Raw genomic sequence first — 54204 nt, forward strand, 5'->3', positions numbered from 1 at the left:
CGCCTGGCCGAGCCGACCGCGGCGCTGATCGTGGGCCTGGCCGGCGATTACGACCACATCGCCGCGCCTGCGACCACCGATGCCAAGAACGTCATGCCCCGCGTCGCGGCGCTGCTCGACGTGATGGTGCTGTCGGATGTCTCGGCCATCCTCGACGCCGAGACCTTCGAGCGGCCGATCTATGCCGGCAACGCCATCCAGGTGGTGAAGTCGCGGGACGCGAAGAAGGTCTTCACCATCCGCACCGCCAGCTTCGACGCGGCGGGCGACGGCGGCACCGCCCCGGTCACCGAGACCGCCGCCGCCGCCGATCCCGGCCTGTCCTCCTGGGTGGCCGACGAGGTGGCCGAGAGCGACCGCCCCGAGCTGACCTCGGCCAAGCGCGTGGTCTCGGGCGGCCGGGGCCTCGGCTCGAAGGAGAGCTTCGCGATCATCGAAGAGCTGGCCGACAAGCTCGGCGCCGCGGTGGGCGCCTCGCGCGCGGCGGTGGACAGCGGCTATGCGCCGAACGACTGGCAGGTGGGCCAGACCGGCAAGGTCGTCGCCCCCGAGCTCTATGTCGCGGTCGGCATCTCGGGCGCCATCCAGCACCTGGCGGGGATGAAGGACAGCAAGGTGATCGTGGCGATCAACAAGGACGAGGAGGCGCCGATCTTCCAGATCGCCGATTACGGCCTCGTCGGCGACCTGTTCTCCGTCGTGCCGGAACTCACCGGCAAGCTCTGAGCGCTTCACCGTTTCGCAAATACTCCGGGGGAGCGCCCCTGCGGCCCCATCGAGGGGCCGCAGGGGCGCGGGGGCAGAGCCCCCCGACCGCCCGGAACATATCCCGAAAACCGCCCGGCCGCCCGCCGGGCGGTTTTTACATTGAACCTTCGGGGCGCTTGCGCCTATCGTCCCGACTGACCGACAAAAGGATGAGGTTCATGGCGATTCAATCGGTGGGCGTGATCGGCGCCGGACAGATGGGCAATGGCATTGCCCACGTCTTCGCGCTGGCGGGCTATGACGTGCTGATGACCGACATCTCGCGCGAGGCGCTGGACAAGGCCGTGGCGCAGATCGACCACAACCTGGACCGCCAGGTCAGCCGCGGCAAGATCTCGACCGAGGACAAGGATGCGGCGATGCGGCGCATCACCACCACCATGACGCTTTCCGACCTGGGCAAGACCGACCTGATCATCGAGGCCGCCACCGAGCGCGAGACCGTCAAGCAGGCCATCTTCGAGGACCTGCTGCCGCATCTGAAGCCGAACACCATCCTGACCTCGAACACCTCGTCGATCTCGATCACCCGCCTCGCCAGCCGCACCGACCGGCCCGAGCGCTTCATGGGCTTCCACTTCATGAACCCGGTCCCGGTCATGCAGCTGGTCGAGCTGATCCGCGGCATCGCCACCAACGAGGAGACCTACAAGCAGCTGGTCGAGGTGGTCGAGAAGATCGGCAAGACCTCGGCCAGCGCCGAGGATTTCCCCGCCTTCATCGTCAACCGCATCCTGATGCCGATGATCAACGAGGCGGTCTATACGCTTTACGAGGGCGTGGGCTCGGTCAAATCCATCGACCAGTCGATGAAGCTGGGCGCCAACCACCCGATGGGGCCGCTGGAATTGGCGGATTTCATCGGCCTCGACACCTGCCTGGCGATCATGAACGTGCTGCACGAGGGGCTGGCGGACACGAAATACCGTCCCTGCCCGCTTCTGGTGAAATATGTCGAGGCGGGCTGGTTGGGGCGCAAGACCGGGCGCGGGTTCTACGACTATTCCGGCGAGGAGCCGGTGCCGACGCGCTGAGATCGGGGGCTTTGCCCCCACGCCTCATGCGCCCCTTGATGGGGCGCATGAGGCGTTCCCCCAGGATATTTCCACACGGAAGAAATTCAGGGCTTCCGGCCGATCTTGGGCTCGGTTCCGGCAAGAATGCGGGCGATGTTGGCGTGGTGGCGGATGAAGATCAGCATCGCCATGAACGCCGTCACCGCCGCCAAACCTGCCCCGTCCAGCCAAAGGGCGACGAAGGGCGTCAGCGCCGCCGCGACCAGCGCTGAGAGCGAGGAGATCCGGCCGGTCAGCGCCGTCAGCAACCAGATCCCGCAGGCCGCAAGGCCCAGCCGCCAGTCCAGGGCCAGCAGCGTGCCGAGGAAGGTCGCGACCCCCTTGCCGCCCCGGAAGCCCAGCCAGACCGGGAACAGGTGGCCGAGAAAGGCCGCCGCCCCCGCGACCAGCGCCGCCTCGGGACCGGCGAGCCAGCGCGCCAGCAGCACGGCGATGGCGCCCTTGCCGCCGTCGAGCAGCAGCGTCCCCAAGGCGGCGGGCTTGTTGCCGGTGCGCAGCACATTCGTCGCGCCGATATTGCCCGAGCCGATCCGGCGCAGGTCGCCCAGACCCAGCGCCCGGGTGATGACGATGCCGAAGGGCACCGAGCCCAGCAGATAGCCGATGACGGCCCAGGGGATCAGGCTCATGCGCCCTCTCCGAAGACGCGGCGGCCGGCGACCCAGGTGCCCAGCACCCTGCCCTCCATCCGCGCCCCGTCGAAGGGCGTGTTTTTCGACTTCGACAACAGCGTGAAACGGTCCAGCACGAAAGGCGCATCAGGGTCGAACAGCACCAGATCGGCCGGCGCGTCCGCCGCAAGCCGCCCGCCCGGCAGGCCGAGGCGCCGCGCCGGGTTCAGCGACATCGCCCGCCAGAGCTGCGGCAGGCTCAGCCCACCCTGGTGGTAAAGCCGCATCGCCGCCGGCAACAGGGTTTGCAGGCCCACCGCGCCCGGTGCCGCCTCGGCAAAGGGCAGGCGCTTGCTTTCCTCGTCCTGCGGGGTGTGGAAGCTGGCGATCACGTCGATCAGCCCCTCGGCCACCGCCTCGACCATGGCCAGCCGGTCCTCCTCGGGGCGGAGCGGCGGGGTGAAGCGGAAGAAGGTGCGATAGCCGCCCACGTCGTATTCGTTGAGCGTCAGGTGATGGATCGAGATGCCGGCGGTCACGTCCAGCCCGGCCTCGCGCGCCCGCTTCAAGGCCGGCAGGCTGGCCGCGACGGTGATCTGGTCGGCATGGTAGCGGGCGCCGGTCATCGCCACCAGCGCCAGGTCGCGGTCGAGCCCCATCACCTCGGCCATGGGCGAGACCGCAGGCAAGCCGTAGAGCGAGGCGAACTTGCCCGAGGTGGCCGCCGCGCCCTTCGACAGGCCCGGTTCCTGCGGGTGACCGACGATCAGCGCGCCCAGGCCGCGGGCATAGGTCATGCAGCGCGACAGGAGCCGGGTGTCGGAAACCACCCGCACCCCGTCGGTGAAGGCCACGGCGCCCGCATCCCGCAGAAAGCCCATCTCGACCATCTCGCGCCCCTCGCGCGCGCGGGTCAGCGCCGCCATGTGGCGGATGTTCACCGGCGCGTCGGCCGCCCGACGGGTGGCGAATTCCAGCGATTCCGGCGCATCGATCGGCGGCATCGTGTCGGGCCGCGCGATCACCGTGGTCACGCCACCCGCCGCCGCCGCCAGCCCGGCGCTGCGGAAGCTTTCCTTGTGCCGCTCGCCCGGCTCGCCGATCTTGACGCCCCAGTCGATCAGCCCGGGCGCCAGACATTTTCCCGCGCAGTCGATCAGTTCGGCGCCTTGCGGAGCCTCGGCCCCCACGGCCTCGATCCGGCCGTCGCGGACGGTCAGCGTGGCCTCCTCGACCGACTGCCCCTCGGGATCGATCAGGCGGGCGTTGTGGAAATGCAGGATCATGCCATCATCTCCGCCGCCCTGGCGCCGCGTTCCGCCCGCAGGTTGCGCGCCAGCAGGTCCATCGCCGCCATGCGCACGGCGACGCCCATCTCGACCTGGTCCTGGATCACCGAACGATTGATGTCGTCGGCGATGGTGCCGTCGATCTCGACCCCGCGGTTCATCGGCCCCGGATGCATGACGATGGCATCGGGCGCCGCCAGCGCCAGCTTTTCGGCATCCAGCCCCCAGCGGTGGTAATATTCCCGCTCGGACGGGATGAAGCCGCCGTCCATCCGCTCTTTCTGCAAGCGCAGCATCATCACCACATCGGCGCCCTTCAGCCCCTCGCGCATGTCCTCATGGATCTCGCAGCCCCAGTCGCGCGCGCCCGAGGGCATCAGCGTCGCCGGTCCGATCAGCCGCAGCCGGTTCTCCATCTTGCCCAGCAGGATCAGGTTCGAGCGCGCGACGCGGCTATGCGCGATGTCGCCGCAGATCGCCACGGTCAGCCGGTGCAGCCGGCCCTTGGCGCGGCGGATGGTCAAGGCGTCCAGAAGCGCCTGGGTCGGATGCTCGTGCCGACCGTCGCCCGCGTTCAGCACCGCGCAATTCACCTTCTGCGCCAGCAGGTCCACCGCGCCCGATTGCGGATGGCGCACCACCAGCAGGTCGGGATGCATGGCGTTCAGCGTCAGCGCGGTGTCGATCAGCGTCTCGCCCTTCTTCACCGAGCTGGTCTGCATCGCCATGTTCATCACATCGGCGCCCAGCCGCTTGCCGGCCAGCTCGAAGCTGGACTGCGTGCGGGTCGAGTTCTCGAAGAACATGTTGATCTGTGTCATCCCCGCCAGCGCATCGGAATGCTTCACCGTGCGGCGGTTCAGGTCGACATAGGTCTCGGCCAGGTCGAGCAGCGTGGTGATTTCGGGGGGGGCGAGCGGCTCGATCCCCAGAAGATGGCGGGCACGGAACATGGCTTGGTCCCCAAGGTCGCGGTCGCGCCTTCTATGGCAAATGGCGGGGCGGGCGGCAAGCAGCCCCTTGCCTTGACGCGGATTTTGCCGCATCGCCAGATCATGCGTGAACAGATCGGCCTTGTCAGCTTCGTCTCCTCGGGTCCGGGTGATCCCGAGCTTCTGACCCTGCGCGCCGCCCGGCTGCTGGCCCAGGCGGATGTGGTGCTTTACGACGACCTGGCCTCGGGGCCGGTGCTCGAGCAGGCCGGGCCGCAGGCGCAGCTGATCGGCGTCGGCAAGCGCGCCGGGCGGCCCTCGGCCAAGCAGGAACATGTCAACGCGCTGCTGGTGGAGCACGCCCGGGCGGGCAAGCATGTGGTGCGGCTGAAATCCGGCGATTCCGGCATCTTCGGCCGGCTGGAGGAGGAGCTCGCGGCGCTGCGCAGCCACGGCATCCCGTTCCAGATCGTGCCCGGCGTGCCCTCGGCCATGGCCGCCGCCGCCGTCGCCGGCCTGCCGCTGACCCGGCGCCAGACCGCGCGGCGGCTGCAATTCGTCACCGGCGCCGACGTGACGGGCGGGCTGCCCGAGGACCAGAACTGGACGGCGCTGGCCGATCCGCGCGCCACCACCGTCGTCTTCATGGGCCAGCGCACCTTCCCGCAGATGGCGGCGCTGCTGGTCGAGAACGGCCTGCCCCCGGACACCCCCGCGCTGCTGGCCGAGGCGGTCGGCCATCCGCACCAGCGCCTGATCCGCACCACCGTCGCCGAACTCGGCCGGCAACTCGCCAGCGAAGGCCCCAGCCCGCATCCGGCGCTGATCCTCTACGGCCCGCTGGCCGAGGGGAACTGAGCCTGGCAACTTCTCTGTTGCCCAAATACCCGATATTGCACCCGCGCGCCCAAAAGCTATGCTGGCCGCCGAGAGAGGACCGCCATGCTGGGTTTCGTGACCGTTCAGGACAATGCGCCGGGTGCCGGCGACCGGCTGCTGATCGCCGCAGCCGAGCGCCTGGCCGCCGCCGGAATGCGGCTGGCGGGCGCGGTGCAAATCAATACCGAACCGGCGCCGGGGGGCGATTGCGACATGGACCTGCGCATCCTCGGCGACGACGGGCCGCTGCTGCGCATCACCCAGTCGCTCGGCCCGGGGGCGCAGGCCTGCCGGCTGGATACCGGGGCGCTGGCCCAGGCCGTCGCGCGCACCGAAGCGGTGCTGGACCGCGGGGCCGAGCTGCTGATCGTCAACAAGTTCGGCAAGCAGGAATGTTTCGGCCGCGGCTTTCGCGAAACCATCGCCCGCGCGCTTGCCGCAGGCATCCCGGTTCTGGTGCATGTTCCCGACGAACAGCTGCCCGCCTTTCGCGAATTCGCCGGCGAACTGGCCGAAGAGCTGCCGCCCGAGCGGATCGAGGACTGGTGCCGCGCCCGGCTGACCAGCTCGGCCGCCTGACCATGCAGATCGACGCGCGCGGCCTGCTCTGCCCCCTGCCGGTGCTGCGGCTGCGCAAGCGGCTGATGGCGCTGCCGCGGGGCACGCGGGTCACGCTGCTGGCCACCGACCCCGCCGCGGTGATCGACGTGCCGCATTTCTGCGCCGAATCCGGCCATCGCCTGATCGGCAGCCGCGAGATCGCCCCGGGCGAGACCGAATACATCGTCGAACGCGGCCCCGCCTGCGCCATCGCCGCGGACTGATGCTGGCGATCTTCCTGAAGACCCTGCCGTTCTTTCTCGTCATCGGCACGGGCTGGCTGGCCGGGCGCACGCGCTTCTTCCCGCCCGAGGCGACCGGCTGGCTGACGAAGTTCGTCTTCTACTTCGCGCTGTCGGCCATGCTGTTCCGCTTTGCCGCGACACTGGACGTGGCGAGCCTTTTCGACCCGGCCTTCGTGCTGGCCTATCTTTGCGGCTCGGCCGCGCTCTGGGCACTGGGTTTCGCGGTGGCGCGCTGGCGCCGCCAGCCGCTCGTCACCGCGGCGATGGAGGCGCATACGGCGATGACCGGCAATACCGGCTTCCTGGGCGTGCCGATGCTGGTCGTGCTGCTGGGCGAGCGTGCCATCGGCCCGGTGCTGATGGTGCTGACCATCGACATGGTGGTGTTCTCGACCCTCATCACCCTGATTGTCACCGCGGCACGGCAGGGGCGGGTGCGGCTCTCGACGCTGTGGCCCCTGCTGCGCGGCATCGTCTCGAACCCGATGATCGTCTCGATGCTGGCCGGCCTGGCCTGGGCCGGGCTGCATCTGCCGATGCCCGGGCCGCTGGACGAGTTCCTGGCGCTCTTGGGCGCCTCGGCGACGCCGGGGGCGCTGTTCGCCATCGGCGCCAGCCTGGCCGGGCGCGCGGCCGAACGCATGGGCCCGGCGCTCTGGCTCGGCTTCGCCAAGCTGGTGCTGCATCCGCTGGCGGTGGGCATCGCCGCGCTGGCGGTATTCGGGGTCGAGCCCTATGCCGCGGGCGTGATGATCGCGGCGGCGGCGCTGCCTGTGGCGGGCAATGTCTATATCCTCGCGCAATATTTCGGCACCGCCGTGCAGCGCGTCTCGGCGGCCATCCTGATCTCGACCGCGGCCAGCATCGCCACGGTTCCCGTCGTCATTCACTGGATCACGAAAGGCTAGACCATGCAGGATCTGCGGCTGAACAACCTGCTCTTCGACATGGATCAGGACGGCATCGCCACCGTCACCCTGAACCGCGCCGCCAAGCGCAACGCCCTGAATGCCGAGACCATCGAGGAGTTGGTCGCGGTGTTTTCCGCCCTGCCCGCCTCGGGCGCCCGCGCGGTGGTGCTGCGCGCCGAGGGACCGCATTTCTGCGCCGGGCTGGACCTGGTCGAGCACGGGCGCGAGGAACGCAGCCCCGCCGCGTTCATGCGCATCTGCCTGCGCTGGCACGAGGCGTTCAACAAGATCGAATATGGCGGCATTCCGGTCATCGCCGCGCTCAAGGGCGCGGTGGTCGGCGGCGGGCTGGAACTCGCCTCGTCGGTCCATATCCGGGTGATGGACGAAACCACCTATTTCGGCCTGCCCGAGGGGCAGCGCGGGCTGTTCACCGGCGGCGGCGCCACCATTCGCGTGCCCCGGCTGATCGGCCAGGCGCGCATGGTGGACATGATGCTGACCGGCCGGCTGTATTCCGGCGAGGAGGCGGTGCAGGTCGGGCTGGCGCAATACCGCGTGGCCGACAGCGAGGTCCGGGCCTACGATCTTGCCCGCCGGGTGGCGCAGAACACGCCCTTGTCGAACTTCGCCGCCTGCTCGGCGATCTCGCATATGCAGAACATGTCGGGGCTGGATGCCGCCTATGCCGAGGCCATGGTCGCCGGCATCGTCAACACCCAGGACGCCGCTAGGGGAAGGCTCGACAGCTTCGCCCAGGGCACGGCGCAGAAGATCAAGCCGGGCGAGGCGGGCTGACCCCGCCAGCGCAGCAAGGTTTCGGCCGCAAGAAACGGATCGCGGCCGCAGGCCCTGGCGGCAACATGCCCCCGTAGCCGGCCCGAGAGGCCGGGAAGGAGGGAAGATGATGCAAGAGCCGACCGCCGCCAACCGCCCCATGACGCCGCTGGAATGGGCCTTGTTGCTGGCGCTGTCCGCGGTCTGGGGCGGGTCGTTCTTTTTCAACGCCGTCGCGGTGCGGGAATTGCCGGTGTTCACCGTGGTGGTGTCGCGCGTGGCGCTGGCCGCGCTGATCCTGCTGGCCATCCTGCGGCTGCGAGGCGAGCGGATGCCGCGGGGCCGCGCGGTCTGGGCGGCGTTCTTCGGCATGGGCCTGCTGAACAACGCCATCCCGTTTTCGCTGATCGTCTGGGGACAGCAGCATATCGCCTCGGGCGCGGCCTCGATCCTGAATGCCTCGACGCCGCTCTTCACCGTGATCCTCGCCCATGTGCTGACCAGCGACGAGCGCATGACCGGCGGCAAGCTGGCCGGGGTTCTCATCGGCTTTGCCGGCGTGGCCGCGATGATCGGCGCGGATGCGCTGCACGACCTGGGCGCGCATGTCGTGGCGCAGCTTGCCTGCCTTGCCGGGGCCATATCCTATGGCTTCGCAGGCATCTACGGACGCCGGTTCCGCGCGATGGGGGTCAGCTCGATGAGCACGGCGACCGGACAGGTGATCGCGTCCAGCCTGATCCTGCTGCCGCTTGTCGCGGTCGTCGACCGGCCATGGACGCTTGCGGCGCCAAGCCCGGCGGCCGCCCTTGCGCTGATCGGCCTCGCCGCGATTTCGACCGCGCTGGCCTATGTGCTGTATTTCCGCATCCTCGCCACGGCGGGCGCGACCAATCTTGTGCTGGTGACCTTCCTGATCCCGGTCAGCGCGATCCTGCTGGGCACCCTGTTTCTGGGCGAAGCCCTGCAACCGCGCCAGTTCGCCGGCATGGCGCTGATCGGGCTGGGGCTGGCGGCGATCGACGGGCGGCCGTGGCAGGCCGTCCGGCGGCGAAGAGGCGATTCGGCGGCATGAGCCTGTCCGCCTGACAGCCCATGCCGCAGGCCGCGGCAGCGCGGGTCAGTCCACCGGACGGATCAGCTTTCTTTCCAGCACGCGCAGCACGGTGGGCAGGTCGTGCCCGCGCTTGAGCACGCGCCCATCCATGCCGATCACCGCATATTGCCCCTGGGCCTGGCGCAGCTTGGGACGCTTTTCGATGCGATAGAGCGGATGCTCGGCCGCGCGGCGAAAGATCGAGAAGACCGCCATGTCGCGCAGAAAGGACATGGCATAGTCGCGCCACTCGCCCGCCGCGACCATGCGGCCATAGAGGGACAGGATGACGCCCAGTTCGGCCCGGTCGAAGGCCACGCGATCATGCTCGGACGGGAAACCGAAGGGCGCATTCATCATGAAGGAATGGTGACACCGCGCCGGGGCGCAATCAACGAAAAAGGGCGGCCCCGCGCCGTCCCTTGCCGATCTGCCCGGGATAGTGGCCTAAAGGCCGGCGCGCCGCCGCCCGGCCATGCGCGCCAGCGTGCCGTCGCGCCACATGCCCTCATGCACGCCGACCATGACGACATGGCCCAGGATCAGCGCCAGAAGCAGCCAGGCCAGCTCGCCATGCAGCGCCTCGCCCACCCCGACCATCCAGCCGATCGGCGGTTGCTGGGCCGGGAAGATCTCGAAGCCGAAGGGGGCAAAGACCCGCTCGCCGCCATAGGCGCGCAGCAGGGCCGCGACCGGCACCAGGGCCATGACCAGATACAGCGCCAGATGGCCCAGCCGCGCCGCCAGCCCCCAGAACCCGGGGCCGTGATCCGGCCGGTGCCGGCGGTTCGCCAGGGCCCAGGCCGCGCGCAGCACGATCAGCAGCAACAGCGCCGTCCCCACCGGCTGATGCGATCCGACGAAAAAGGACACCAGCGGCGTGCGGCCCAAGGCCGCCCGCAACCCCATGCCGAAAAACTGCCACAGCATCAGCGCGGCGATGCTCCAGTGCAGCAGGCGCGTCACCAGGCCATAAACCTGTTCGGTATCGCGCAAGGGCAGAGGTTTCGGGGGCATGGCCGCTCCTGCGCGGATTAGCCGCGCGAGTAAAGTTGACTAAATTCCTTAGCGACATTATGGCCATGGCCGCAGACGGGCAAGACCCGCAATCCGGTGCCCGGGGTAACATGGTTGTCAGCTTTTTCCTTTTCCCGCGATTTTCCCGATGCCGGCCGGAGCGGGCCTGAGATGGACACGCGTCACGACAGGCTGGCCGAGACCGGCTGCCCGCTGACCGAGGCGCAGGAGGGGCTGTGGTATGTCCAGGCGCTGGACCCGGGCAACCCGATCCTGAACACCGGGCAATATCTGGAACTGACCGGCCCGCTGGACCGCGACGCCCTGGCCCAGGCCGTTTCCCGCACCATCGCCGAAACCCCGGCCCTGGCGCTGCGGTTCGGCAGCGGACCGCAGGGGCCGCGGCAATGGGTCGGCCTGCCGCCGATGCTGGGCTTTGCCGATCTGTCCGCGCAGCCCGATGCGGAGGCGCAGGCGCTGGCGCAGATGCGCGCCGACAGCCGGCGCCCGCTGGACCTGGGCCGCGAGCCGGCCGGGGCGCTGACGCTGTTCGTCCTGGGCCCCGAGCGGCATCTGCTCTACGAACGCATCCACCACCTGGCCATCGACGGCTATGGCATGGTGCTGGTGACGAACCGCATCGCCGCGCATTACGCCGCGCTGGTGGCCGGAGCGCCCGTGCCCGAGCCCTTTGGTCCGCTGTCGCTGGCGGCCGAGGAGGACGCGGCCTGGCGCGCCTCGCCCCGGCGGCTGGCCGACCGCGACTGGTGGCATGCCGAACTGGCCGATCTGCCCGAGGTCGCCGGACTGGCGCCGGGCCGCGCGGTCAGCGGACCGGATTTCCTGCGCGATTCCCGGATGCTGCCGCAGGCGCTGCTGGACCGGCTGGCGGATTACGGCACCCAGCACCGGCTTGGCTGGCCCGACGTGCTGAACGCGCTTTGCGGTGCCTATCTGGCGCGCTGGACCGGGGGCGAGGCGGTGATCGGCCTGCCCTTCATGGCGCGGATGGGCCGCAAGATCGCGCAGGTGCCCTGCATGGCGATGAACGTGCTGCCGCACCGGCTGCGGCTGGACGAGGACGCGCCCCTGCCCGAATGGCTGGCCGCGCAGTCGAAGCGCATGGCGCAGGACCGCCGTCGCGGGCTCTATCGCAGCGAATTCCTGCGCCGCGAACTCGGACTGGTCGGCGGCACGCGGCGGCTTTACGGGCCGCTGGTGAACGTGCAGCCCTTTGACAAGCCGCCGGAATTTCCCGGTCTGCGGACGCGGCTGCATATCCTGGGCGCCGGCGCGGTCGATGACCTGACGCTGACCTTCCGCGGCGATCCGGCCTCGGGCATGATCTTCGAGGTGGACGCGAATCCGGCACTCTACACGCCCGAGGAGGTGCGCGATCATGGCGACCGGCTGGTCGCCTTCCTGACCGCCGCGCTTGCGGCCGAGACCCTGGCCAGCGTGCCCACAGCCAGCCCGGCCGAGGTCGCCGAGGCAAAGGCGCGGGCCGAGGCGACGCGCCATCCGGTCCCCGACACCACCCTGACCGCGCTGATCGAGGCGCAGCTTGCCGCCACGCCCGATGCGCCGGCAGTCAGCTTCGGCGCCGACAGGCTGAGCTTTGCCGAACTCGACCGCCGCAGCGCCGCCCTGGCCGCGCGACTGCAAGACCTGGGCGCCGGCCCCGACCGCGTCGTCGCGGTGGCGCTGGAGCGTTCGCTGGAACTGCCGGTCGCGCTGCTGGCCATCCTGCGCGCCGGCGCCGCCTATCTGCCCCTCGACCCGGCGCATCCGCCGGAGCGCATCGCCCGCATCATGACGCAGGCCCGGCCGGTCGCGGTGCTGGCCTCGGCGGAGCTTACGGCGCTGTTCCCGCCCGGCACCGCACCGCTGCTGCCGGGCGACTGGCCCGCCGAGGGCCACCCCAAGGCCACGCCGGCGCCGGACGATCTGGCCTATGTGATCTTCACATCGGGCTCGACCGGCGAACCCAAGGGCGTCGCGGTCGAGCATCGCGCCATCGTCAACCGCCTGCTGTGGATGCAGGCGCATTACGGCGTCGTCTCCGACGACCGGATCCTGCAAAAGACCCCCGCGACCTTCGACGTCTCGGTCTGGGAATTCTTCCTGCCGATGATCGCCGGGGCCGAGCTGGTCATGGCGCCGCCCGGCGCGCATCGCGACCCCGCCGCCATCGCCCGGCTGATCCGCGAGCGCGGTATCACCACCTGCCATTTCGTGCCCTCGATGCTCTCGGCCTTCCTGGCCTCGCCCGCCTCGCAGGGCTTGCGGTTGCGCCGGGTGTTCTGCTCGGGCGAGGAGCTGACGGCGGACCAGCGCGACCGCTTCCACGCCCGAATCGAGGCGGAGCTGCACAACCTCTATGGCCCGACCGAGGCGGCGGTGGACGTGAGCTACTGGCCCGCCGAACCCAAGGATCGCTCGAACCCGGTCCCGATCGGCTGGCCGGTGTGGAACACGGCGCTGGAGGTGCTGGACGACCGCATGCGCCCGGTGCCGCCGGGCCTGGCCGGGCATCTCTACCTGGGCGGGGTGCAGCTGGCGCGCGGCTATTTGGGCCGGCCCGACCTGACGGCCGAGCGGTTCGTGGACGGCCCCTCGGGTCGGCTTTACGCCACCGGCGACCTGGCGCGGCTGCGGCCGGACGGGGCTGTGGTCTATCTGGGCCGCTCGGACCACCAGGTGAAGATCCGCGGGCTGCGGGTCGAGCTGGGCGAGATCGAGGCGGCGATCATGGCCACCGGCCTGGCGCGCGAATGCGTGGTGATCGCGCGCGAGGATCATGCCGGCGAAAAGCGCCTCGTCGCCTATCTGGTGCCGGGCGAGGATTGGCGGCCCGGACTGCTGGCCGAACGGCTGGCCGCCAGCCTGCCGGCCTATATGGTCCCCTCGGCCGAGGTGGGGCTCGATGCGCTGCCGGTGACCTCGAACGGCAAGCTCGACCGCAAGGCGCTGCCCGCGCCGGCATTCGCCGCCCCGGGCCGGCCGGCGGAAAGTCCGACCGAATGCCTGCTGGCAGGGCTGTTCGCCGAGATCCTGCACCTGCCCGAACCCGCCCCGGCCGAGGCGGATTTCTTCGCGCTCGGCGGCGATTCGCTTTCCGCCGTGCGGCTGGCCCAGGCGCTGGAGTCCGAGACCGGCCGCGACCCCGGCCTGGGCACGATCTTCGAGCATCCGGTGCTGGCGGTGCTGGCCGCGGCGCTGGACGCGCAGGCGCCGCGTGACGACGGGCTCGGGCCGCTGATCCTGCTGGCCGAAGGCGATGCGCAGGCCGCACCGCTGTTCCTGATCCATCCGGCGGGCGGCCTTGCCTGGGGCTATCGCGGGCTGGCGCGCCGCATCGCGCCGGCACGGCGGGTCTGGGGGCTGCAACATCCGGGCCTGGACCCGACGGTGCCGATGCCAGAAAGCCTTGCCGCGCTGGCCCAGGACTATGCCCGGCGCATCGCCGCGCTGGCGCCACCGGGGCCGGTTCATCTGGCGGGCTGGTCGGTCGGCGGCATCCTGGCACAAGAGATCGCCGCGATCCTGTCCACGATGGGCCGCGAGGCCGGGGTGGTCGCCATGCTGGACAGCTATCCCTGCGACGCCTGGCGCGACGAGCCCGAGCCGGACCCGGTCGCCGCCCTGCGCGCCCTGCTGGCCATCGCCGGCTATGACCCCGAGGCGCATCGCGACCTCGACACCCGCGAGGCGGTGGTCGCCTTCCTGCGCCGTGGCGATAGCGCGCTGGGGGCGCTGCCCACGCAGGTGTTGGACGGGGTGGTGCGCACCGTGACCGGCACCAACCGGCTGATCCGGGGCCACCATCACCGCCGCTTTGCCGGCACGGTCACGCATTTCCGCGCCGCCCGCGACCACAAGGATCGCGCGCTGACGCCGGAAATGTGGGCGCCCTATGCCGCCGGGCTGGAGGTCATCGACCTGCCCTTCCTGCATGCCGAGATGACCTCGGCCGAGGCCACGGCCCTGATCGCGCCCGAGCTTATCCGCCGACTGGATCGGAGCTGACCGGCTGGCCTTCCTCGTCGGCCAGCCGCGCCGGCGGCGGCAGGCCGGGGAAGGCCAGCGCGAACACACCGCTCGCCAGCCCGCCGATCAGCCAGGCGATGCCGAGCAGGATCTCATTCGCATCCGATTGAAGATCGGCAATACCGCGCGACATATAGAAACCCGGGATCCCCTCTTGCACCTGCGCCGCCCCAAGGCCGCACAGCACAAGGCCCAGCAGGACAAATGCATATCTGATGACAGCCATCCGAATCCTCCTTTGCTGCCGCCAGCCAAGCACGAAAACCTGAAGATCCGGTTAATCCGCGCTGGCAAAGGGCAGGACCAGCGGGAAAGAGCCGGCCAGCGTCTGGATATGGATCAGCCCCGGCAGAACATGGACCTGCGCGCGATGGCCGGGATGGCGGGCCAGGTCGGCGACGAATTGCATGGTCGCCGGTGCCGGTCCGTCGGGCGGCGGGCCGTCGCTGCCCGAGCGTTTCTCGCGATCCCCCAGCGCCACCAGCAGCGGCAGCGAGGCAGGCACGGCGTCCCGGGCCACGCGGCGGATCAGCGCCTCGTCCCACCAGATCGAGGGGCTGATCGCGGCATGGCGGGCAAAGCCCTGCGGCCGCGCGAGCAGCGCGTAAAGCGTAAACAGCCCGCCGAAACTGTGACCCCAGAGCGTGCGGCGGGCGGGATCGACGGGCAGGCCGGCCTCGGCCGCCTCGCGCAGCGGGCCGGTCAGCCGGTCGTGAAAGATCGCCGCGCCGCCGGCCATGCGGCCTTCGTGGACATGGTCGGGGCGCAGCCCGTCGCCCGGCCCGTCCGGCGCGGTGAAGTCCAGCGTCCGCAGCTCGCGCGCGAATTGCCGGTCGGTGTCATAGCCGATGCCGACGATCATCAGCCCGGGGGCCAGCGCCAGATGCTCGGCCGCCAGGAAATCGAAGGCGGCATTGCCGTCCAGCATATAGAGCACCGGCCAGCCCCTGGCGGGCGCGGGCGCCTTGGGCACGGCCAGGAACAGCCGATAGCCGGGACCGACCGCCACCACCTTCTGCGACAGCGCATGCGTCGGCGCCCCGGTCTGAAAGATGCGCAGTTCGGCCTGCTTTCTGGCGTGATCCGGCCCGACCTGTCCCAGCTGCGACATATTGCTTCGATTCCCTCACATTTATGACCCGACTCTCTCGCCAGCGTTAGTTGACAAGGACAGTCAGGAATATAGGTTGCGCGCTGACCGAAGCCAGCCCTGATCCGGGGTCAGCCAAAGCGAGACCTGATCTGTTTTCAAGGAGTTTCTCATGGCACATCCATCGCGCCCCTTGCTGCGCACCCTGTTGGGGGCGTCAGCGCTTGCGCTTTCGGTGATCTCGGGCCCGGTGCTGGCCGAGACGGTCTTCACCAAGCCGCTGGTCGATTTCGCCGGCCGCGTCAGCGCCGGCGGCGTCGAGCGCGCACCCGTCTACAAGGGCGGCAAGGCGGTGATCGAGGGCGAGAACCTGATCCCCGGCCAGACCGTCACGCTGATGCGCGGCACCACCGCGCTGAACGCCGAGCCGATCACCGTCGATGCCGAGGGCAAGTTCAGCTTTGCGCTGGACATCGACGCCGAGGCCGAGCTGGGCTTGCAGCCCATCGTCGTCATCACCGAGAATCCGGCCTCGGCCGAGGTGGTCGAGCTGAAGATCTCGCCCGAGGTGCCGGTGACGGGGGCCGAGAGATTCGCCGTCATCAGCGAGCCGGTGGTGCGCGGGCTTTACCAGGTGAAGTTCAGCGAGGCCGCGAATGCCGCCTTCGTGACCAGCGCGGTTGGCCGGCCGCCGATCAAGGAAGCGAAGCTGGTCAAGATCAACCCCGAGACGCTGAAGATCGAGGCCGAGGCCGTCCCGGGCGCCGCACCCCCCCGTCCCGACGGCAGCGACGGCGGGCTGTTCGCCGTCTATGGCGTCGATGTGGACGATGCGAACGGCCATGTCTGGGTGACCAACACCCGCCAGGACACGGCCGCGGTCTACAAGCAATCCGACCTGTCGCTGGTCAAGCAGTTCGAGCCGGGCGCCGTGCCCCATGCCCGCGACGTGGTGGTGGACGAGGCCAACGGCCGCGCCTATGCCAGCGCCACCGGCACGCCCGAGATCAAGGTCTTCGACACCAAGACGCTGGAGCCGCTGGAGCCGATCACCATCCAGTCGCAGATCCGGGGCGAGGCGTTCTCGACCATGGCGCTGGACATCGACGAGGCGGGCGGCAAGCTGGTCACCGTCAGCCTGTCCACGCCGGAGGCCGCGCTGGTCGATCTCAACTCGGGCGAGGTCAAGGTGATCGCGCTGCCGGGCGCCAAGGCCGCCTCGGGCGTGGCCTATGACCCGCAGGAGGGGCTGATCTTCGTCGCCTCGCAGGCCACCGACAACCTGCTGATCGTCAAGGCCGAAACCGGCGAGGTCCTGCATGACGTCGCCGTGGGCGCCGGCGCGCTGAACGTGGCCTTCGAACCGGTAAGCCGCCTGGCCTATGTCGCCAATCGCGGCGCGGGCACCATCACCGTGGTCAGCCCCGAGGGCGAGATCGTGGCGAACCTGGACGCCGGCAGCCTGCCCAACCAGCTGCGCGCCGACGGCAAGGGCAATGTCTGGGCGGTCAACAAGTCGCGCGGCGAAGACGACGAGGCGGGCGACCGCATCTGGCGCATCACCCCCGCCACGGAGTAAGAGGGGCGCTGACCCCGCCGGGGCGCCCGCGCGCGCCCCGGCGCATGAGCCAATGGATCCGCCATGACCTTGACCCGCCCGCTGCTTGCCGCCCTTGCCCTGATCGCCTCGCTTGGCTCTGCCGCGGCGGATGTGGTGGCCACCGACATCCTGGGGCGCGAGGTGCATCTGCCCGGGCCCGCCCGCCACATCGTGCTGGGCGAGGGGCGGCACCTGTCGGTGCTGGGGCTGATCCATGACGATCCGGTGGCGCTGGTCTCCGGCTGGCGGCTGGACAAGGCCCTGGACGAGCCGACCATGCAGGCCTATCGCGAGAAATTCCCGGATATCGACCAGATCCGCCCGGTCGGCTCGGGCAATCGCGACATCTCGGCCGAGGCGATCATCGCGCTGCATCCCGACCTGGTGGTGCTGACGCTGATCGACCGGAACGACCCGGGCATGGAGGTCGCCCGCCAGCAGATCGAGGCGGCGGGCATCCCGGTCGCCTATGTCGACTTCTTCTCGCATCCGCAGGAGAACTCGATCCCCAGCCTGCGCATCCTGGGCAAGCTGACCGGCGCCGAGGAGCGCGCCGAGGAGTTCGCCGAGTTCTACGACAGCCGGCTGGCGCGCATCCGCGACCGGCTGGCGAGCGCCAATCCGCCGCAGCCGCGGGTCTTCTTCCATGTCCATGCCGCCGCGCAGAACTGCTGCTCGACCGTCGGCACCGGAGTGTTCCACGATTTCATCGCCACGGCGGGCGGGCAGAATATCGGCCATGACACGGTCAAGGGCGTGCTGGGCAATGTCAGCCTGGAATACCTGATCGGCGCCGATCCGGATGTCTATATCGCCACCGGCGGCACGCATATGGCGGCGCGGGGCGGGCTGGTCCTGGGCTCGGGCGTGGATGCGGAAACCGCGCAGGCCGGCTTCGACAGGCTGATCTCGGCGCCCGGCTTCTCGTCGCTGCGCGCGATCGAAGACGGGCGCGCGGCCGGGGTCTGGCACCTGTTCAACGATTCGCCGGTGCATATCGCGCTGATCGAATACCTGGCCAAGGCCTTTCACCCCGACCTGTTCGAGGATGTCGATCCCGCCGCCACCCTGGCCGAGATCAACGCCCGCTTCTCGCCCGTCATCGTGCCGGGGACATGGTGGGTGACGCCCGCGCCATGAGCGACGCGACGCTTCAGCTCTATCACCGGCAAGGCCGGCGCAACGCCCTGCTGGTCGGCGTGCTGGGACTGGCGGCGCTGGCGGCGCTGCTGCTGGATCTGGTAACCGGCCCCGCAGGGCTGCCGCTGGCCGATACGCTGCGCGCGCTGGCCGGAGGCGAGGTCGGACGCGGCACCCAGGTCATCGTCTGGGAGGTGCGCCTGCCCGTGGCCTGCATGGCGTTGCTGGTCGGCGCGGCGCTGGCGCTGGCCGGCGCCGAGATGCAGACCGTGCTGGAGAACCCCTTGGCCGAGCCCTTTACGCTGGGCGTCTCGTCCTCGGCCGCGCTTGGCGCCGCCGTGGCCATCGTGCTGGGCCTGACCCTGCCGGGCCTGCCGGCGGTCTGGAGCGTGTCGGGCAACGCCTTCCTGTTCGCGCTTGGCGCGCTGGGGCTGTTGCAGATCTTGGGCCGCATCCGCGGCGGCGGTCCCGAGGTGCTGATCCTGTTCGGCGTGGCGCTGAACTTCACCGCCGCCGCGCTGCTGTCCTTGCTGCAATTCGTCGCCTCGGCCGATGCGCTGCAACAGCTGGTGTTCTGGACCATGGGCAGCCTCGCCTCGGCGCAATGGCCGGGCGTGATGCTGATCGGCGTGGTGCTGGCGGTCTCGGTGCCGTTCTCCTTTCGCGCGGCGTGGAAGCTGACCGCGCTGCGGCTGGGCGAGGATCAGGCAAAAAGCTTCGGCGTCGATGTGGCCGGACTCAGACGCTGGACGCTGCTGCGGGTCAGCCTGCTGGCCGCCTCTGCGGTGTCGATGGTCGGGGTGATCGGTTTCGTCGGCCTGGCCGGGCCGCATATCGCCCGGATGCTGGTGGGCGAGAACCACCGCGTCTTCCTGCCCGCCAGCATCCTGACCGGGGCGCTGGTCATGTCGCTGGCCTCAACGCTCAGCAAGACGCTGGTGCCCGGCGTGCTGCTGCCGGTCGGCCTCGTCACCTCGCTGATCGGGCTGCCGATCTTCTTCGCGCTGATCCTGCGCGGCAGGCGGCGCTGATGCAGGGGCTGCTGGCACAGGGCATTTCGGTGCGCTACGGCGCGCGCAGCGTGCTTGCGGGGCTGGACCTGCCCTTGCTGCGGCCGGGCGAGGTCACGGTGCTGGCCGGGCCGAACGCCGCCGGGAAATCCACGCTCCTGCGCGCCATCGCCCAGTTGCAGCCGCATGGCGGCAAGGTGCTGCTGGATGGGCGCGACCTGGCCCATGTGCCGATGCGCGACCGCGCCCGGCTGGTCGGCTTCATGCCGCAAAGCCTGCCTGCGGGGTCCTCGCTGGTGGCGCTGGAAAGCGTGATCGCGGCGCTGCGCGCGGGCGAGACCCTGGGCGCGCGCCAGGCCGATGCCGCCGCCATGGCGGTGCTGGACAAGCTGGGCATCGGTTCGCTGGCGCTGGAACCGCTGTCGGCCTTGTCGGGCGGACAGCGGCAGATGGTCAGCCTGGCGCAGGCCATCGTGCGCGACCCGCGCCTGCTGCTCCTGGACGAGCCGACCAGCGCGCTGGACCTGGCGCGGCAGGTGCGGCTCTTGTCGGAACTGCGCCGGCTGGCGGGCGAGGGGCGCATCGTCGTCGCCGTGCTGCACGATCTGGCGCTGGCGGCGCAATGGGCCGACCGCATCGTGCTGATCCACAGCGGCCATACCCATGCCGAGGGCGCCCCGGAGCAGGTGCTGACCCCGCGCCTGCTGGCCGAGGTCTATGGCGTCGAGGCGCGGGTCGAGCGATGCTCGCGCGGGCGGATCATGGTGCTGATCGACGGCGAACACGCACCCGCGTGATCTGGGGAAAGGCGCTTCAGCGCCGCGCGGTCAGTGCGCGCGCTGGCGCGAGCGAAAGGGCAAGGGCGCGACGGGAATGCCGTCCTCCACCAGCTTCCTGGCATCCTCCAGCTTCGCCTCGCCATGGATCGCGCGCTCGGGCGCCAAGCCCTCATGCATGGCGCGGGCCTCGGCGGCAAAAGACATGCCGACGTAATCGGAATTTTCCTCGACATGGCGGCGCAGCTTCTCCAGCACAGCCTCCTGCTCGTTGCGGGGGCTGTGCAGATCGGGGGCCTCGTCGCGGCCATGCACTACGCGCGGCGCCATCAGCGCCTTGTCCACCTCGGCCGAGCCGCAATGCGTGCAAGTGACCTGCCCCGCAGCGCGCAAGCTTTCGAACCCGTCCGAGGATCGGAACCAGCCATCGAAATCATGGCCTTTGTCACAACGCAGGGCATAGCGGATCATCGCGACTCCTTTCCCCTTAAATATCGGGCCGCGCAAGGGCTTATACAAGGTCGCGCCGCGCCAGAAGCCGAATCCGCGCGATCAGCGTGGCCGGATTGCCAGCCCGCGCCAAGAGCAGCGCCCGCGCCGCCTCGCCCATGCGGCGCTGGCCCGCCGCATCCCGCGCCAGCCCGGCCAGCAAGCGCGGCAGCGCCGCCGCCTCGCAGCCGCTTGCGGCACCGGCGGCCTCCAGATCGGCATAGTCGCCGGCATGGTTGGCGACATGCGGCCCGTGCAGGATGGCGCAGCGCCAGGCGGCGGGCTCCCATGGCGTATGCCCGCCGTGATCGGCGAAGGAACCGCCGGTGATGCAGATGCCGGCGGCGCGATACCAGGATGCCATCTCGCCCAGCGTATCGGCCAGCAGCACCGGCGCCCCAAGCCCGCCGCCCCGACTGCGGCGCGCGCATTCCAGCCCCCGCGCCGCGATCAGCGCCGCCACGGCATCGCCGCGCTGGGGATGGCGCGGCGCCAGGATCAGCCGCAACCCCGGCACCGCCTCGCGCGCGGCCGCCCAAGCGTCCAGCATCAGCGCATCCTCGCCCTCATGGGTCGAGGCGGCCAGCACGGTGCGGAAACGCTCCGGCGCATCCTCGCCCGGCTCGACCCGGGCCGGGCCCAGCAGCTTCAGGTTGAGCCGCGGCGTCAGCGCATCGGGCCGCAGCCCCAGCGCCAACAGCCGCGCCTCGCTGTCCGCATCCTGCGCCGACAGGGCGTCGATGCGGCGCAACATCGGCCCGATCAGCCCCGGCAGCCGGCCCCAGCGCGCCGCCGAGCGCGCCGAGATCCGCGCGCCCACCACGACCTGCGCCACGCCCCGCGCCGCCGCCATGGCCAAGCGGTTGGGCCAAAGCTCGTTCTCGACCGTGACCAGCACGGCGGGCCGAACCCGATCCAGGAAACGTCCCACCGCCTGCGGCACGTCCAGCGGCGCCAGCGCGCAGGCATGGCCCAGCCGCCGCGCCAGATCGCGCCCGGTCAGGCTGTTCACCGTCACCACCAGGGGAAAGTCCCGCGCCAGTTCCTCGGCCAGCACCTGGACCGAGTTGAGCTCGCCCACGCTGGCCGCATGCAGCCAGATGCCGCCCGGCGCAACCGCGGGGCCGGACAGCGCCAGCCGCTCGCGCCAATCCGCCCCGCCAAGCGGTGCGGCCAACCCCAGCGCCCCGCCGGCCAGCGCCGTGGCGCCGCGCCAGATCAACGCAGCGCGGCCTCGGCAGCCTCGCGGATGGCGCGGATATTCTCGCCATAGGGCGCGCTGTTCGACACCGAGCCGCCGCGGAACACCGCCGAGCCGGCGACCAGCACATCCGCCCCCGCCGCCGCGACCAGCGGCGCGGTGCTGGGATCCACCCCGCCGTCGATCTCGATATGGACCGGCCGGTCGCCGATCATGGCACGCAGCGCACGCACCTTCTCGACCTGGCTGTGGATGAATTTCTGCCCGCCGAAGCCCGGGTTCACCGTCATCACGCAGATCAGGTCGATATCGTCCAGCAGGGGCCGCGCCGCCTCGGCGGGCGTGCCCGGGTTCAGCGCCAGCCCGGCCCTGGCGCCGGCGCCGCGAATGGCCTGAAGCGTGCGATGGACATGCGGCCCGGCCTCGACATGGGCGGTGATGATGTCGCTGCCCGCCTCGGCGAAGGCCTCGATATAGGGATCGACCGGGGCGATCATCAGATGCACGTCCATCACGCCGCGGATATGCGGCCGGATCGCCTTGCACATGGCGGGGCCGAAGGTCAGGTTCGGCACGAAATGCCCATCCATCACATCGACATGGACCCAGTCGGCGCCCTGATCCTCGACCGCGCGGCATTCCTGGCCGAAATTGGCGAAATCCGCGGAAAGGATCGAAGGCGCGATCTTGATGCGGCGGTCGAATGTCATGGCTGGCTCCCTGCATTGCCCCTGGTCCCGGTTATCGTCCAAGGCCGCCGGCCGTCAACAGGCCTGAAAGTCGCATTTCTCCGTTTTCCAAATACTCCGCGGGGGTCCGGGGGCGCGAAGCCCCCGGCTTCCCCCTTGGGCTTTCCGGCGCAGGGCTTATATTGAAGCCAAGGCGCCAGGCCGCCATCGGCCCCGCGCATCCGTATTCCGAAGGACTTGTGATGACCGAAACGAAGGAAATTTCCTGGGACGACAGCATGCTGCCCTTCCAGCTGGAACGCTCGGACATGCGCGGCCGCATCGCGCGCCTCGGGCCCCTGCTCGAACATATCCTGTCGCGCCACGACTACCCGGTCCCGGTCAGCGCCATGGTGGCGGAACTGACCACCCTGACGGCACTGATCGGCCAGACCATCAAGCTGCGCTGGAAGCTCTCGCTCCAGGTGCGCGGCAACGGCGCCATCCGCACCATCGCCACCGATTACTACGCCCCCGAGACCGAGGGCGGGCCCGCCCGCATGCGCGCCTGGGCCAGTTTCGACGCGGACCGGCTGCAAGACGGCCTGCCCGGCTTCGACCAGCTGGGCCAGGGCTATTTCGCGGTGCTGATCGACCAGGGCGAGGGCACGACGCCCTATCAGGGCCTGACGCCGCTGGCCGGCGGCTCGCTCGCCACCTGCGCACAGACCTATTTCGAGCAATCCGAGCAGTTGCCCACCCGCTTCGAGCTGACGGTCGGCCGCGCCCGCCTGCCCGGCCAGAGCCAGGATCACTGGCGCGCCGGCGGCATCATGCTGCAAACCCTGCCGGCATCGAGCCATGCCGCAGCCGGCACGCAGACCGAAGGGGGCGAGGACGAGCGCGGCATGGTAAGCTCCGCCGAGATCCTGCAAGGCGCGCAATCCGAGGACTGGAACCGCAGCACCATGCTGATGGCCACGGTCGAGGCCATGGAACTGGTCGATCCGGTGCTGCCGCTGCCGAACCTGCTGTTCCGCCTGTTCCACGAGGAGGAGCCGACCGTTTTCAGCCCGCAGCGTCTGGTCTTCGGCTGTTCCTGCAATGCGGATCGGGTGCGCGGCACGCTGTCGATCTATTCGGCCAAGGACATCGCCCATATGACCAACGAGGACGGCATCGTCACCGCCGATTGCCAGTTCTGCGGCGCGCATTACGAATTCGATCCGAAAAGCCTTGGCTTCGAGGCGACCATCGACGCCGAGGGCAACCCCCTGCCCAAGGGCGAGGCGGGGGAAAGCCGGGCCGCGCTTTGATGCCCGCCATCCGGGACAGATTGATGCGCGCCCTGTCGCGGCAGACCGGGCCGTCGTCGGATTTCGACCTCGGCGGCGCCCCGCCGGGCGAGGGCGCACTGCGCCCCGCCGGCGTGCTGGCCGGTTTCGACGCGGCGGATGGGCGGCTCATCCTGACCAAGCGCGCCAGCAGCCTGCGCCACCATCCCGGCCAGATCGCCCTGCCCGGCGGCAAGGTCGATCCCGGCGATGCCGATGAGATCGCCGCCGCCCTGCGCGAGGCGCATGAGGAGGTCGGCCTGAACCCGGCGCAGGTCGAGGTGCTGGGCACCATGCCGCCGCATCGCACCATCACCGGCTTCGCCATGATCCCGGTGCTGGCGCTGGTCCACGGCCCCTTCACCCCCCTCCCCGAGACCGGCGAGGTCGAGGAGGTCTTCACCGTCCCCTTCGCCCATGTCGCCGACCCGGCAAATTACCATATCGAGGGCCGGATCTGGCGCGGCGCGCGGCGGGACTATTACGTCGCGCCCTGGGGCCCCTATTATATCTGGGGCGCCACCGCCCGCGTGCTGCATTCGCTTGCGACAAGGCTTTCCGCATGACCCGACTGACCGCGCCCTTCCTCGACGATCCGGCCCTGAAACAGGTGCTGGCCGCGCTTTCCGCCGGCGGTGCGCAGGCGCTGATCGTGGGCGGCGCGATCCGGAACGCGCTCTTGGGCGAGCCGGTGGCGGATGTGGACATCTCGACCTCGGCCCGGCCCGAGGAGACGATCCGGCTGGCCGAGACCGCCGGGCTGCGCTCGGTGCCCACCGGCATCGAGCACGGCACCGTCACCGTCATCGCCGACGGCCGCGGCTTCGAGGTCACCAGCTTTCGCCGCGATGTCGAGACCTTCGGCCGCCGCGCCGTGGTCGCCTATTCCGACCGCATCGAGGACGATGCGCGGCGCCGCGACTTCACCATGAACGCGCTTTACGCCACCGCCTCGGGCGAGGTGCTGGACCCGGTGGGCGGCCTGCCCGACCTGGCCGCGCGCCGGCTGCGCTTCGTCGGCGACCCGCGCGCCCGCATCGCCGAGGATTACCTGCGCATCCTGCGTTTCTTCCGCCTGCTCGCCTGGTATGGCCGCGAGGCCGAGTTGCATGCGCTCGCCGCCTGCCGCGAGCTGCGCGAAGGGCTGACCGGCATCTCCAGGGAGCGCATCGGGCACGAGATCCGCAAGCTGCTGGACGCCCCCGACCCGTCCCGCGCCGTGGCGCTGATGGCCGAGGCGGGGGTGCTGCCGCTGGTCCTGCCCGGCGCGGACGCCAGCGACCTGCCCGAACTGATCGAAATCGAGCAGGAATACGGCACCGGCGCCCTGCCCTGCTGGCCGCGCCGGCTGGCGCTGCTGGCGCCCCGAGATGCGGCAGACGCCCTGCGGCTGTCGCGGGACGAGGCCCGCGCCCAGGATCGGATCGCCCAGGCGCTGGCCATGCCCGCGCCCGCCGCCGCCTATCGCTTCGGCCGCGCTTGCGCCGCGCAATCGGTGCTGATCCGCGCCGCCCGCGGCGACAGGCCCGCCTTCGGCTGGTGCCATGAGCTGGCGCGCGGGGCAGAGGCGAAATTCCCGCTGACCGCCCACGACCTGATGCCCCAGCTGTCCGGCCCCGCCCTGGGCGAGGCGCTGCGCCGGGCCGAGGCCGCCTTTGTCGAAAGCGATTTCAGCCTGCCGCGCGAGGCGCTGCTGCGGATCGCGCTGCAACAGGAGGCAAGGGCCTGATGCATGATTTCTTTGCCCGCATGATCGACGCCTTCCGTCCGGCGGACGGCCCGCCGCCGCGCAGCCTGCTGGCATTCTTCCGCTGGTGCCTGTCGGGCGCCTGGCCGGGGCTGACGCTGGCGGCGGTGGCCTCGGCACTGGGGGGCATTGCCGACGTGGTCTCGGCCGTGCTGCTGGGCTGGGTGGTCGATGCGGTGGTCTCGACCCCCACCGACCGGATCTGGGCGGACCAGGGCGGGCTGATCCTGGGCTTCGTCGCCTTCTTCCTGCTGATCCGTCCGGCGATCTTCGGGCTTTCGACCGCCAGTTCCAGCGTCATCATCGGGCCGAACATCCTGCCTCTGGTGCTGTCGCGGCTGCATCGCTGGACCATGGGCCATGCCGTCACCTTCTTCGACAACGATTTCGCCGGCCGCATCGCGCAAAAGCAGATGCAGACCGCCCGCGCCGTGACCGACGTGGCGACCGAATTCGTCAACGTGGTCGCCTTTGCGCTGGCCTCGGTCATCGGCTCGGCGGCCTTCCTGGTCTCGGTCGATGGCTGGGGCGCGCTGGCGCTGATGCTGTGGCTGGGCTCATACGTGCTGCTGATCCGCTTTTTCCTGCCGCGCATCCGCACGCGCTCGGCCAGCCGGGCCTCGGCGCGGGCCATGGTGACAGGTCAGGTCGTGGACACGATCACCAATATCAAGACCGTCAAGCTTTTCGCCCATGCCGAGCACGAGGACCGCGCCGCGCTTGGCGCCATGGCCGGCTTTCGCGAACGCGCGCTGGATTTCGGCCGCGTCTCGACCTGGTTCCGCCTGTCGCTGATGACCATCGCCGGCGCGCTGCCGGTGATCCTGGTCGGCGGCACCATCCTGCTGTGGCGCCAGGGGCAGGCCACGGCGGGCGACATCGCCGCCGCCGGCGCCATCGCCATGCGCCTGGCGCAGATGACCGGCTGGGTCAGCATGGCGCTGATGGGGGTCTGGGGCTCGATCGGCGAGGTCGAGGACGGCATGAAGACGCTTGCCCCGCCTCATGCCCTGACCGATGCGCCCGACGCCATCGCCCTGGGCCGGGTCGCGGGCCGGATCGATTTCGACCATGTGGATTTCGCCTATGGCCGGGACGCGGTGCAGGACGGCGGCGGCATCCGCGACCTGGACCTGCATGTCGCCCCGGGCGAAAAGCTGGGCATCGTCGGCGCCTCGGGGGCGGGAAAATCCACTATGGTCTCGCTGCTGCTGCGGCTTTACGACGTGGAAAACGGTGCGGTCCGGGTGGACGGCCATGACGTGCGCGCGGTGACGCAGGAAAGCCTGCGCCGCAACATCGCCATGGTCACGCAGGAAACCGCCATGTTCAACCGCTCGGCGCGCGAGAACATCCTCTACGGCCGCCCCGACGCGACCGAGGACGAGATCGTCGCCGCCGCCAAGGCGGCCGAGGCGCATGAGTTCATCCTGACCCTGCGCGACCACATGAGCCGGACCGGCTATGACGCGCATCTGGGCGAGCGCGGCGTCAAGCTGTCCGGCGGGCAGCGCCAGCGCATCGCGCTCGCGCGCGCGCTGCTCAAGGACGCGCCGATCCTGGTCCTGGACGAGGCGACATCGGCGCTGGACAGCGAGGTCGAGGCGCAGGTCCAGGACGCGCTGCACCGCGCCATGCGGGGCAAGACGGTGCTGGCCATTGCGCACCGGCTTTCGACCATCGCCGAGCTGGACCGCATCGTCGTGCTGGAATCCGGCCGCATCGTCGAACAGGGCAGCCATGCCGAACTGCTGGCGCTGGACGGCACCTATGCGCGCTACTGGAACCGCCAGTCGGGCGGCTTCCTGGGCACCGAGGAAGACGAGGACACCACCGAGGCCGCCGAGTGACCACCTGGACCGTCGAGCGGCTGGGCCGCAAGGGCGATGGCGTGGCCATCGCGGGAGAGAGCCGCGCGCTGGCCGCGCTGACCCTGCCCGGCGAGGTGATCGAGGGCGAGGCCGAAGCGGGCCGCATCGCCAGCCCGCGCATCGTGACACCCTCGGCCGAGCGGGTGCGCCCGCCCTGCCCGCATTACCGCGCCTGCGGCGGCTGCTCGCTGATGCATGGTTCCGAGGCTTTCGTGAAGGCCTGGAAGGTCGGCGTCGTGACCGAGGCGCTGCGGGCGCAAGGGCTTTCGGCACCGGTCACCGGGGTGCATGTCTCGCCGCCGCGCTCGCGCCGGCGGGCGGTGCTGTCGGGGCGGCGGACGAAAAAGGGCGCGCTCTTGGGCTTTCACGCCCGCGCCTCGGACGTGATCGTGGACATCGCCGATTGCCATGTGCTGCGCCCGAGGATCCAGTCCGCGCTGCCGCTGCTGCGGCGGCTGGTCGTGGCCGGCGCCTCGCGTTCGGGCGAGCTGTCGCTGACCGTGACCGAGACGCCGGCGGGGCTGGATGTGGCGGTCACTGGCGGCAAGCCGATGGAGGCCGCACTGTTCCAGGCCCTCGCGGCGCTAGCCGATCAGGGCGATCTGGCGCGGCTCAGCTGGGACGGGCAAGCCATCACCCGCCGCCCGCCGGCGCTGGCCATGGGCCGCGCCCGGGTGGTGCCGCCGCCGGGCGGGTTCCTGCAAGCCACCGCCGAGGGCGAAGCCGCGCTGCTGGCCGCCGTGCGCGGCATGGTGCGGGGCGCCGAACGGGTGCTGGACCTGTTCGCGGGCTGCGGCACCTTCTCGCTGCCGCTGGCCGAGACGGCCGAGATCCATGCGGTCGAGGGGCTGGCCGCACCGTTGCAGGCGCTGGATGCCGCCGCGCGCCAGACACCGGGCCTGCGCCGAATCACGACCGAGATTCGCGATCTGGCGCGCCGCCCGCTCTTGCCCGACGAGCTGGCCTATGACGCGATCGTGATCGATCCACCCCGCGCCGGGGCCGAGGCGCAGGCGCGCGAGATCGCCCAGGCGCAGGTTCCGACCCTCGCCTGGGTCAGCTGCGACCCGGTCACTTTCGCAAGGGATGCGCGGATTCTCGCCGAGAGCGGCTACAAGTTGTGGCAGCTGTTCGTGGTCGATCAGTTCCGCTGGTCGCCGCATGTCGAGACCGTGGCGGAGTTTCGCCGGCGCTAGCCGAATCTTAACCTCTGTGGTATTTCATAACAAAACGAAGTGCATAGCGCACATAGAGGGCAGTGATGATTCGGGCAATTCGCGCATTTCTCGCGGTTGTCGCAGTTGCCGTTGTGGCAAGCTGCGGCGGTGGCGACAGCCTCCAACCCAGCAAGACCTATCAGGGTCCGCCGATCACGCAGGTCGTGGTGAAGAAGGCCGACCGCAAGATGTATCTCGTCAGCGGCAAGGAAGTCGTCAAAAGCTACAGGATCAACCTCGGCAACCAGCCGGCCGGTCCCAAGCAGTTCGAGGGCGACGGCCGCACGCCCGAAGGGATGTATTTCATCGACCGCTTCAACCCGCGCAGCCGCTATCACCTGTCGGTCGGCATCTCCTACCCATCTGCGCAGGACGTGGCGCAGGCGGCAGCCATGGGGCTGCGGCCGGGCGGCGACATCTTCATCCACGGCCTCGGCCCCGAGGGCCGGGCGCTGAACCGCCCGGACTGGACCGCCGGCTGCATCGCCGTCACCGACGAGGAGATCGAGGAGATCTTCACCATGCTGCGGCCGGGCGTGCCGATCTTCATCTATCCCTAGGCGCCGGCAGCAGGGGACCTCCAGCGCCCCGCGCCTGACCGCGGGGCCATTTCCCGAAAGCATCCGGCCGGCATCCTGCAAGATGCCCTCTCTGCGGGACGCCTTTCAATTCCGGGCCTGGCCTTTCGCCGCATCTGCCGCTGCGAAATGCGCCAACTGATCGCGATGGGCCTTCTGGAAGGCGGGACGGCTGCAAGCACGCGCGACATAGGCTTTGAGAGCGCCGTAATGCTCCAGCTCACCCAGTTCGTTGGGGATGCGAAGCACGTCGGACATCAATATATCCGCGACCGTGAAGCGCGAGGCCGCCAGCCATTCCCGCCTCTCCAGAACCGCCTCCAGCCGTTCGAAACGCTGCTGCATCCAACCGGCAAGGGGATTTTCCGCCGGTTCGGACATGTCGATGAACCACCAGGGCACGGTGACCATCTCGACCGAGTTCAGCGCGGCGATGAACCATTGCAGCGTATCGGCCCTTCCCTGGGCATCGCGGGGCATCAGCGCCTCGCTCTTCTCCGCCAGGTGCAGGAGGCAAGCGCCGCTCTCGAAGATGCGAATATCGCCGTCGTCGAGGAACGGAACCTGGGCGAAGGGCTGCCGGGCCAGATGATCCGGCCCCCGCTCGTCGAACGGGACGGTGGCAACGGCATAATCGACGCCCGCCTCATCGAGGGCCCAGCGCAGCCGAAGATCACGCACATAGCCGCGCGGCGGCTCGGGCACCCAGTCATAGGTCCAGATTGTCACGCGTTCCGGCATCCTGGCATCCCCTCGGCAGCGAGACCCTAGCATAGCACATCGCCGCCCGGGATCGACACCACGAAGGCCGGATGCCAAGCCGACCGGCGGCCGCGCCTGCAAGCCGGACTGAAGGCGCGGCCCGGATGGGCCGCGCTGCCGGATCAGATGCCGGCGCCCGGCGCGAAGCCGCCCGCCATGGCCGCCGGCACGCCGCCCGAGCCGCCGGTGATCAGCACCCACCAGATCTTGCCCGAGGGCTCCTGATACCAGCCGATGCCGAATTCCGTGGCGCGCGGGTCCATGATCACGTCGCGCGTGTCGCGGGTCTGCATCCAGGCATTCAGCGTGGTGATCTCGTTCTCGTAGGTCTCCGAGATGTTCTCGCCCACCAGATGGCCCGAATAGCCCTGGCGCCGCACCCGGTCGAGCGGCGAGGAGCCGTCCGAGCCGAAATGCCAGGCCCGGTTCTGCGCCGCCATGTCGCGGGCATGGACCTTGGCCGCCGCATCCAGCATCGGGTTCTGCACCATGCCGGGGGCGGCGATATTGGCGCGCAGGGCGTTGATCTGGCCCAGGACGCGGCCAGGGATCTGCGCCTCCTCGCGCGGGGTGATCCGATAGGCGACCGGCAGCGGCTGGCCATCGGGGCCAAGTTGCGGCTGCGGCTGCTGGCAGGCCGCAAGAGCCAGCACCGACACGAGCGCCAGGGTAGAGAGCTTCAGCATGATGTCCTGTCCCAAAGGATATTTGCGCCAGCCATACAAAAGCGCGCCAGCCGCTTCAAACCCAAGATTGCGTGAGGGCCACAGGCTGCGACTCTGTTGCGACAATGACGCTTGTTTGAATTGCAAGGTGCATGCGCCGGGCGTAAATCCCGGTTCCAGCAAGACCTCTTTCGCAAAATCGGGCAGAGAAGGCCGCGGCAAGCGGTCCGTCACAATATCAGGAGCGACACATGATCACGCCGAAAAATCCGGTCTCGCGCCGGAAATTTCTGACCGCCTCGGTGGCGATGGGCGCGGCGGGCCTGGCCGCCCCGGCCATCGCGCAGTCCTTCGACCCCTATACCGGCCAGCCGTTGCAGGGCACGGCGGGCGGCGCCACCCCGGACGCGGGCATGGTGCAATACGATGCCGGACAGGATTCGCGGCGCAACATCTCCAGCTTCCGCATGCAGGACTGGCAGCCCTATTTCAGCACCCTGACCAACGGCGCCATCCTGGTCGACCTGACCTCGCGCGCGCTGCATTTCTGGTCCGAGGACCAGTCGGTCTATCGGCTGTTCCCGACCTCGGTCCCGGTCAGCGCCGACCTGACCCGCACCGGCCGCACAGAGATCATCAAGAAGGTCGTCGGCCCCAGCTGGGCGCCCACCCCTGAGATGAAGAAGCGCAACCCCGAATGGCCGGATTTCGTGCCGCCGGGGCCGGACAACCCGCTGGGCACCCATGCGTTGTGGCTGAGCTGGCAGTATTACCGCATCCACGGCACGCATGACACGCGCAAGATCGGCCGCAAATCCTCGAACGGCTGCATCGGCCTTTACAACGAGCATATCCAGCAACTCTACGACCTGACCAAGATCGGCACCCAGGTGCTGCTGATCTGACCGGGTCGCCAGGGACCGACAGCGAAAGGGGCCGCAAGGCCCCTGTTTCGTTTCGACCGCCCGGATCGGAGGGGGGGTTTGGGCCTTGGCGGACGGTCGAGCTTCAAGCTGAGCGCACGATCCGAACCTGAAAGCAGTTGTTCCGCGCGGATCGCACATCAACGAAGCTGATGTCGTCGCGATCCAGAAGTTCGGCGGCATAGGCGGCAATGTCTTCCTTCGCCACGACCCTGCCCGTGCCGTAACGGATACGTTGCTCTGCCGTGTAGCCCTTGAGCAGATAATCCGGGCTGGATGTCAGGATCGGTGGCACCCCCGTGCCTGCCCATGCCGCACATTCGTCAGCGCACAGGAATATGGGGCCAGTTTCGGCATAGGGCTGGACATGATCAAATGGCCGGTAGGCCAGGATCAGCATTTCGGCCCCCTTGGGAACGAAGTCCAGACAATGCCGGCACGGATTCCCACCGCCAGAGGATCGCACGCGCTCCGGGGCGCAATCATAGGCGTCGCGCCCTCCGTTCCGCAGTTCGTCGACCTTGTCGCTCGGGAGCGGAAGAAACTTGATCTTTGCCATTCGGAACCCCCTGAAGTCAGGCGGTCATGTTCCGATCTGTGGAAGCCCTCGCACCCCGTTTCTTGCGCTCGCATGGCTGTTTCGTCCCGATGACGGGCAAAGCCACCCGTCAGACCCACCCCCCCAGGTTCTCGCCGATCACCGCCGTCAGCACGTCGATATGGTCAGGCTCGGCATTCAGGCAGGGGATATAGGTGAATTCCTTGCCGCCGGCATGGATGAAGGCCTCGCGGATCTCGCCCTGGATCTCCTCCAGCGTCTCGATGCAATCGGCCGAGAAGGCGGGCGAGATCACCGCGATCTCGGTGATGCCCTGCTTGGCCAGCTCGGCCACATGCTCGACGGTATAGGGGCGCAGCCATTCCTCGGTGCCGAAAACCGACTGGAAGGTGGTGTCGATCACGCCCTCATCCCAGCCCAGCCGCTCGCGCAGCAGGCGCGAGGTCTTCTGGCACTGGCAATGATAGGGGTCGCCCTCCATCAGATAGCGTTTCGGCATGCCGTGATAGCTGGCGACCAGCTTCTTCGGCTGGCGGCCGCCGAGCGCACGCTCGACCGATCCCGCCAGCGCCGCGATATAATCCGACCGGTCGAAATAGGGCGGTACGGTGCGCGACGCCGGCTGCCATTTCTGCACCATCAGGGCGCGGAAGAACTGGTCGTTCGCCGTGGCCGTCGTCGCCCCGGCATATTGCGGATACAGCGGGAAGAACAGGATGCGGTCGCAACCCGCCTTGACCATGCGCTCCACCACGTCCGGGGTCGAGGGGTTGCCGTAGCGCATGCAGAAATCGACCATCACCCGGTCGCCCCACAGCGCCGCCGCGCGCTCGCGCAGCGCCGCCACCTGCTGCTTGGTGATGGTCATCAGCGGGCTTTCGTTCGCCTCGTTGTTCCAGATCAGGCGGTAATTCGCCCCCGAGGTGAAGGGCCGCTTGGTCAGGATGACGGTTTGCAGCAGCGGCTGCCATTTCCAGGCCGGATAGTCGATCACCCGCTTGTCCGACAGGAATTCGCTCAGATAGCGCCGCATCGGCCAGTAATCCGGCGAATCGGGGGTGCCCAGATTGGCGATCAGCACGCCGATCTTGCGGGCCGGGATCTGCGGATGGCTTGCGGGGACGTACTCGGCAAGGGTCATTCGGGCTTTCTCGTGCTGGCAAGTGCTTCGGCAAGCGGCATCCGGGCCGAGCCTGGGCGAAGCGGTTTCTGCTGACTGGCATCGGGCGCCCATCCGGTCAGGAAAACCAGATCGAAGGTCGCCCGGATGCGCGTCCCGTCCTGCGGGTCGGCATGGTTTTCGGCATAAAGCGCGGCGGCACGCAACAGGACATCTCGTCGCGTCGGGTGCCGCAGCCTTTGGGCCAGCGCATTGCCCTCGCCCATGCCGCGCAGGTCGCGGGCCAGGTGGAACAGGCTGCGATAGCTGACGATCTGGGTGATCTGGTCGGCGACCGGCAGCGCCAGCCCGGCGCGCGGCAACAGCCCGCCCAGGTCGCGGATCTCGCCCATGGGCAGGACGCGGGGGGACAGGCCGCCGGTCACCTCGGCCTCAGCCCGGGTCAGAGAATCGCGCAATTCGTGCAGCGTGCCCCCGCCCGGGCAGGCGGCGATGAACAGCCCGTCGGGACGCAGCGCGCGCGCCGACTGTGCGATCTGGCCGACCGGATCCTCGGCCCAGTGCAGCGCCATAGCGTGAATGATCAGGTCATGCGCGCCGGGTTCAAGTTCCAGCATGGGCGTGTCGGCAACGACCTTGGCCCCGGGCATCGCCTCGCGCCAGAAATCCGGCCGGCCAGTCACCACGGCGATGTCGCTAAACCGTCTGTTAACCTCTGCCAGCCTATCCTCGATCTCGTCGGCGATGGTTCGATGCAGGAAATCGACCGGCCCAAGGCGCAGGGCGCGGGCGCGGTTGCGGTCAAGCGCGCGGCGGTCGGTCAGGCCGGGAACGGAGGAGGGGCGATCAGGCATCATGGGGGCGCAACATAGGGGGCTTCGCGGCCTGATGAAAGGCGCATTGCGGCTGGTCTATCCGCCGCAATGCCTGTGCTGCGGCGCACCCGTCGCCGAGGAGGGCGGGCTGTGCCCGCCTTGCTGGCGCGAGGCAGAATTCATCCAAGGCCTCTGCTGCACGCGCTGCGGCATGCCATTGCCCGGCGACGGCATCGGCAATGCCGGGGAGGAGGAGGCGGGGCTGCTGATCTGCGACCACTGCCTGGCGATGCCGCGGCCCTGGCAGCAGGGGCGCGCGGCGCTGGTCTATCGCGGCAGCGGGCGCAGGCTGGCCTTGATGCTGAAACACGGCGACCGGCTGGACCTGGCGCCGGCGCTGGGGGACTGGGTGGCGCGCGCGGCGCTGCCGCTGCTGCGGCCGGGCGCGGTGGTGGTGCCGGTGCCGGTACATCTGCGGCGGTTGCTGAAGCGCAGATACAACCAGGCCGAGATGCTGTCCCAGCGCGTCGCCCGCGCGCATGGGCTGGCACATCTGCCGGGCGCCCTGCGGCGACTGCGGCATACGCCGATGCAGGACCACGGCAGCATCGGCGACCGTTTCGCGAATGTCGAGGGCGCCATCGCCGTGCCCGCGCGCATGGCACGGCACGTGCAGGGCCGCGCGGTGCTGCTGGTCGATGATGTAATGGCCTCGGGGGCGACGCTGGCCGCCTCGGCCGAGGCACTGCGGGCGGCGGGGGCGGGGCCGATCTCGGTCGTGGTTCTGGCGCGGGCGGTCAAGGATGCCTAGATAGGGTCCGAACCATGAATCCGGGACGCGCATATGGCCAAGGTCGAGATCTACACCACCCCCACCTGCCCCTATTGCACCGCTGCGAAATCGCTGCTGCGCAAGAAGGGCATCGCCTATGAGGAAACCGATGTCAGCCGCGATCCGCAGCTGCGCGCCGCGATGACCCAGCGCGCCGGCGGCCGCCGCACCGTGCCGCAGATCTTCATCGACGGCCGCCATGTCGGCGGCAGCGACGACCTGCACGCGCTGGATCACCGGGGCAAGCTGGACGGGCTGCTGGGCCTGACGGCATGAGCGAGGCGCTGACGGCGGGGCTGGTGCAGCTGAGCGTCTCGGACGATCCCGAGCGCAACCTGCCGGTCACGCGGGCGCTGATCCGCGAGGCGGCGCAGGGCGGCGCCGACTGGGTGCTGACGCCCGAGGCCACCAACCTGCTGGGCGCCAGTCGCGAATTGCAGGAGCGCATCCTGCATGTCGAGGCCGAGGATCCCACCCTGGCAGCGCTGCGCGCGGATGCGCGGAGCCTGGGTATCTGGCTGCTGATCGGCTCGCTGTCGCTGAAGACCGGCGATCCAGCCGAGACGCGCTTTGCCAATCGCAGCTTCCTGATCGCCCCGGACGGCAGCATCCGGGCGCGCTACGACAAGCTGCATATGTTCGACGTGACGGTGTCCGAGAGCGAATCCTATCGCGAATCGGCGGCCTTCCGGCCCGGCGAGCGGGCGGTGCTGGTCCGGGAGCCGCTGCCCATCGGCATGACCGTCTGCTACGATCTGCGCTTTCCGCAGCTTTACCGCGCGCTGGCCAAGGCGGGGGCCGAGGTGCTGACCGTGCCCGCCGCCTTCAACGACACCACCGGCGCCGCCCATTGGGAGGTGCTGTTGCGCGCCCGCGCCATCGAGACCGGCTGCTTCGTGCTGGCCCCGGCGCAATGCGGCAGCCATGCGACGCATTTCGAACCCGGGCGCCGGGTCCGGCGCAGCCATGGCCATTCCCTTGCGGTCGGCCCCTGGGGCGAGGTGCTGGCCGACGGCGGCAGCGAACCCGGCGTCACTTTCGTCACGCTTGACCGCGAGGCAGTTCTCGGGGCACGGTCCCGCATCCCATCGCTGACGCATGACCGGAACTTCACAGGGCCATGATCCACAAGACGCACGACAGCCCGCAAGGGCATGCCGAAGCCTCGGCCGATGCCCTGGCCGCCAGCCTGTTTTCCGAGGTGTTCATCGCCGACCAGCTGGCGCGCGACCTGATCGGCAAGGCGCTGCCCAAGGGCATGCAGATCTCGCATTTCTCGGTGCTGAACCTGCTGGCGCATCTGAATGTCGAGCGCACGCCCGCCGAACTGGCCGAGGCGTTCCACGTCACCCGCGGCGCCATGACCAACACGCTGTCGCGGCTGGAATGGGCGGGGCATATCCATATCCGCCCGGATTGGGACGATGCACGGCGCAAGTTCATCGCCATCAGCCCGGCCGGGCGGGCGGCGCGGGACGCGGCCCTGGCCGCCTTCATGCCGCGAATCGCCGATGTGGTGCGCGATGTCGGTGCCGACCGGGTCCGGGCGGCGCTGCCGGTTCTGCGCATGCTGCGCAAGCAGCTGGAGGAGACGTTGCGTCACGAATCGCGCGGCGGGCGCTGAAGGCGCCGGTCGCCCGGTCGCCGGAGTATTTGGGAAACGGTGAAAGCCGGCCCGGGAACGCCCGGCCGCGCCGCGGCGGTCGAGTATTTGCCGAACGAAGAAGCTCAGCCGTCGCGCAGCGCGGTCAGGACATAGTTCACCGACAGGTCGCGATGCGACAGCGACCAGCTCCAGCCCAGCGGGTTGAAGACCATGCCGCAGCGGTCCACGACGCGCAGTCCCGCGGCCTCGGCCATCTGCGCCAGCTCGTCGGGGGTGATGAAGCGGCGCCAGTCATGCGTGCCCTTGGGCAGCCAGCGCATGATCCATTCCGCGCCGACGATGGCGGCGGCGAAGCTGCGCGCGGTGCGGTTCAGGGTCGAGGCGATCAGCATGCCGCCCGGCGCCACCAGGTCGCGGCAGGTGGCGATGAACTGCGCCGGGTCAGCGACATGCTCGACGATCTCCAGCGCCATCACCACGTCGAAGCGGTGTCCGTCGGCCGCCAGCGCCTCGGCCGTGGTGGCGCGGTAGTCGATGGCGAGGCCCTGCTCCTCGGCATGCAGGCGGGCGATGGCGATATTGCCTTCGGCCGCATCGGCGCCGGTGACGGTGGCGCCCAGACGGGCCATCGGCTCGGCCATCAGCCCGCCGCCGCAGCCGATGTCGAGCAGCGTCAGGTCCCGGAAGGGCTGCGCCTCGGTCCGGTCGCGGCCGAACTGCGCCGCGATCTGGGCGGCGACATAGTCCAGCCGCGTCGGGTTCAGCATGTGCAGCGGCTTGAACTTGCCTTGCGGATCCCACCATTCCCGCGCCATGGCCTGGAACTTGGCAACCTCGGCCGGGTCGATGCTGCTGGGGGCTGGTCTTTCGGTCATCTGGCCGTCCTTCATGTGGCGGGCGCATGCGAGGCGCTATATAGTGGTGCCATGGACAGATTGGCAGGGCAAATCGGCGGCACACCGTCGCATGGCAGGCTGCATCCGATGGTCGAACCCTTCGACCGCCGGGTGATCGAGGTCGGCGACGGTCACCAGTTGCATGTCGAGCAAAGCGGCAATCCCGACGGCGTGCCGGTGATCGTGCTGCATGGCGGGCCCGGCGGCGGGTGCAGCCCCTATATGCGGCGCTTCTTCGATCCGGGGCATTATCGGGCGGTGCTGTTCGACCAGCGCGGCTGCGGCCGCTCGCAGCCCCATGCCGCGGTCCTTGCCAACACCACACAGCACCTGATCGCCGATATCGAGGTCATTCGCCGCACCCTGGGCATCGAGCGGGCGATCCTGTTCGGCGGCAGCTGGGGGGCGACCCTGGCGCTGGCCTATGCGCAGGCCCATCCCGGGCCGGTCGAGGCGCTGGTGCTGCGCGGGGTGTTCCTGGGCCGGCGGGCCGAGCTCGACTGGTTCTATGGCGGCGGCGTCGCGCGCTTCTTTCCCGACCGCTGGGCCGAGTTCCAGGCGCCGATCCCCGAGGCCGAGCGCGGCGACATGATCGCCGCCTATCACCGGCGGCTGTTCAGCGGCGACCGTGGACAGGAGACCCGCTTCGCCCTGCCCTGGCTGGTCTGGGAAAATGCGCTGGCGGGGCTGGAGATCAACGGGCCGGGCCATGCGCCGCCCGATTATGCCCGCACCTTCGCCCGGCTGGAGAATCACTATTTCGCCCATGGCTGCTTCCTGGCCGAGGGCCAGCTGCTGCGCGACCGGCATCGCATCGAGCACATCCCCGCCGTGATCGTGCAGGGCCGCTATGACATGGTCTGCCCGCCCGCCACTGCCTGGGAGCTGGCCGAGGGCTGGGACCGGGCCGAGTTGCGGCTGGTCCCCGCCTCGGGCCATGCGCTGAGCGAGCCGCGAATCGCCGCGGAACTCGTGCGGGTGATGGATGGTTTCCGCGATGCGGCAAGACGGGCCTGACCCGTTCGTGGCAGGGCGCGCGGCAGCCGGTTTTCGGCCCTTGCCCAGCGATCCGAAAACGCCGCGGCGGTTTTCCTTGCAATCCCTCGCGCCCCGTCCTATATGCGCCTCAACAGCGGCGCAGGCGTCCACACCCTGCCCACCGGGAAGACGCACGGGCCGCCTCGGCCCGTTTTTTGTATTTGGGGGTTCAGAATGACCGACCTCATCGCCAAGACCGCCATCGACCGGCGTCTGGCCGAGATCATCGCCCCGGTCATCGAGGATCTGGGTTTCGAACTGGTGCGCATCCGCCTGCAAGGCGGCAAGACCGCCACGCTTCAGATCATGGCCGACCGGCCGGAAGGCGGCATCAATGTCGACGACTGCGCCGATATCTCGACCGCCGTCAGCGCGATCCTCGATGTCGAGGACCCGCTGGAGGACGCCTATCACCTGGAGGTGTCCAGCCCCGGCATCGACCGGCCGCTGACCCGGCTGAAGGATTTCGAGACCTTCGAGGGCTACGAGGCGCGGCTGGAGACCAACCAGCCCATCGACGGGCGCAAACGCTTCAAGGGCGTCCTGGCGGGCGTCGAGAAGGGTGAGGGCGGTGACGAGGTGCTGCTGAACATCGAGGAAGCCGGCGAGGTCCAGACCATCGGGCTGAACTTCGACTGGCTCTCGGACGCCAAGCTGGTGCTGACCGACGAACTGATCGCCGAGATGCTGCGGCAAAAGAAGGATGCGGGCGTGCAGATCGAGAATCTGGACGAAGCCGCCTTTGACGAGATCGAAACGGAAGCCGGCGAAGACAACGCCGCCGCGAAGGAGTGAGGAATGGCCATCACCTCTGCCAACCAGCTTGAGCTGCTGCAAACCGCCGAGGCCGTTGCGCGGGAAAAGATGATCGACCCCGATCTGGTGATCGAGGCGATGGAGGACAGCCTGGCCCGGGCGGCAAAATCGCGTTACGGCTCGGAAATGGACATCCGCGTCCATATCGACCGCAAGACCGGCAATGCCACCTTCACCCGCGCCCGCACCGTGGTCGAGGATGAGGCGGTCGAAAATTACCAGGCACAATTCACCGCCGACCAGGCCGCGCCCTATTTCGAAGCCTCGAAGGACGGCCGCGCCTATTGGCTGCGCGACGGCGCGCGGCTGAGCGATTTCTCGGGCAAGCCGCAGCCCGGCGACGTGTTCGAGGAGCAGGTGCCGCCGGTCGATCTGGGCCGCATCGCCGCGCAATCGGCCAAGCAGGTGATCCTGCAAAAGGTCCGCGAGGCCGAGCGCGACCGCCAGTATGAGGAATTCAAGGACCGCGTCGGCAGCATCATCAACGGCGTCGTCAAGCGCGAGGAATACGGCAACATCATCGTGGACGTGGGCCGCGGCGAGGCGATCCTGCGCCGCAACGAGAAGATCGGCCGCGAAAGCTATCGCCCGAACGACCGCATCCGCGCCTATGTCAAGGACGTGCGCCGCGAGGCCCGCGGGCCGCAGATCTTCCTGTCGCGCACCGATCCGCAGTTCATGGCCGAGCTGTTCAAGATGGAAGTGCCGGAAATCTATGACGGCGTGATCGAGATCAAGGCCGTGGCCCGCGATCCCGGCTCGCGCGCCAAGATCGCGGTGATCTCCTATGACAACTCGATCGACCCGGTCGGCGCCTGCGTCGGCATGCGCGGCTCGCGCGTGCAGGCCGTGGTGGGCGAGTTGCAGGGCGAAAAGATCGACATCATCCCGTGGTCCGACGATCAGGCGACCTTCCTCGTCAACGCGCTGCAACCGGCCGAGGTGGCGAAGGTCGTCTTCGACGAGGACGCCACCCGCATCGAGGTGGTGGTGCCGGACGAGCAACTGTCGCTCGCCATCGGCCGTCGCGGCCAGAACGTGCGGCTGGCCAGCCAGCTGACGGGCCTCGACATCGACATCCTCACCGAAGAGGAGGAATCGAAGCGCCGCCAGGCCGAGTTCAACGCCCGCACCAAGCTGTTCATGGACACGCTGGACCTGGACGAGTTCTTTGCCCAGCTTCTGGTCGCCGAAGGCTTCACCAATCTGGAAGAAGTCGCCTATGTCGATCTGGACGAGCTGCTGTCCATCGAGGGCGTGGACGAAGGCACCGCCGAGGAGCTCCAGACCCGCGCCCGCGAGCATCTGGAGGCCGCGAACAAGGCCGCGCTGGAGAACGCCCGCGCCCTGGGCGTCGAGGACAGCCTGGTCGAGTTCGAGGGGCTGACCCCGCAGATGGTCGAGGCGCTGGCCAAGGACGGCGTCAAGACGCTGGAGGATTTCGCCACCTGCGCCGACTGGGAGCTGGCCGGCGGCTGGACCACGCAGAACGGCCAGCGCGTCAAGGACGACGGCATCCTGGAGCCCTTCGACGTCAGCCTGGAGGAGGCACAGAATCTGGTGATGACCGCCCGGGTGATGCTGGGCTGGGTCGATCCGACCGAGCTCGAATCGGCCGAGGAGGCCGAGGGCGAGGGCGACGAACAGGAGGCCGGGGTGTAACGCCCCGGGAGGCAGATGACACGCGGGGGCCGTATCAAGGACCGCGAGACGCCCGAACGGCGCTGCATCGTCACGGGCGAGGTCCAGCCGAAGGCTGGGCTGATCCGCTTTGTCGCGGGCCCCGATGGCGAGGTGGTGCCGGATCTGGCCGAGAAGCTGCCCGGACGCGGCTTTTGGGTCGTGGCCGACCGGCAGGCGCTGGACAGGGCGGCCGCCAAGGGCTTGTTTTCGCGCGGCGCCAAGGCGCGGGTGACCGCCCCGCCCGAGCTGTTGGCGATGATCGAATCCGGCCTGGCGCGGCGGGTGACGGACACGCTGTCGCTGGCGCGCAAAGCCGGGCTGGCGGTCGCCGGCTTCGAAAAGGTCAAGGATTGGCTGGCGGCTGGCAAGGCCAAGGTGCTCTTGCAGGCCAGTGACGGATCGGAACGCGGCAAGGGCAAGCTCTGGACCCCTCCCGGGGGCCGGTGGTTCGGCTGCATGACCGCATCAGAATTGGGTTTGTCCTTTGGGCGCGATCATGTCATACACAGCGCGCTTGCGCCGGGGGGCCTGACCGAAAAATTGATCAGGGACGCGAGCAGACTGACGGGTCTGCGCGGGCATGACGGCGGTGCACCCGCCGGGAAGGAATGAAGATCGGATGAGCGATACTGACGGAAAGAAACCCCTGGGTCTTGGTGGCGGCCGTTCGGGCCATGTGAAGCAGAGCTTCAGCCACGGCCGGACCCATAACGTGGTCGTCGAGACCAAGCGCAAGCGCGTGGTCGTGCCCGGCAAGGCCGGCGCAGCGGCTGGCGGCGGGCGCTCGGGCTCGCCCTCGGCCGTGTCGGGCGACCCGTCGAAACGTCCCGCCGGCATCTCGGATGCCGAGATGGAGCGGCGCATGGCCGCCCTGCGCGCCGCCAAGGCCCGCGAGGTCGAGGAAGCCGCGCAGCGCGTCGCCGAGGAAAAGGCCCGCGAGGAAGAACGCGAGCGCCGCCGCCTCGAACTGGAGGCCAAGGAGCGCGAGGAGCGCGAGCGCGAGGAAGCCCTGCGGCTGAAGGCCGAGGAGGACGAGCGCCGCGCCCGCGAAGCCGAGCTGCGCGAGAAGAAGAAGGCCGAGATCGCCAAGCCCAAGGCGGATGCACGCCCGGCCACCCCGGCCGACCGCGCCGCCGCCGAGGCCGCGGCCGTGCGCGCCGAGACCAAGGGCGTCAGCGCCGCCGGTCCGCGCAAGACCGACCGCGATCGCGACACCCGCGGCCCGGCCGACGACCGCGACAGCCGCAACAAGAGCCGCGACGACAGCCGCCGCACCGGCAAGCTGTCGCTCAGCCAGGCGCTGGACGGCGAAGGCGGGCGCCAGCGCAGCCTGGCGGCGATGAAACGCAAGCAGGAAAAGGCCCGGCAGAAAGCCATGGGCGGCAGCCAGCGCGCCGAAAAGCAGGTCCGCGACGTGCAGCTGCCCGAGACCATCGTGGTTTCGGAGCTGGCGAACCGCATGGCGGAACGGGTGGCGGATGTCATCAAGTCGCTGATGAAGATGGGCATGATGGTCACCGCCAACCAGTCCATCGACGCCGACACCGCCGAGCTGGTGATCGACGAATTCGGCCACAATGCCGTGCGCGTCTCGGATGCCGATGTGGAGCAGGTCATCGACCAGGTCGAGGACAAGCCCGAGGATCTGAAGCCGCGTGCGCCGATCATCACCATCATGGGTCACGTCGACCACGGCAAGACCTCGCTTCTGGATGCGATCCGTCACGCCAACGTGGTCTCGGGCGAGGCCGGCGGCATCACCCAGCATATCGGCGCCTATCAGGTGAAGGCGTCGAACGGCGCCACGCTGACCTTCCTCGACACGCCCGGCCACGCGGCCTTCACCTCGATGCGCGCCCGCGGCGCGCAGGTGACGGATATCGTCGTGCTGGTCGTGGCGGCGGATGACGCGGTCATGCCGCAGACGGTCGAGGCGATCAACCACGCCAAGGCGGCGAAAGTGCCGATGATCGTGGCGATCAACAAGATCGACAAGCCGACCGCAAACCCGCAGAAGGTCCGCACCGACCTGCTGCAACACGAGGTCGTCGTCGAGGCCATGTCCGGCGAGGTGCAGGACGTGGAAGTCTCGGCCAAGACCGGCCAGGGCCTGGACGAACTGCTGGAAGCCATCGCGCTGCAAGCCGAGATCCTGGAGCTGAAGGCCAATCCCGACCGTCCGGCGCAAGGCGCGGTGATCGAGGCCAAGCTGGACGTGGGCCGCGGTCCGGTCGCGACCGTGCTGGTGCAGAACGGCACGCTGAAGCGCGGCGATATCTTCGTCGTCGGCGAGCAGTGGGGCAAGGTCCGGGCGCTGATCAACGACAAGGGCGACCGCATCGACGCCGCCGGCCCCTCGGTCCCGGTCGAGGTGCTGGGCCTGAACGGAACGCCCGAAGCGGGCGACGTGCTGAACGTCGTCGAGACCGAGGCGCAGGCGCGCGAGATCGCGGATTACCGCATCCAGGCCGCCAAGGACAAGCGCGCCGCCGCCGGTGCCGCGATCACGCTGGACCAGATGCTGGCCAAGGCCAAGGCCGACGAGAACGTCGCCGAACTGCCGGTGGTCATCAAGGCCGACGTGCAGGGCTCGGCCGAGGCCATCGTCCAGGCGCTGGAAAAGATCGGCAACGACGAGGTGCGCGTCCGCGTGCTGCATTACGGCGTCGGCGCGATCACCGAATCGGATATCGGCCTGGCCGAGGCCAGCCAGGCGCCGGTCATCGGCTTCAACGTCCGGGCGAATGCGCCGGCTCGGAACGCCGCCAACCAGAAGGGTGTCGAGATCCGCTATTACTCGATCATCTACGACCTGGTGGATGACATCAAGGCGGCGGCCTCGGGCCTGCTTTCCGCCGAGGTGCGCGAGAACTTCATCGGCTATGCCGAGATCAAGGAAGTCTTCCGCGTCTCGGGTGTCGGCAATGTCGCCGGCTGCCTGGTGACCGAGGGCGTGGCGCGGCGCTCGGCCGGCGTGCGCCTGCTGCGCGACAACGTGGTGATCCACGAAGGCACGCTGAAGACGCTCAAGCGCTTCAAGGACGAGGTCAAGGAAGTGCAGTCCGGCCAGGAATGCGGCATGGCCTTCGAGAACTACGACGACATCCGCAAAGGCGATGTCATCGAGATCTTCGAGCGCGAGGAAGTGCAGCGCCAGCTGTGATCCGCGCGGACAAAAGCGACGGGCGGGCCTGCGGGTCCGCCCTTTTTCCTGCCGGGATCTTTACAGAACTGTAAAAAAGCGCCTGCCGAGCCCCGTCCCTGCCGGCAGGGCGCTTCCCTTGGATGCCCCGCAGCCCGGCCGCCTCTCTGCTGGCCCGATACCGGCCACCGGGTTCTCAGATGCCGCCAGATGCCGCCGCCGGAGGCTGGCGCCAGCACGATCCGCAAAAGGAAACGGGGCCCGCAATGGACCCCGTTCCGCTATCATGGGCACGTTTCTGTTGCGTCAGGCCAGGACGGGCTTGCCCTCATAGGTCTTGCTGCCTACTCGGACAACGATATTCCCGTTCGCCTGCTGCCTTTCAAAGATACCTTGGACAGAAATGCAGCTGCCGATCGTGATCGTGCGAATCATGTCCGATCTCCTCCTCTACAGGATTTCAGAATTGTCGCAAAATCGTTAAATGTTAACTACCAATGTCCAAGCTTCAGGCAAAATGATGATAAAGTTTCCGGCCTGCGTGATCGATATGTCTCATATCCAGTCGCGCAGGATGGGCAACAACGGCAAATCCGCAGGCGGCATCGGGTATTTGTTCAAATCCCGGGCGTGGGCCCAGGCCAGGTTCTGCCCCTCTTGCGGCATCGGCACGCCCTGCCAGCGCCGGCAGGCGAACAGCGGCATCAGCAGGTGGAAATCCTCATAGGCGTGGCTGGCAAAGGTCAGCGGCGCCAGGCAGGAATGCCAGGTCTCGATGCCCAGCTCCTCATGCAGCTCGCGGATCAGTGCGGCCTCGGGGGTCTCGCCCGGCTCGACCTTGCCGCCCGGGAACTCCCACAGGCCCGCGAGGGACTTGCCCTCGGGGCGCTGCGCCAGCAATACGCGGCCGTCCGCGTCGATCAGCGCGACGGCCGCGACAAGCACCGTCCTCATGAGCGGTAATCGGCGTTGATGTCGATGTAGCGATGCGTCAGGTCGCAGGTCCAGACCGTGCGCCTGCCCTTGCCCAGCCCCAGATCGACGCCGATGACCAGATGGTCGCGCTTCATATAGGCGCTGGCGGCGGCCTCGTCATAGGCCGGGGCGCGCCAGCCGTTCTCGGCCAGCACCATGTCGCCGAAGCGGATGGTCAGCCGGTCGCGCTCGGCCTCGGCCCCGGATTTGCCGACGGCCATGACCACGCGGCCCCAGTTCGCATCCTCGCCGGCGATGGCGGTCTTGACCAGCGGCGAATTGGCGATGGCCATGGCCACGCGATGCGCATCGGTGTCGCTGGCGGCACCGGTCACCTGCACCTCGACGAATTTCGTCGCGCCCTCGCCATCCTTGACCACCTGCTGCGCCAGGTCCAGCATGACCTGGGTCAGCGCCTTGCCGAAGGCCCGCGCCGGGGCCGAGCGCAGGTCGGTGATCGGCGCCGCCTTCGACTTGCCGGTCGCCGCCAGGATCAGCGCGTCCGAGGTCGAGGTGTCGCTGTCCACGGTGATGGCGTTGAAGGTCTGGTCCACGCGCGCCGACAGCATGCGCTGCAACAGCGCGGGCGCGATCTGCGCGTCGGTGAAGATATAGACCAGCATGGTAGCCATGTCGGGCGCGATCATGCCCGAGCCCTTGGCGATGCCGACGATGTTGATGGTGCCGCCATCGCCCTCGAAACTGGCGGCCGCGCCTTTCGGGAAGGTGTCGGTGGTCATGATCGCCCGCGCCGCGCCGGCAGCGCCGGCCGCGTCCAGGTTGGCGGCCAGATCGCCGATCACGGCGGTGATGCGCTCGGCCGGCAGCGGCTCGCCGATCACCCCGGTCGAGGAGGAAAACACCCGCTCGCGCGGCACCCCCAGCGCCTCGGCGACGCCGCCGGTGACGGCATCCACCGCCTCTTGCCCGTTCTTGCCGGTGAAGGCATTGGCGTTGCCCGAGTTCACAATGATCGCCGCACCGGCGCCGGTGTCCTGCTTTAGCGCCAGCTTGGCCTGGCAGTCGAGCACGCTGGCCGCGCGGGTCGAGGATTTGGTGAAGGCGCCGGCGATGGCCGTGCCCGGCGCCAGCCTGACCAGCATGACATCGGTGCGGCCCTGGTATTTTACCCCCGCCGCGCCCGAGGCGAACTCGGCGCCCTCGATCACCGGCAGGTCGGGAAAGCGCGCCGGCGCCAGCGGCGAGACCGGGTTCTTCGGCTTCACCGCGGCCGCCACCGCCGCCTCGGCCCGCGCCTCAAGGCCGGCGGCGGTTTCCTTCAGCGCGGCTTTCAGCTTTTTCAGCTTCTTCTTCAGCGCCTTCAGCTTTTCGGCCTCGGAAAGCCTGGACTTCTTGTCATCGGTCTTGGCCATCGCTCACTCTCCCAGGATGTCGGTCTTGTTCAGCAGGTCGGGGGCGAGCCCCTCGGTCTTTTCGACCTTGGCCTCGGCGACGCGCTTCTCGATCTCGGCCTGCACCTTGTCGCGGCGCACCTGCACGGCCAGCTGCTCCTTGATCTCGTCAAAGGCGGGGGGCGTGACCTCGCGCGTGTCGTTCAGCTTGATGACGTGCCAGCCGAACTGGGTCTCGACCGGCTCCGAAACCTGGCCCTTTTCCAGCGCCTTCACCGCCTCGGCAAAGGGCTCGACCATCTGCTCGGGCTGGAACCAGCCCAGGTCGCCCTTGTTCGGGCCGGAATTGTCGGTCGATTTCTCCTCGGCCAGCGCGCCGAAATCGGCGCCCTCCGCAAGCTGCTTGGCGATGGCCTCGGCCTCCTCCTTGGTCTTCACCAGGATATGGGCGGCGTTGTATTCGACGGCAGGCTCGGCCTGGCCGCCGAAGGCCTGGTCATAGGCGGCTTTCAACTCGGCCTCGCTCGGCTCGGCGCTCGCGACCTTCTCCAGCACCGAACCGGCCAGATAGGCGCGCTTCTCGATCTCCAGCGCCACGGTATCGCGCTTGCTCAGCGGCTCGGCCGTCTGGGCGACGGCGGTCTGGCGGATCATCTGGTCCAGCATCAGGTCCCACAGCGCCGAATCCGGCAGGCCCTGCGTGGTCTGCGCATCCAGCCCCTGCCGCATGGCGACCATCTGGCCCAGCGTGATCGCCTCGCCATTGACGGTGGCGACGGCCGTATCAGCATCCTGCGCCAGGGCGGGCAAGGCCGGGACAGCCCCCGAGAGCAGCACGGAGACGGCGAGAAGCGGTTTCAGCATAGGTTTCCCCTTCGTGGGACGGCGCGTCCACGCAGAGGTGAACGGGCGCAAGCGTTGACAGTGGGCCGGCCGGGGCATACATCCGGCGCAACCGAAAATGCGCGCCCGTCGCCGTTTTTCCGGCCCAAGTGATAGGGCAAGGCGAATGGTGCCGGCAAGTGGGCGGAACGTCCCGCGCACCCCCAGATACGCGATTTTGAAGGTTCATATGCTCGGCATCGGAAACTTGGCAAAACTGGTCTTTGGCACGCCCAACGACCGCAAGGTGAAATCGGTCCGCCCGCTGGTGGCCCAGATCAACGGGCTGGAGGAAAAATTCCGCGCCCTGTCCGACGCCGAGCTGATCGGCAAGACCCGCGAATTGCAGGGCCGCGCGCAGTCGGGCGAGGATCTGGACAAGCTTCTGCCCGAGGCCTTTGCCAATTGCCGCGAGGCGGCCCGTCGCGCGCTTGGCCTGCGCGCCTTCGACACCCAGCTGATGGGCGGCGTCTTCCTGCACCAGGGCAATATCGCCGAGATGAAGACCGGCGAGGGCAAGACCCTGGTCGCGACCTTCCCGGCCTATCTGAACGCGCTGGCGGGCAAGGGCGTGCATGTCGTCACCGTCAACGACTATCTGGCGAAACGCGACGCGCATTGGATGGGCAAGGTCTTCGCCCAGCTTGGCATGACCACCGGCGTGGTCTACCCGTTCCAGGACGATGCCGAGAAGCGCGCCGCCTACCAGGCCGACGTGACCTATGCCACCAACAACGAGCTGGGCTTCGACTACCTGCGCGACAACATGAAGGGCTCGATCGAGCAGATGACCCAGCGCGGGCATTTCTTCGCCATCGTGGACGAGGTCGACTCGATCCTGATCGACGAGGCGCGGACGCCGCTGATCATCTCTGGCCCCAGCCAGGACCGCAGCGAGCTCTACAAGACGCTCGACAGGTTCATGCCGGAGCTCACGCCCGAACATTACAAGCTGGACGAAAAGACCCGCAACGCCACCTTTACCGAGGAAGGCAACGAGTTCCTCGAAAAGCGCCTGCAAGCCGCCGGCATCCTGCCCGAGGGCCAGACGCTCTACGATCCGGAATCGACCACCATCGTCCACCACGTCAACCAGGCGCTGCGGGCGCACAAGCTGTTCCTGCGCGACCAGCACTATATCGTGCGCGACGACGAGGTGGTGCTGATCGACGAATTCACCGGCCGGATGATGAAGGGCCGGCGCCTGTCCGACGGGCTGCACCAGGCCATCGAGGCCAAGGAAGGCGTCGCCATCCAGCCCGAGAACGTGACGCTGGCCTCGGTCACCTTCCAGAACTATTTCCGGCTCTACGGCAAGCTCTCGGGCATGACCGGCACCGCCGCCACCGAGGCCGAGGAATTTGCCGAGATCTACAAGCTCGGCGTGGTCGAGGTGCCGACCAACCGCCCGGTGCAGCGCATCGACGAGCATGACCGCGTCTATCGCACCGCCACCGAGAAATACGCCGCCGTGATCGAGGCGATCAAGGAGGCCCATAAAAAGGGCCAGCCGATCCTGGTCGGCACCACCAGCATCGAGAAATCCGAGATGCTGTCGCAGATGCTGACCAAGGAGGGCATCCAGCACAACGTGCTGAACGCCCGCCAGCACGAGCAGGAGGCCAAGATCGTCGCCGATGCCGGCAAGCTGGGCGCGGTGACCATCGCCACCAACATGGCCGGCCGCGGCACCGACATCCAGCTGGGCGGCAATGTCGAGATGAAGGTGATGGAGGCGCTGGCCGCCGATCCCGAAGCCAACCCCGACGAGGTGCGCGCCCGCATCGAGGCCGAGCACGCGGCCGAGAAACAGGCGGTGCTGGACGCGGGCGGCCTTTTCGTGCTGGCGACCGAACGCCACGAAAGCCGCCGCATCGACAACCAGCTGCGCGGCCGCTCGGGCCGCCAGGGCGACCCCGGCCGCTCGCTGTTCTTCCTGTCGCTGGAAGACGACCTGATGCGCATCTTCGGCTCGGAACGGCTGGACAAGGTGTTGTCCACGCTGGGGATGAAGGATGGCGAGGCCATCGTCCACCCCTGGGTGAACAAGTCGCTGGAGCGCGCCCAGGCCAAGGTCGAGGGCCGCAACTTCGACATCCGCAAGCAGCTGCTGAAATTCGACGACGTGATGAACGACCAGCGCAAGGCGATCTTCAGCCAGCGCCTGGAGATCATGCATACCGACGAGGTCGAGGATGTCGCCGCCGACATGCGCGCGCAGGTGATCGACGACCTGATCGACCGGCACCTGCCGCCCCGCGCCTATGCCGAGCAATGGGATGTCAAGGGCCTGCGCGACGCGGTGATCGACAAGCTGAACATGGACCTGCCGATCGCCGACTGGGCGGCCGAGGACGGCGTGGACCAGGAGGCGATCCGGGAACGCATCCAGCAGGCCACCGACGCCTATATGGCGCAGAAGACCGAACAGTTCGGCCCCGAGAACATGCGCCAGATCGAAAAGCAGGTGCTGCTGCAACAGATCGACAGCAAATGGCGCGAGCATCTGGTGACGCTGGAACACCTGCGCTCGGTCGTGGGCTTCCGCGGCTACGCGCAGCGCGACCCGCTGTCGGAATACAAGACCGAGGGTTTCCAGCTGTTCGAGACCATGCTGGACGGGCTGCGCTTCGACGTGACCCAGCAGCTGGCCCGCATCCGCCCGCTGACCGATGCCGAGCGCGAGCAGATGCTGCGCGAATACCAGCAGCAGCAGGCGGCCGCCGAGGCGCAGATGCACCCTGAGCACGAGGAGGCCGAGGGCGGCGAGGTCTCGGGTCGGGTCGCCGGCTTCGACGAGACCGACCCCACCACCTGGGGCAACCCGTCGCGCAACGATCCCTGCCCCTGCGGCTCGGGCAGGAAGTTCAAGCATTGCCACGGCGCGCTGGCATGAGTTGGGGGCCTTCGGGCCCCTTTTTCATGCGCAGTGCGAATTGCTCGCCTGGCATGGGTATTTGAGCAACGAAGAAGCACAGGGCGCCGCGCCCGGATCTTCTCTGTTGCCCAAATACCCATTGCGGCCGCGAAAGCCGCGCCGCGTTTCCTAATCGGGCACCAGCATGTAGCCGGTGCCGCGCACGGTTTGCAGATAGCGCGGCTCCTTGGGATCGGGCTCGATCTTGCGGCGCAGCCGGGTGATCTGCACGTCGATGGCGCGTTCCGAGTTCTCGCTCGCCTCCTCCGCGGGGCTGCGGCCCAGATCCTCGATCAGCGCGCTCCGGCTGACCGGCTGGCGCGGCGTATCGGCCAAGCGCTTCAGCAGCGCCTGTTCGGTCCCGGTCAGGCGCAGCGGCGCGTCGCCCTGCCACAGCTCGCCCTTGTCGGCATCGTAGCGCAGATGGCCCAGCGACAGGAATTTCGGCCCCTTGGGCTCGGCCGCCGGGATGCGGCGCAGGATGGCGGCGATGCGCAAGAGCAGCTCTCGCGGCTCGAAGGGTTTCGGCAGATAGTCGTCGGCGCCGCTCTCGAAGCCCTCGATGCGGTCCCCGGTCTCGCCCCTGGCGGTCAGCAGCAGGATCGGCGTCGTCATGTGCTTGCGCAGGTCGCGGGTCAGCGAGAACCCGTCCTCGCCCGGCATCATCACGTCAAGCACGATCAGGTCGAAATCCAGCCCGTCGAGCAGGCGCCGGGCATGAGCGGCGTCGCGCGCCGTCGTCACCAGGAAATCGTTGCGCATCAGGAAGCGGCGCAGCAGACTGCGGATGCGTTCGTCGTCATCGACGACCAGGATATGGGCCGCAGGCTGCGGATCGGGAGCGGTCATGGCGCGTCGGGCAGTTCTTTCAGCGCACGATACTGGCGCAGGGTGTCGCGGTCCATCATCGCCTCCAACACCTGCCGGAAGCCCGCGACCGCCTGCGGCCCGGCGGCGCGATAGGCGGCGCGCATGCGGGCGCGCTGCGCCTCGGAGAGCCGGCGTTCCAGCGCCGCGCCCTTCTCGGTCAGGTAGAGCTGCCGCTCGCGCCGGTCGCGGCGGCCGATGCGGTTTTCGACCAGCCCGTCCTCGATCAGCGTGCGCAGCACCCGGTTCAGCGACTGCTTGGTCACGCCCAGCACGTCCAGAAGCGCCGTCACTGTCAGGCCCGGCTCGCGATGGATGAAATGAATGGCCCGGTGATGGGCGCGGCCGTAATCCAGTTCGGCCAGAATCAGGTCGGGATCGGCGGTAAAGGCGCGATAGGCGAAGAACATCGCCTCGATCCCGCGGCGAAGCTGATCGTCCGTCAGAAACAGCAGGCTTTCCCCGCCTGCCGGCGCGACATTCACCTTGTTCTGCATGGCCTTCCCTTCACTGCATGGCCCTTATTACGTCAGACTTGTTGACTTTCCAACCATGAATGGATAGCCCAGACGTCAAGTTGCGCAACTTTCTTTGCCAGACATGCTCTGACGGCGCAACATTCCGCAAACAGAACCGGCCGGAGGGAAAAATGGCGGGCGCATATGATGATCGTGACGGCAAGATCTGGATGGATGGCAAGCTGGTGGAGTGGCGCGAGGCGAATGTCCACATCCTGACCCATGCGCTGCACTATGCCAGCTCGGTGTTCGAGGGCGAGCGCTGCTACAGCGGCAAGATCTTCAAGGGCCACGAGCATTCGCTGCGGCTGATCGAATCGGCCCGGCTGCTGGACATGCAGTCGCCCTATAGCGCCGAGGAGATCGACCGTGCCAAGCAGGAGGTGTTGGAGGCCAACGGCTTCAAGGACGCCTATGTCCGCGCGGTGATGTGGCGCGGCTCGGGAGAGGACATGGGGGTTTCCGCCCGCCGCAACCCGGTGCGCATGGCCGTCGCCGCCTGGGAATGGGGCAGCTATTACGGCGATGCGAAATGGCAGGGCGCGAAACTGGACATTGCCAAGTGGAAGCGGCCCAGCCCCGAGACCATCCCCACCGCCGCCAAGGCCGCCGGGCTTTACATGATCTGCACCATGTCCAAGCACGCCGCCGAGGAAAAGGGTTGCTCGGACGCGCTGTTCATGGACTGGGAGGGCTATGTCGCCGAGGCCACCGGCGCCAACATCTTCTTCGTCAAGGATGGCGAGGTGCACACGCCCCTGGCCGACCGCTTCCTGAACGGCATCACCCGGCAGACCGTCATCCAGATGCTGAAGGACAACGGCACCGCCGTGCATGAGCGCCGCATCAAGCCCGAGGAACTGGCCGGCTTCCAGGAATGCTTCCTCACCGGCACCGCGGCCGAGGTGACCCCGGTCGGGCAGATCGGCGATTGGCATTTCCAGGTGGGCGACACCACCCGCAAGATCGCCGAGGATTACGAAAAGCTGGTCCGCGCCTGATCGGGGGATGAAATGAAAACCGGCCGGGCGACAGCCCCGGCCGGTTTCGCATTGCTGGGTCAAGGGTCAGACCCGGTGGCCGCGCTCGATCCGGGCGAATTCGGCGGCGCGGCGATTCGCCGCCTCGCTGCGGGCGCGTGGCCGCATGCGCAAGGCGGCGATGGCCGGATGAAGGCCGGATTCGCGTTCCTGCCGCGTATAGTATTGCGTGCGGCCGGAACTGCTTTCCTGACTGCGATCTGCGATATGTCTGGTCATTTCGGTCTTCCTCCCGCGCGGGAGTATAGCGCGGATGCGGGGGCATTTCACCCCCTGCCGGAGGAACTGCGACCTTCAGGCCGCCTTGATGCCGGGCGCCGCCGCCAGCATGGCGTGCAAAGCCACCGGATCCTCGTTGGCGCGCAGCTTGGCGCGCAGGTCCTGGTCGCGCAGCGTGCGCGAGACCAGGGCCAGCGCCTTCAGGTGATCGACGCCGGAATTCTTGGGCGCCAACAGCGCAAAGATCAGGTCCACCGGCTGGCGGTCCACCGCATCGAAATCCAGCGGCTTTTCCAGCCGCAGGAACAGGCCCACCACATGGTCGAGCCCGTGCAGCCGGGCATGCGGCAATGCCACGCCATGGCCGACGCCGGTGGGGCCCAGGCTTTCGCGTTCCTGGAGCGCGTCCAGCGTCTGGGCGGCGTCCACGCCGTAGACCGCCCGCGCCTGCTCGGCGATTTCCTGGAACAGCCGTTTCTTGCTGGTGGTCTGGCTCATCGTCCGCACGGCGGCGGGGGAGAGAATGTCGCTGATCTGCATGTCGCCCGAAAATTGTCAGGTCCCGGCTGCGGGCCGCGCAGCCGGGACGTTTGGTTCAACAAGACTGCCCTTCTGTGTCAGTCTAGCCCAGGTTGCGGGGGTCGATCCAGCCCACGTTGCCGTCCTCGCGGCGGTGAACCACGTTCACGCCCCCATGTTTCTCGTTGCGGAAGACCAGCAGCGGGCTGCCGGCCAGTTCCATCTGCATCACCGCCTCGCCGACCGAGAGGGTGGGCACGCGGGTCTCCATCTCGGCGATGATCATGGGTTGCAGGCCGTCCGCCTGGGTTTCCCATTCGTCCTCATCGGCGGCCAGCACATACATCCCCGCCTGCTCGAATTCAACCGGCTGGGTCCGGTCCTTGTAGTGATCCTTGAGCCGGCGCTTGTAGCGGCGCAGCTGCTTGTCCATCCGCTCGCGGCACTGTTCGAAGGCCGCGTAGATATCGGTGGCCGCACCCTTGGCCTGGGCGGTCAGCCCGGTCGAAAGATGCACCACGGCATCGCAGATGAATTCATGCGCGTTGCGGGAAAAGATGACCGTCGCATCCGTCGGGCGTTGCGAATATTTCTCAACGGTTTCACCCAGTTCGGTCTTGACGTGAGTCGAAAGCGCATCGCCCACGTCGATCTGTTTTCCGCTGATCTGGTAGCGCATGGTGGTCCGTCCTTTCGGTTGCCCGGTCTTGTCGTCAACGCCCTCGCGCAGGCGCTGCGTTCGGGTTTCTCGGCCGGGCGTCCTGCCCGGCCATATCCTCATTTGGTGATAGCCATGCCGCCGTGTCAACGGCTGCGCGCAGGGGATCGGCACGTCCTCGCGTTCAGTTCATGCGGAAGGTTTCGCCCAGATAGACGCGGCGGACCTGCGGATCGGCGACGATCTCGGCCGTGGTGCCGGATTTCAGCACATGGCCGTCGTGCAGGATATAGGCGCGGTCGACGATTTCCAGCGTCTCGCGCACGTTGTGATCGGTGATCAGCACGCCGATTCCGCGGCTTTTCAGGTCGTGGACCAGGGCGCGGATCTCGCCCACGGCGATCGGATCGACGCCGGCGAATGGTTCG

General features: G+C 68.7%; 57 protein-coding genes (1 of these 57 only partly in view). 31 read left to right on the top strand and 26 right to left on the bottom strand.

Going from position 1 to position 54204, the window contains the following annotated elements:
* Positions 1 to 726: electron transfer flavoprotein subunit alpha/FixB family protein (locus AQY21_RS14970; RefSeq protein ID WP_058098426.1), on the top strand; the 726-nt coding region annotated here is incomplete at its 5' end.
* A 200-nt stretch (positions 727 to 926) separates the two neighbouring features.
* Complete coding sequence (locus AQY21_RS14975) at positions 927 to 1802, top strand: 3-hydroxybutyryl-CoA dehydrogenase (protein ID WP_058098427.1); 876 nt, start codon at positions 927 to 929, stop codon at positions 1800 to 1802.
* A gap of 86 nt (positions 1803 to 1888) precedes the next feature.
* Here the strand turns inward: AQY21_RS14975 and plsY are convergent, their stop codons facing one another.
* From plsY to AQY21_RS14990, 3 genes are read right to left on the bottom strand one after another with little or no spacing between them, the layout of a single operon-like run.
* Positions 1889 to 2473, bottom strand: a complete 585-nt coding sequence (plsY, locus tag AQY21_RS14980; protein ID WP_058098428.1) for a glycerol-3-phosphate 1-O-acyltransferase PlsY — start codon at positions 2471 to 2473, stop codon at positions 1889 to 1891.
* Entirely contained in the window at positions 2470 to 3741 is a 1272-nt protein-coding gene (gene pyrC / locus AQY21_RS14985) for a dihydroorotase (protein WP_058098429.1), read from the bottom strand. The genes plsY and pyrC overlap by 4 nt, the downstream gene beginning before the upstream one ends.
* Positions 3738 to 4697, bottom strand: a complete 960-nt coding sequence (locus AQY21_RS14990; protein WP_058098430.1) for an aspartate carbamoyltransferase catalytic subunit — start codon at positions 4695 to 4697, stop codon at positions 3738 to 3740. Before AQY21_RS14990 ends, pyrC begins: the two co-directional genes overlap by 4 nt.
* A gap of 102 nt (positions 4698 to 4799) precedes the next feature.
* Between AQY21_RS14990 and cobA the strand changes: the two genes are divergently transcribed.
* The 6 genes from cobA (at position 4800) to AQY21_RS15020 (ending at position 9163) form a co-directional block, all read left to right on the top strand.
* Entirely contained in the window at positions 4800 to 5534 is a 735-nt protein-coding gene (gene cobA / locus AQY21_RS14995) for a uroporphyrinogen-III C-methyltransferase (protein ID WP_058098478.1), read from the top strand.
* Between the two features lie 84 nt (positions 5535 to 5618).
* Positions 5619 to 6134, top strand: coding sequence for a DUF2478 domain-containing protein (locus tag AQY21_RS15000; RefSeq protein WP_058098431.1), 516 nt, complete (start codon positions 5619 to 5621; stop codon positions 6132 to 6134).
* A gap of 2 nt (positions 6135 to 6136) precedes the next feature.
* A complete protein-coding gene (locus AQY21_RS15005; protein WP_058098432.1) occupies positions 6137 to 6379 on the top strand; it encodes a sulfurtransferase TusA family protein in 243 nt (80 codons plus the stop codon).
* On the top strand, positions 6379 to 7308 hold the full coding sequence (locus tag AQY21_RS15010; protein ID WP_058098433.1) for an AEC family transporter: 930 nt from the start codon (positions 6379 to 6381) through the stop codon (positions 7306 to 7308). The genes AQY21_RS15005 and AQY21_RS15010 overlap by 1 nt, the downstream gene beginning before the upstream one ends.
* A 3-nt stretch (positions 7309 to 7311) precedes the next feature.
* Complete coding sequence (locus tag AQY21_RS15015) at positions 7312 to 8109, top strand: crotonase/enoyl-CoA hydratase family protein (protein ID WP_058098434.1); 798 nt, start codon at positions 7312 to 7314, stop codon at positions 8107 to 8109.
* Positions 8110 to 8215: 106 nt separating this feature from the next.
* A complete protein-coding gene (locus AQY21_RS15020; protein ID WP_238986798.1) occupies positions 8216 to 9163 on the top strand; it encodes a DMT family transporter in 948 nt (315 codons plus the stop codon).
* Positions 9164 to 9208: 45 nt separating this feature from the next.
* Here AQY21_RS15020 and AQY21_RS15025 read toward each other — a convergent pair whose 3' ends face one another.
* Both AQY21_RS15025 and AQY21_RS15030 read right to left on the bottom strand, forming a co-directional pair.
* On the bottom strand, positions 9209 to 9541 hold the full coding sequence (locus AQY21_RS15025) for a DUF2794 domain-containing protein (RefSeq protein WP_058098480.1): 333 nt from the start codon (positions 9539 to 9541) through the stop codon (positions 9209 to 9211).
* A 90-nt stretch (positions 9542 to 9631) separates the two neighbouring features.
* The gene (locus tag AQY21_RS15030) at positions 9632 to 10201 is read right to left on the bottom strand and encodes a cytochrome b (protein WP_058098435.1); all 570 of its coding nucleotides are present in this window, start codon (positions 10199 to 10201) and stop codon (positions 9632 to 9634) included.
* 171 nt (positions 10202 to 10372) lie between these two features.
* Here AQY21_RS15030 and AQY21_RS15035 point away from each other — a divergent pair, with 171 nt between their 5' ends.
* Complete coding sequence (locus tag AQY21_RS15035) at positions 10373 to 14230, top strand: non-ribosomal peptide synthetase (protein ID WP_058098436.1); 3858 nt, start codon at positions 10373 to 10375, stop codon at positions 14228 to 14230.
* Here the strand turns inward: AQY21_RS15035 and AQY21_RS15040 are convergent.
* Positions 14205 to 14477 carry a hypothetical protein gene (locus tag AQY21_RS15040; protein ID WP_058098437.1) on the bottom strand — a complete coding sequence of 91 codons (273 nt, stop codon included), beginning with the start codon at positions 14475 to 14477 and terminating at the stop codon, positions 14205 to 14207. The two genes, AQY21_RS15035 and AQY21_RS15040, sit on opposite strands and share 26 nt — an antisense overlap.
* Before the next feature lie 51 nt (positions 14478 to 14528).
* The gene (locus AQY21_RS15045) at positions 14529 to 15362 is read right to left on the bottom strand and encodes an alpha/beta hydrolase (RefSeq protein WP_058098438.1); all 834 of its coding nucleotides are present in this window, start codon (positions 15360 to 15362) and stop codon (positions 14529 to 14531) included.
* 151 nt (positions 15363 to 15513) lie between these two features.
* Here AQY21_RS15045 and AQY21_RS15050 point away from each other — a divergent pair, with 151 nt between their 5' ends.
* From AQY21_RS15050 to AQY21_RS15065, 4 genes are all read left to right on the top strand, one after another.
* Positions 15514 to 16920, top strand: a complete 1407-nt coding sequence (locus AQY21_RS15050; RefSeq protein ID WP_058098439.1) for a YncE family protein — start codon at positions 15514 to 15516, stop codon at positions 16918 to 16920.
* Positions 16921 to 16983: 63 nt separating this feature from the next.
* Positions 16984 to 18081, top strand: coding sequence for an ABC transporter substrate-binding protein (locus tag AQY21_RS15055; protein ID WP_058098440.1), 1098 nt, complete (start codon positions 16984 to 16986; stop codon positions 18079 to 18081).
* Complete coding sequence (locus AQY21_RS15060) at positions 18078 to 19112, top strand: iron ABC transporter permease (RefSeq protein ID WP_058098481.1); 1035 nt, start codon at positions 18078 to 18080, stop codon at positions 19110 to 19112. The genes AQY21_RS15055 and AQY21_RS15060 overlap by 4 nt, the downstream gene beginning before the upstream one ends.
* On the top strand, positions 19112 to 19888 hold the full coding sequence (locus AQY21_RS15065) for an ABC transporter ATP-binding protein (RefSeq protein ID WP_058098441.1): 777 nt from the start codon (positions 19112 to 19114) through the stop codon (positions 19886 to 19888). The genes AQY21_RS15060 and AQY21_RS15065 overlap by 1 nt, the downstream gene beginning before the upstream one ends.
* Positions 19889 to 19918: 30 nt before the next feature.
* Here the strand turns inward: AQY21_RS15065 and AQY21_RS15070 are convergent, their stop codons facing one another.
* The 3 genes from AQY21_RS15070 to rpe are packed head-to-tail and all read right to left on the bottom strand — an operon-like array spanning position 19919 to position 22267.
* A complete protein-coding gene (locus AQY21_RS15070; RefSeq protein WP_058098442.1) occupies positions 19919 to 20338 on the bottom strand; it encodes a DUF1178 family protein in 420 nt (139 codons plus the stop codon).
* Between the two features lie 40 nt (positions 20339 to 20378).
* The gene (locus AQY21_RS15075) at positions 20379 to 21578 is read right to left on the bottom strand and encodes a 3-deoxy-D-manno-octulosonic acid transferase (protein WP_058098443.1); all 1200 of its coding nucleotides are present in this window, start codon (positions 21576 to 21578) and stop codon (positions 20379 to 20381) included.
* On the bottom strand, positions 21575 to 22267 hold the full coding sequence (gene rpe, locus AQY21_RS15080) for a ribulose-phosphate 3-epimerase (protein ID WP_058098444.1): 693 nt from the start codon (positions 22265 to 22267) through the stop codon (positions 21575 to 21577). Before rpe ends, AQY21_RS15075 begins: the two co-directional genes overlap by 4 nt.
* A 221-nt stretch (positions 22268 to 22488) precedes the next feature.
* On the opposite strand from rpe, the gene AQY21_RS15085 reads away from it, so the two are divergent.
* The 6 genes from AQY21_RS15085 to AQY21_RS15110 all read left to right on the top strand — a co-directional run bounded on the left by AQY21_RS15085 (position 22489) and on the right by AQY21_RS15110 (position 28954).
* Complete coding sequence (locus tag AQY21_RS15085) at positions 22489 to 23541, top strand: Hsp33 family molecular chaperone HslO (protein ID WP_058098445.1); 1053 nt, start codon at positions 22489 to 22491, stop codon at positions 23539 to 23541.
* A 23-nt stretch (positions 23542 to 23564) separates the two neighbouring features.
* Complete coding sequence (locus tag AQY21_RS15090) at positions 23565 to 24125, top strand: CoA pyrophosphatase (protein ID WP_369807785.1); 561 nt, start codon at positions 23565 to 23567, stop codon at positions 24123 to 24125.
* Complete coding sequence (locus AQY21_RS15095) at positions 24122 to 25288, top strand: CCA tRNA nucleotidyltransferase (RefSeq protein ID WP_058098447.1); 1167 nt, start codon at positions 24122 to 24124, stop codon at positions 25286 to 25288. Before AQY21_RS15090 ends, AQY21_RS15095 begins: the two co-directional genes overlap by 4 nt.
* Positions 25288 to 27156, top strand: a complete 1869-nt coding sequence (locus tag AQY21_RS15100) for an ABC transporter ATP-binding protein (protein WP_058098448.1) — start codon at positions 25288 to 25290, stop codon at positions 27154 to 27156. The genes AQY21_RS15095 and AQY21_RS15100 overlap by 1 nt, the downstream gene beginning before the upstream one ends.
* Entirely contained in the window at positions 27153 to 28373 is a 1221-nt protein-coding gene (locus AQY21_RS15105; protein WP_058098449.1) for a class I SAM-dependent RNA methyltransferase, read from the top strand. Before AQY21_RS15100 ends, AQY21_RS15105 begins: the two co-directional genes overlap by 4 nt.
* Positions 28374 to 28438: 65 nt before the next feature.
* Positions 28439 to 28954 carry a murein L,D-transpeptidase family protein gene (locus tag AQY21_RS15110; RefSeq protein WP_082658124.1) on the top strand — a complete coding sequence of 172 codons (516 nt, stop codon included), beginning with the start codon at positions 28439 to 28441 and terminating at the stop codon, positions 28952 to 28954.
* A 105-nt stretch (positions 28955 to 29059) separates the two neighbouring features.
* On the opposite strand, the gene AQY21_RS15115 is transcribed toward AQY21_RS15110, so the two are convergent.
* Together AQY21_RS15115 and AQY21_RS15120 are read right to left on the bottom strand one after the other, a co-directional pair.
* Positions 29060 to 29701 (bottom strand): glutathione S-transferase family protein, encoded by a 642-nt coding sequence (locus tag AQY21_RS15115; protein WP_369807786.1) that lies wholly within the window; start codon positions 29699 to 29701, stop codon positions 29060 to 29062.
* Between the two features lie 155 nt (positions 29702 to 29856).
* A complete protein-coding gene (locus AQY21_RS15120) occupies positions 29857 to 30420 on the bottom strand; it encodes a CAP domain-containing protein (protein WP_058098483.1) in 564 nt (187 codons plus the stop codon).
* A 230-nt stretch (positions 30421 to 30650) separates the two neighbouring features.
* Here AQY21_RS15120 and AQY21_RS15125 point away from each other — a divergent pair, with 230 nt between their 5' ends.
* The gene (locus tag AQY21_RS15125) at positions 30651 to 31304 is read left to right on the top strand and encodes a L,D-transpeptidase (RefSeq protein WP_058098451.1); all 654 of its coding nucleotides are present in this window, start codon (positions 30651 to 30653) and stop codon (positions 31302 to 31304) included.
* A 103-nt stretch (positions 31305 to 31407) separates the two neighbouring features.
* Here the strand turns inward: AQY21_RS15125 and AQY21_RS15130 are convergent, their stop codons facing one another.
* From AQY21_RS15130 to AQY21_RS15140, 3 genes are all read right to left on the bottom strand, one after another.
* Positions 31408 to 31881 (bottom strand): DUF1203 domain-containing protein, encoded by a 474-nt coding sequence (locus AQY21_RS15130; RefSeq protein ID WP_058098452.1) that lies wholly within the window; start codon positions 31879 to 31881, stop codon positions 31408 to 31410.
* Between the two features lie 109 nt (positions 31882 to 31990).
* Positions 31991 to 33022: a ferrochelatase gene (hemH, locus tag AQY21_RS15135; RefSeq protein WP_058098453.1), complete on the bottom strand. Its 1032-nt coding sequence runs from the start codon at positions 33020 to 33022 to the stop codon at positions 31991 to 31993.
* On the bottom strand, positions 33019 to 33858 hold the full coding sequence (locus AQY21_RS15140) for a methyltransferase domain-containing protein (RefSeq protein ID WP_058098454.1): 840 nt from the start codon (positions 33856 to 33858) through the stop codon (positions 33019 to 33021). Before AQY21_RS15140 ends, hemH begins: the two co-directional genes overlap by 4 nt.
* 31 nt (positions 33859 to 33889) lie before the next feature.
* On the opposite strand from AQY21_RS15140, the gene AQY21_RS15145 reads away from it, so the two are divergent.
* Genes AQY21_RS15145 through AQY21_RS15160 form a run of 4 tightly spaced genes read left to right on the top strand, consistent with a single transcriptional unit; the run spans position 33890 to position 36272 of the window.
* Positions 33890 to 34627 carry a ComF family protein gene (locus tag AQY21_RS15145; RefSeq protein ID WP_082658127.1) on the top strand — a complete coding sequence of 246 codons (738 nt, stop codon included), beginning with the start codon at positions 33890 to 33892 and terminating at the stop codon, positions 34625 to 34627.
* Between the two features lie 33 nt (positions 34628 to 34660).
* Positions 34661 to 34924, top strand: coding sequence for a glutaredoxin 3 (gene grxC / locus AQY21_RS15150; protein ID WP_058098456.1), 264 nt, complete (start codon positions 34661 to 34663; stop codon positions 34922 to 34924).
* Complete coding sequence (locus AQY21_RS15155) at positions 34921 to 35772, top strand: carbon-nitrogen hydrolase family protein (protein ID WP_203416515.1); 852 nt, start codon at positions 34921 to 34923, stop codon at positions 35770 to 35772. The genes grxC and AQY21_RS15155 overlap by 4 nt, the downstream gene beginning before the upstream one ends.
* Positions 35769 to 36272, top strand: coding sequence for a MarR family winged helix-turn-helix transcriptional regulator (locus AQY21_RS15160; RefSeq protein ID WP_058098457.1), 504 nt, complete (start codon positions 35769 to 35771; stop codon positions 36270 to 36272). The genes AQY21_RS15155 and AQY21_RS15160 overlap by 4 nt, the downstream gene beginning before the upstream one ends.
* Before the next feature lie 104 nt (positions 36273 to 36376).
* Here the strand turns inward: AQY21_RS15160 and ubiG are convergent, their stop codons facing one another.
* On the bottom strand, positions 36377 to 37129 hold the full coding sequence (gene ubiG / locus AQY21_RS15165) for a bifunctional 2-polyprenyl-6-hydroxyphenol methylase/3-demethylubiquinol 3-O-methyltransferase UbiG (RefSeq protein ID WP_058098485.1): 753 nt from the start codon (positions 37127 to 37129) through the stop codon (positions 36377 to 36379).
* A 51-nt stretch (positions 37130 to 37180) separates the two neighbouring features.
* Here ubiG and pip point away from each other — a divergent pair, with 51 nt between their 5' ends.
* From pip to infB, 5 genes are all read left to right on the top strand, one after another.
* Positions 37181 to 38167 (top strand): prolyl aminopeptidase, encoded by a 987-nt coding sequence (gene pip, locus AQY21_RS15170; RefSeq protein ID WP_058098458.1) that lies wholly within the window; start codon positions 37181 to 37183, stop codon positions 38165 to 38167.
* Positions 38168 to 38362: 195 nt separating this feature from the next.
* Positions 38363 to 38983 carry a ribosome maturation factor RimP gene (gene rimP / locus AQY21_RS15175; protein WP_058098459.1) on the top strand — a complete coding sequence of 207 codons (621 nt, stop codon included), beginning with the start codon at positions 38363 to 38365 and terminating at the stop codon, positions 38981 to 38983.
* Positions 38984 to 38986: 3 nt separating this feature from the next.
* Positions 38987 to 40666, top strand: coding sequence for a transcription termination factor NusA (gene nusA, locus AQY21_RS15180; RefSeq protein WP_058098460.1), 1680 nt, complete (start codon positions 38987 to 38989; stop codon positions 40664 to 40666).
* A 15-nt stretch (positions 40667 to 40681) separates the two neighbouring features.
* Positions 40682 to 41299, top strand: coding sequence for an RNA-binding protein (locus AQY21_RS15185; protein ID WP_058098461.1), 618 nt, complete (start codon positions 40682 to 40684; stop codon positions 41297 to 41299).
* Positions 41300 to 41306: 7 nt separating this feature from the next.
* Positions 41307 to 43850: a translation initiation factor IF-2 gene (gene infB, locus AQY21_RS15190; protein ID WP_058098462.1), complete on the top strand. Its 2544-nt coding sequence runs from the start codon at positions 41307 to 41309 to the stop codon at positions 43848 to 43850.
* 285 nt (positions 43851 to 44135) lie between these two features.
* On the opposite strand, the gene AQY21_RS30025 is transcribed toward infB, so the two are convergent.
* The 4 genes from AQY21_RS30025 to AQY21_RS15210 form a co-directional block, all read right to left on the bottom strand.
* Entirely contained in the window at positions 44136 to 44264 is a 129-nt protein-coding gene (locus AQY21_RS30025; RefSeq protein ID WP_036758202.1) for a hypothetical protein, read from the bottom strand.
* Between the two features lie 120 nt (positions 44265 to 44384).
* Complete coding sequence (gene mutT, locus AQY21_RS15200) at positions 44385 to 44783, bottom strand: 8-oxo-dGTP diphosphatase MutT (RefSeq protein ID WP_058098463.1); 399 nt, start codon at positions 44781 to 44783, stop codon at positions 44385 to 44387.
* On the bottom strand, positions 44780 to 46177 hold the full coding sequence (gene argJ / locus AQY21_RS15205) for a bifunctional glutamate N-acetyltransferase/amino-acid acetyltransferase ArgJ (protein WP_082658125.1): 1398 nt from the start codon (positions 46175 to 46177) through the stop codon (positions 44780 to 44782). Before argJ ends, mutT begins: the two co-directional genes overlap by 4 nt.
* Before the next feature lie 3 nt (positions 46178 to 46180).
* A complete protein-coding gene (locus tag AQY21_RS15210) occupies positions 46181 to 47020 on the bottom strand; it encodes a peptidylprolyl isomerase (protein ID WP_058098464.1) in 840 nt (279 codons plus the stop codon).
* Between the two features lie 208 nt (positions 47021 to 47228).
* On the opposite strand from AQY21_RS15210, the gene secA reads away from it, so the two are divergent.
* Positions 47229 to 49934 carry a preprotein translocase subunit SecA gene (gene secA, locus AQY21_RS15215; RefSeq protein WP_058098465.1) on the top strand — a complete coding sequence of 902 codons (2706 nt, stop codon included), beginning with the start codon at positions 47229 to 47231 and terminating at the stop codon, positions 49932 to 49934.
* Between the two features lie 150 nt (positions 49935 to 50084).
* Here the strand turns inward: secA and AQY21_RS15220 are convergent, their stop codons facing one another.
* Together AQY21_RS15220 and AQY21_RS15225 are read right to left on the bottom strand one after the other, a co-directional pair.
* A complete protein-coding gene (locus tag AQY21_RS15220) occupies positions 50085 to 50804 on the bottom strand; it encodes a response regulator (protein ID WP_058098466.1) in 720 nt (239 codons plus the stop codon).
* Positions 50801 to 51319: a MarR family winged helix-turn-helix transcriptional regulator gene (locus AQY21_RS15225; RefSeq protein WP_058098467.1), complete on the bottom strand. Its 519-nt coding sequence runs from the start codon at positions 51317 to 51319 to the stop codon at positions 50801 to 50803. The genes AQY21_RS15220 and AQY21_RS15225 overlap by 4 nt, the downstream gene beginning before the upstream one ends.
* A gap of 152 nt (positions 51320 to 51471) precedes the next feature.
* Here AQY21_RS15225 and AQY21_RS15230 point away from each other — a divergent pair, with 152 nt between their 5' ends.
* Positions 51472 to 52341, top strand: a complete 870-nt coding sequence (locus tag AQY21_RS15230; protein WP_058098468.1) for a branched-chain amino acid aminotransferase — start codon at positions 51472 to 51474, stop codon at positions 52339 to 52341.
* A 66-nt stretch (positions 52342 to 52407) separates the two neighbouring features.
* On the opposite strand, the gene AQY21_RS15235 is transcribed toward AQY21_RS15230, so the two are convergent.
* From AQY21_RS15235 to lptB, 4 genes are all read right to left on the bottom strand, one after another.
* Complete coding sequence (locus AQY21_RS15235) at positions 52408 to 52599, bottom strand: hypothetical protein (RefSeq protein WP_058098469.1); 192 nt, start codon at positions 52597 to 52599, stop codon at positions 52408 to 52410.
* Between the two features lie 75 nt (positions 52600 to 52674).
* Positions 52675 to 53139, bottom strand: a complete 465-nt coding sequence (locus AQY21_RS15240; RefSeq protein ID WP_011748883.1) for a PTS sugar transporter subunit IIA — start codon at positions 53137 to 53139, stop codon at positions 52675 to 52677.
* An 82-nt stretch (positions 53140 to 53221) separates the two neighbouring features.
* A complete protein-coding gene (hpf, locus tag AQY21_RS15245) occupies positions 53222 to 53797 on the bottom strand; it encodes a ribosome hibernation-promoting factor, HPF/YfiA family (protein ID WP_058098470.1) in 576 nt (191 codons plus the stop codon).
* Positions 53798 to 53960: 163 nt separating this feature from the next.
* Positions 53961 to 54204, bottom strand: the end of a protein-coding gene (gene lptB, locus AQY21_RS15250) for an LPS export ABC transporter ATP-binding protein (RefSeq protein WP_058098471.1). 491 nt of this gene lie beyond the right edge of the window; 244 of the gene's 735 nt are visible here — the last part of the coding sequence; its start codon lies off the right edge, out of view — the gene reads right to left on this strand; its stop codon occupies positions 53961 to 53963.

This window comes from Paracoccus sp. MKU1 (genome assembly GCF_001447385.1).
Taxonomy (GTDB): domain Bacteria; phylum Pseudomonadota; class Alphaproteobacteria; order Rhodobacterales; family Rhodobacteraceae; genus Paracoccus.

Coding starts and splice junctions, on each gene's coding strand:
- AQY21_RS15005 (WP_058098432.1), top strand. CDS start 6,137: ATGCAGATCGACGCGCGCGGCCTGCTCTGCCCCCTGCCGGTGCTGCGG.
- pip (WP_058098458.1), top strand. CDS start 37,181: ATGGACAGATTGGCAGGGCAAATCGGCGGCACACCGTCGCATGGCAGG.
- AQY21_RS15045 (WP_058098438.1), bottom strand. CDS start 15,362: ATGTCGCAGCTGGGACAGGTCGGGCCGGATCACGCCAGAAAGCAGGCC.
- AQY21_RS15000 (WP_058098431.1), top strand. CDS start 5,619: ATGCTGGGTTTCGTGACCGTTCAGGACAATGCGCCGGGTGCCGGCGAC.
- AQY21_RS15065 (WP_058098441.1), top strand. CDS start 19,112: ATGCAGGGGCTGCTGGCACAGGGCATTTCGGTGCGCTACGGCGCGCGC.
- secA (WP_058098465.1), top strand. CDS start 47,229: ATGCTCGGCATCGGAAACTTGGCAAAACTGGTCTTTGGCACGCCCAAC.
- AQY21_RS15025 (WP_058098480.1), bottom strand. CDS start 9,541: ATGAATGCGCCCTTCGGTTTCCCGTCCGAGCATGATCGCGTGGCCTTC.
- AQY21_RS15010 (WP_058098433.1), top strand. CDS start 6,379: ATGCTGGCGATCTTCCTGAAGACCCTGCCGTTCTTTCTCGTCATCGGC.
- mutT (WP_058098463.1), bottom strand. CDS start 44,783: ATGAGGACGGTGCTTGTCGCGGCCGTCGCGCTGATCGACGCGGACGGC.
- AQY21_RS15185 (WP_058098461.1), top strand. CDS start 40,682: ATGACACGCGGGGGCCGTATCAAGGACCGCGAGACGCCCGAACGGCGC.
- AQY21_RS15145 (WP_082658127.1), top strand. CDS start 33,890: ATGAAAGGCGCATTGCGGCTGGTCTATCCGCCGCAATGCCTGTGCTGC.
- nusA (WP_058098460.1), top strand. CDS start 38,987: ATGGCCATCACCTCTGCCAACCAGCTTGAGCTGCTGCAAACCGCCGAG.
- AQY21_RS15120 (WP_058098483.1), bottom strand. CDS start 30,420: ATGCTGAAGCTCTCTACCCTGGCGCTCGTGTCGGTGCTGGCTCTTGCG.
- cobA (WP_058098478.1), top strand. CDS start 4,800: ATGCGTGAACAGATCGGCCTTGTCAGCTTCGTCTCCTCGGGTCCGGGT.
- AQY21_RS15055 (WP_058098440.1), top strand. CDS start 16,984: ATGACCTTGACCCGCCCGCTGCTTGCCGCCCTTGCCCTGATCGCCTCG.
- AQY21_RS15095 (WP_058098447.1), top strand. CDS start 24,122: ATGACCCGACTGACCGCGCCCTTCCTCGACGATCCGGCCCTGAAACAG.
- AQY21_RS15035 (WP_058098436.1), top strand. CDS start 10,373: ATGGACACGCGTCACGACAGGCTGGCCGAGACCGGCTGCCCGCTGACC.
- AQY21_RS15235 (WP_058098469.1), bottom strand. CDS start 52,599: ATGACCAGACATATCGCAGATCGCAGTCAGGAAAGCAGTTCCGGCCGC.
- AQY21_RS15040 (WP_058098437.1), bottom strand. CDS start 14,477: ATGGCTGTCATCAGATATGCATTTGTCCTGCTGGGCCTTGTGCTGTGC.
- AQY21_RS15030 (WP_058098435.1), bottom strand. CDS start 10,201: ATGCCCCCGAAACCTCTGCCCTTGCGCGATACCGAACAGGTTTATGGC.
- rimP (WP_058098459.1), top strand. CDS start 38,363: ATGACCGACCTCATCGCCAAGACCGCCATCGACCGGCGTCTGGCCGAG.
- rpe (WP_058098444.1), bottom strand. CDS start 22,267: ATGACATTCGACCGCCGCATCAAGATCGCGCCTTCGATCCTTTCCGCG.
- plsY (WP_058098428.1), bottom strand. CDS start 2,473: ATGAGCCTGATCCCCTGGGCCGTCATCGGCTATCTGCTGGGCTCGGTG.
- AQY21_RS15100 (WP_058098448.1), top strand. CDS start 25,288: ATGCATGATTTCTTTGCCCGCATGATCGACGCCTTCCGTCCGGCGGAC.
- hemH (WP_058098453.1), bottom strand. CDS start 33,022: ATGACCCTTGCCGAGTACGTCCCCGCAAGCCATCCGCAGATCCCGGCC.
- grxC (WP_058098456.1), top strand. CDS start 34,661: ATGGCCAAGGTCGAGATCTACACCACCCCCACCTGCCCCTATTGCACC.
- AQY21_RS15015 (WP_058098434.1), top strand. CDS start 7,312: ATGCAGGATCTGCGGCTGAACAACCTGCTCTTCGACATGGATCAGGAC.
- AQY21_RS15060 (WP_058098481.1), top strand. CDS start 18,078: ATGAGCGACGCGACGCTTCAGCTCTATCACCGGCAAGGCCGGCGCAAC.
- hpf (WP_058098470.1), bottom strand. CDS start 53,797: ATGCGCTACCAGATCAGCGGAAAACAGATCGACGTGGGCGATGCGCTT.
- AQY21_RS15220 (WP_058098466.1), bottom strand. CDS start 50,804: ATGACCGCTCCCGATCCGCAGCCTGCGGCCCATATCCTGGTCGTCGAT.
- AQY21_RS30025 (WP_036758202.1), bottom strand. CDS start 44,264: ATGATTCGCACGATCACGATCGGCAGCTGCATTTCTGTCCAAGGTATC.
- AQY21_RS15240 (WP_011748883.1), bottom strand. CDS start 53,139: ATGCAGATCAGCGACATTCTCTCCCCCGCCGCCGTGCGGACGATGAGC.
- AQY21_RS15090 (WP_369807785.1), top strand. CDS start 23,565: ATGCGCGCCCTGTCGCGGCAGACCGGGCCGTCGTCGGATTTCGACCTC.
- AQY21_RS15125 (WP_058098451.1), top strand. CDS start 30,651: ATGATCACGCCGAAAAATCCGGTCTCGCGCCGGAAATTTCTGACCGCC.
- AQY21_RS15210 (WP_058098464.1), bottom strand. CDS start 47,020: ATGCTGAAACCGCTTCTCGCCGTCTCCGTGCTGCTCTCGGGGGCTGTC.
- AQY21_RS15230 (WP_058098468.1), top strand. CDS start 51,472: ATGGCGGGCGCATATGATGATCGTGACGGCAAGATCTGGATGGATGGC.
- AQY21_RS15160 (WP_058098457.1), top strand. CDS start 35,769: ATGATCCACAAGACGCACGACAGCCCGCAAGGGCATGCCGAAGCCTCG.
- AQY21_RS15140 (WP_058098454.1), bottom strand. CDS start 33,858: ATGATGCCTGATCGCCCCTCCTCCGTTCCCGGCCTGACCGACCGCCGC.
- AQY21_RS14975 (WP_058098427.1), top strand. CDS start 927: ATGGCGATTCAATCGGTGGGCGTGATCGGCGCCGGACAGATGGGCAAT.
- AQY21_RS15020 (WP_238986798.1), top strand. CDS start 8,216: ATGATGCAAGAGCCGACCGCCGCCAACCGCCCCATGACGCCGCTGGAA.
- AQY21_RS15050 (WP_058098439.1), top strand. CDS start 15,514: ATGGCACATCCATCGCGCCCCTTGCTGCGCACCCTGTTGGGGGCGTCA.
- AQY21_RS14990 (WP_058098430.1), bottom strand. CDS start 4,697: ATGTTCCGTGCCCGCCATCTTCTGGGGATCGAGCCGCTCGCCCCCCCC.
- pyrC (WP_058098429.1), bottom strand. CDS start 3,741: ATGATCCTGCATTTCCACAACGCCCGCCTGATCGATCCCGAGGGGCAG.
- AQY21_RS15225 (WP_058098467.1), bottom strand. CDS start 51,319: ATGCAGAACAAGGTGAATGTCGCGCCGGCAGGCGGGGAAAGCCTGCTG.
- AQY21_RS15070 (WP_058098442.1), bottom strand. CDS start 20,338: ATGATCCGCTATGCCCTGCGTTGTGACAAAGGCCATGATTTCGATGGC.
- AQY21_RS15155 (WP_203416515.1), top strand. CDS start 34,921: ATGAGCGAGGCGCTGACGGCGGGGCTGGTGCAGCTGAGCGTCTCGGAC.
- AQY21_RS15085 (WP_058098445.1), top strand. CDS start 22,489: ATGACCGAAACGAAGGAAATTTCCTGGGACGACAGCATGCTGCCCTTC.
- argJ (WP_082658125.1), bottom strand. CDS start 46,177: ATGGCCAAGACCGATGACAAGAAGTCCAGGCTTTCCGAGGCCGAAAAG.
- infB (WP_058098462.1), top strand. CDS start 41,307: ATGAGCGATACTGACGGAAAGAAACCCCTGGGTCTTGGTGGCGGCCGT.
- AQY21_RS15130 (WP_058098452.1), bottom strand. CDS start 31,881: ATGGCAAAGATCAAGTTTCTTCCGCTCCCGAGCGACAAGGTCGACGAA.
- ubiG (WP_058098485.1), bottom strand. CDS start 37,129: ATGACCGAAAGACCAGCCCCCAGCAGCATCGACCCGGCCGAGGTTGCC.
- AQY21_RS15110 (WP_082658124.1), top strand. CDS start 28,439: ATGATTCGGGCAATTCGCGCATTTCTCGCGGTTGTCGCAGTTGCCGTT.